General features: G+C 40.1%; 54 protein-coding genes, 1 pseudogene, 2 riboswitches and 2 other annotated features (1 of these 59 running past the window's edge). Of the genes and pseudogenes, 21 read left to right on the top strand and 34 right to left on the bottom strand.

Annotation, left to right across the window (positions count from 1 at the left end; translation table 11 throughout):
• Window positions 1-13 carry the 5' portion of a citrate synthase/methylcitrate synthase gene (locus tag JOC77_RS17570; protein ID WP_204546100.1) on the bottom strand. Its footprint begins 1,079 nt before the window's first position, so only the first 13 of its 1,092 coding nucleotides appear in the window; it begins with the start codon at window positions 11-13; its stop codon lies off the left edge, out of view.
• A 107-nt stretch (window positions 14-120) separates the two neighbouring features.
• Here JOC77_RS17570 and JOC77_RS21770 point away from each other — a divergent pair, with 107 nt between their 5' ends.
• Both JOC77_RS21770 and JOC77_RS21765 read left to right on the top strand, forming a co-directional pair.
• Window positions 121-420, top strand: coding sequence for a LysR family transcriptional regulator (locus JOC77_RS21770; RefSeq protein ID WP_338047247.1), 300 nt, complete (start codon window positions 121-123; stop codon window positions 418-420).
• 14 nt (window positions 421-434) lie between these two features.
• Window positions 435-998, top strand: a complete 564-nt coding sequence (locus JOC77_RS21765) for a substrate-binding domain-containing protein (protein ID WP_338047246.1) — start codon at window positions 435-437, stop codon at window positions 996-998.
• Between the two features lie 50 nt (window positions 999-1,048).
• Here JOC77_RS21765 and JOC77_RS17560 read toward each other — a convergent pair whose 3' ends face one another.
• The 4 genes from JOC77_RS17560 to JOC77_RS17545 all read right to left on the bottom strand — a co-directional run bounded on the left by JOC77_RS17560 (window position 1,049) and on the right by JOC77_RS17545 (window position 5,404).
• Window positions 1,049-1,921 carry a TSUP family transporter gene (locus JOC77_RS17560; RefSeq protein WP_204546098.1) on the bottom strand — a complete coding sequence of 291 codons (873 nt, stop codon included), beginning with the start codon at window positions 1,919-1,921 and terminating at the stop codon, window positions 1,049-1,051.
• A gap of 185 nt (window positions 1,922-2,106) precedes the next feature.
• On the bottom strand, window positions 2,107-3,354 hold the full coding sequence (locus JOC77_RS17555) for a cation:dicarboxylate symporter family transporter (RefSeq protein WP_204546094.1): 1,248 nt from the start codon (window positions 3,352-3,354) through the stop codon (window positions 2,107-2,109).
• A 99-nt stretch (window positions 3,355-3,453) separates the two neighbouring features.
• A riboswitch (cyclic di-AMP (ydaO/yuaA leader) is annotated at window positions 3,454-3,603 on the bottom strand.
• 137 nt (window positions 3,604-3,740) lie between these two features.
• Window positions 3,741-4,643: a YegS/Rv2252/BmrU family lipid kinase gene (locus tag JOC77_RS17550; protein ID WP_204546091.1), complete on the bottom strand. Its 903-nt coding sequence runs from the start codon at window positions 4,641-4,643 to the stop codon at window positions 3,741-3,743.
• A gap of 176 nt (window positions 4,644-4,819) precedes the next feature.
• Window positions 4,820-5,404, bottom strand: coding sequence for a GNAT family N-acetyltransferase (locus tag JOC77_RS17545; protein WP_204546080.1), 585 nt, complete (start codon window positions 5,402-5,404; stop codon window positions 4,820-4,822).
• 213 nt (window positions 5,405-5,617) lie between these two features.
• Between JOC77_RS17545 and JOC77_RS17540 the strand changes: the two genes are divergently transcribed.
• The 4 genes from JOC77_RS17540 to JOC77_RS17525 all read left to right on the top strand — a co-directional run bounded on the left by JOC77_RS17540 (window position 5,618) and on the right by JOC77_RS17525 (window position 9,316).
• Entirely contained in the window at window positions 5,618-6,343 is a 726-nt protein-coding gene (locus JOC77_RS17540) for a ZIP family metal transporter (RefSeq protein WP_204546077.1), read from the top strand.
• A 117-nt stretch (window positions 6,344-6,460) separates the two neighbouring features.
• Window positions 6,461-6,730 (top strand) — a binding site (T-box leader).
• Between the two features lie 240 nt (window positions 6,731-6,970).
• Entirely contained in the window at window positions 6,971-7,966 is a 996-nt protein-coding gene (locus JOC77_RS17535) for a tryptophan--tRNA ligase (protein ID WP_204546074.1), read from the top strand.
• A gap of 143 nt (window positions 7,967-8,109) precedes the next feature.
• Window positions 8,110-8,880, top strand: a complete 771-nt coding sequence (locus tag JOC77_RS17530) for a DeoR/GlpR family DNA-binding transcription regulator (protein WP_204546071.1) — start codon at window positions 8,110-8,112, stop codon at window positions 8,878-8,880.
• A gap of 133 nt (window positions 8,881-9,013) precedes the next feature.
• Complete coding sequence (locus tag JOC77_RS17525) at window positions 9,014-9,316, top strand: DUF3817 domain-containing protein (RefSeq protein ID WP_239558869.1); 303 nt, start codon at window positions 9,014-9,016, stop codon at window positions 9,314-9,316.
• A 562-nt stretch (window positions 9,317-9,878) separates the two neighbouring features.
• Here JOC77_RS17525 and JOC77_RS17520 read toward each other — a convergent pair.
• The 8 genes from JOC77_RS17520 to pdxR form a co-directional block, all read right to left on the bottom strand.
• The gene (locus tag JOC77_RS17520) at window positions 9,879-10,922 is read right to left on the bottom strand and encodes a ribonucleotide-diphosphate reductase subunit beta (RefSeq protein ID WP_204546068.1); all 1,044 of its coding nucleotides are present in this window, start codon (window positions 10,920-10,922) and stop codon (window positions 9,879-9,881) included.
• Between the two features lie 16 nt (window positions 10,923-10,938).
• On the bottom strand, window positions 10,939-13,158 hold the full coding sequence (locus JOC77_RS17515; RefSeq protein WP_204546065.1) for a ribonucleoside-diphosphate reductase subunit alpha: 2,220 nt from the start codon (window positions 13,156-13,158) through the stop codon (window positions 10,939-10,941).
• 197 nt (window positions 13,159-13,355) lie between these two features.
• Window positions 13,356-13,553: riboswitch (cobalamin riboswitch) on the bottom strand.
• 153 nt (window positions 13,554-13,706) lie between these two features.
• Window positions 13,707-14,987, bottom strand: a complete 1,281-nt coding sequence (locus JOC77_RS17510) for an ArsB/NhaD family transporter (RefSeq protein WP_204546062.1) — start codon at window positions 14,985-14,987, stop codon at window positions 13,707-13,709.
• Between the two features lie 143 nt (window positions 14,988-15,130).
• On the bottom strand, window positions 15,131-15,307 hold the full coding sequence (locus JOC77_RS17505) for an H-type small acid-soluble spore protein (protein WP_204546060.1): 177 nt from the start codon (window positions 15,305-15,307) through the stop codon (window positions 15,131-15,133).
• Between the two features lie 98 nt (window positions 15,308-15,405).
• Window positions 15,406-15,840 (bottom strand): DUF2243 domain-containing protein, encoded by a 435-nt coding sequence (locus JOC77_RS17500; protein WP_204546057.1) that lies wholly within the window; start codon window positions 15,838-15,840, stop codon window positions 15,406-15,408.
• Between the two features lie 129 nt (window positions 15,841-15,969).
• Window positions 15,970-16,614, bottom strand: a complete 645-nt coding sequence (locus JOC77_RS17495; RefSeq protein WP_204546054.1) for a phosphatase PAP2 family protein — start codon at window positions 16,612-16,614, stop codon at window positions 15,970-15,972.
• A 228-nt stretch (window positions 16,615-16,842) separates the two neighbouring features.
• Window positions 16,843-18,969: a penicillin-binding transpeptidase domain-containing protein gene (locus JOC77_RS17490; RefSeq protein WP_204546134.1), complete on the bottom strand. Its 2,127-nt coding sequence runs from the start codon at window positions 18,967-18,969 to the stop codon at window positions 16,843-16,845.
• 591 nt (window positions 18,970-19,560) lie between these two features.
• Window positions 19,561-20,961 (bottom strand): MocR-like pyridoxine biosynthesis transcription factor PdxR, encoded by a 1,401-nt coding sequence (gene pdxR, locus JOC77_RS17485; protein WP_204546051.1) that lies wholly within the window; start codon window positions 20,959-20,961, stop codon window positions 19,561-19,563.
• Between the two features lie 121 nt (window positions 20,962-21,082).
• Here pdxR and pdxS point away from each other — a divergent pair, with 121 nt between their 5' ends.
• The 3 genes from pdxS to JOC77_RS17470 all read left to right on the top strand — a co-directional run bounded on the left by pdxS (window position 21,083) and on the right by JOC77_RS17470 (window position 24,415).
• Window positions 21,083-21,973, top strand: a complete 891-nt coding sequence (pdxS, locus tag JOC77_RS17480; RefSeq protein WP_204546048.1) for a pyridoxal 5'-phosphate synthase lyase subunit PdxS — start codon at window positions 21,083-21,085, stop codon at window positions 21,971-21,973.
• 1,081 nt (window positions 21,974-23,054) lie between these two features.
• Entirely contained in the window at window positions 23,055-23,642 is a 588-nt protein-coding gene (pdxT, locus tag JOC77_RS17475; protein ID WP_204546046.1) for a pyridoxal 5'-phosphate synthase glutaminase subunit PdxT, read from the top strand.
• Between the two features lie 314 nt (window positions 23,643-23,956).
• On the top strand, window positions 23,957-24,415 hold the full coding sequence (locus tag JOC77_RS17470; protein ID WP_204546044.1) for a GNAT family N-acetyltransferase: 459 nt from the start codon (window positions 23,957-23,959) through the stop codon (window positions 24,413-24,415).
• Window positions 24,416-24,620: 205 nt separating this feature from the next.
• On the opposite strand, the gene JOC77_RS17465 is transcribed toward JOC77_RS17470, so the two are convergent.
• On the bottom strand, window positions 24,621-24,845 hold the full coding sequence (locus JOC77_RS17465; RefSeq protein WP_204546043.1) for an aldo/keto reductase: 225 nt from the start codon (window positions 24,843-24,845) through the stop codon (window positions 24,621-24,623).
• A 249-nt stretch (window positions 24,846-25,094) separates the two neighbouring features.
• Between JOC77_RS17465 and JOC77_RS17460 the strand changes: the two genes are divergently transcribed.
• The 4 genes from JOC77_RS17460 (at window position 25,095) to JOC77_RS17445 (ending at window position 27,811) form a co-directional block, all read left to right on the top strand.
• Window positions 25,095-25,934: a transporter substrate-binding domain-containing protein gene (locus JOC77_RS17460; protein ID WP_204546041.1), complete on the top strand. Its 840-nt coding sequence runs from the start codon at window positions 25,095-25,097 to the stop codon at window positions 25,932-25,934.
• A gap of 22 nt (window positions 25,935-25,956) precedes the next feature.
• Window positions 25,957-26,640 (top strand): amino acid ABC transporter permease, encoded by a 684-nt coding sequence (locus JOC77_RS17455; protein WP_239558865.1) that lies wholly within the window; start codon window positions 25,957-25,959, stop codon window positions 26,638-26,640.
• Window positions 26,641-26,812: 172 nt separating this feature from the next.
• The gene (locus JOC77_RS17450; protein WP_204546040.1) at window positions 26,813-27,361 is read left to right on the top strand and encodes a cupin domain-containing protein; all 549 of its coding nucleotides are present in this window, start codon (window positions 26,813-26,815) and stop codon (window positions 27,359-27,361) included.
• An 84-nt stretch (window positions 27,362-27,445) separates the two neighbouring features.
• Entirely contained in the window at window positions 27,446-27,811 is a 366-nt protein-coding gene (locus JOC77_RS17445; RefSeq protein ID WP_204546038.1) for a VOC family protein, read from the top strand.
• Window positions 27,812-27,902: 91 nt separating this feature from the next.
• On the opposite strand, the gene proS is transcribed toward JOC77_RS17445, so the two are convergent.
• Complete coding sequence (gene proS / locus JOC77_RS17440) at window positions 27,903-29,333, bottom strand: proline--tRNA ligase (protein ID WP_204546035.1); 1,431 nt, start codon at window positions 29,331-29,333, stop codon at window positions 27,903-27,905.
• A 237-nt stretch (window positions 29,334-29,570) separates the two neighbouring features.
• Window positions 29,571-29,777, bottom strand: a binding site (T-box leader).
• A gap of 153 nt (window positions 29,778-29,930) precedes the next feature.
• Here proS and JOC77_RS17435 point away from each other — a divergent pair.
• Together JOC77_RS17435 and JOC77_RS17430 are read left to right on the top strand one after the other, a co-directional pair.
• Window positions 29,931-31,886 (top strand): alkaline phosphatase family protein, encoded by a 1,956-nt coding sequence (locus tag JOC77_RS17435; RefSeq protein ID WP_204546032.1) that lies wholly within the window; start codon window positions 29,931-29,933, stop codon window positions 31,884-31,886.
• A gap of 118 nt (window positions 31,887-32,004) precedes the next feature.
• Window positions 32,005-32,961: a YsnF/AvaK domain-containing protein gene (locus tag JOC77_RS17430; RefSeq protein ID WP_204546022.1), complete on the top strand. Its 957-nt coding sequence runs from the start codon at window positions 32,005-32,007 to the stop codon at window positions 32,959-32,961.
• A gap of 267 nt (window positions 32,962-33,228) precedes the next feature.
• Here the strand turns inward: JOC77_RS17430 and fni are convergent, their stop codons facing one another.
• The 8 genes and pseudogenes from fni to JOC77_RS17390 all read right to left on the bottom strand — a co-directional run bounded on the left by fni (window position 33,229) and on the right by JOC77_RS17390 (window position 41,873).
• The gene (gene fni / locus JOC77_RS17425; protein ID WP_377336451.1) at window positions 33,229-34,299 is read right to left on the bottom strand and encodes a type 2 isopentenyl-diphosphate Delta-isomerase; all 1,071 of its coding nucleotides are present in this window, start codon (window positions 34,297-34,299) and stop codon (window positions 33,229-33,231) included.
• A 201-nt stretch (window positions 34,300-34,500) separates the two neighbouring features.
• Window positions 34,501-35,544: pseudogene (locus tag JOC77_RS17420) on the bottom strand (ATP synthase beta subunit C-terminal domain-containing protein).
• 134 nt (window positions 35,545-35,678) lie between these two features.
• Window positions 35,679-36,632: a siderophore ABC transporter substrate-binding protein gene (locus JOC77_RS17415; protein WP_204546018.1), complete on the bottom strand. Its 954-nt coding sequence runs from the start codon at window positions 36,630-36,632 to the stop codon at window positions 35,679-35,681.
• A 41-nt stretch (window positions 36,633-36,673) separates the two neighbouring features.
• Window positions 36,674-37,432: an iron ABC transporter ATP-binding protein gene (locus tag JOC77_RS17410; protein WP_204546007.1), complete on the bottom strand. Its 759-nt coding sequence runs from the start codon at window positions 37,430-37,432 to the stop codon at window positions 36,674-36,676.
• Window positions 37,429-38,373, bottom strand: coding sequence for an iron chelate uptake ABC transporter family permease subunit (locus tag JOC77_RS17405; protein WP_204546005.1), 945 nt, complete (start codon window positions 38,371-38,373; stop codon window positions 37,429-37,431). The genes JOC77_RS17410 and JOC77_RS17405 overlap by 4 nt, the downstream gene beginning before the upstream one ends.
• Window positions 38,366-39,316 (bottom strand): ABC transporter permease, encoded by a 951-nt coding sequence (locus JOC77_RS17400; RefSeq protein ID WP_204546003.1) that lies wholly within the window; start codon window positions 39,314-39,316, stop codon window positions 38,366-38,368. Before JOC77_RS17400 ends, JOC77_RS17405 begins: the two co-directional genes overlap by 8 nt.
• 255 nt (window positions 39,317-39,571) lie before the next feature.
• A complete protein-coding gene (gene dcuS, locus JOC77_RS17395) occupies window positions 39,572-41,185 on the bottom strand; it encodes a DcuS/MalK family sensor histidine kinase (protein ID WP_204546001.1) in 1,614 nt (537 codons plus the stop codon).
• Between the two features lie 13 nt (window positions 41,186-41,198).
• A complete protein-coding gene (locus tag JOC77_RS17390) occupies window positions 41,199-41,873 on the bottom strand; it encodes a response regulator (RefSeq protein WP_204545999.1) in 675 nt (224 codons plus the stop codon).
• A gap of 113 nt (window positions 41,874-41,986) precedes the next feature.
• Between JOC77_RS17390 and JOC77_RS17385 the strand changes: the two genes are divergently transcribed.
• From JOC77_RS17385 to JOC77_RS17375, 3 genes are all read left to right on the top strand, one after another.
• Window positions 41,987-43,345: a dicarboxylate/amino acid:cation symporter gene (locus JOC77_RS17385; protein ID WP_377336428.1), complete on the top strand. Its 1,359-nt coding sequence runs from the start codon at window positions 41,987-41,989 to the stop codon at window positions 43,343-43,345.
• A 140-nt stretch (window positions 43,346-43,485) separates the two neighbouring features.
• On the top strand, window positions 43,486-44,328 hold the full coding sequence (locus JOC77_RS17380) for a DUF1028 domain-containing protein (RefSeq protein ID WP_204545996.1): 843 nt from the start codon (window positions 43,486-43,488) through the stop codon (window positions 44,326-44,328).
• Between the two features lie 435 nt (window positions 44,329-44,763).
• The gene (locus tag JOC77_RS17375) at window positions 44,764-44,994 is read left to right on the top strand and encodes an alpha/beta-type small acid-soluble spore protein (RefSeq protein WP_204545993.1); all 231 of its coding nucleotides are present in this window, start codon (window positions 44,764-44,766) and stop codon (window positions 44,992-44,994) included.
• 81 nt (window positions 44,995-45,075) lie between these two features.
• Here JOC77_RS17375 and JOC77_RS17370 read toward each other — a convergent pair whose 3' ends face one another.
• From JOC77_RS17370 to JOC77_RS17355, 4 genes are all read right to left on the bottom strand, one after another.
• Window positions 45,076-45,741, bottom strand: a complete 666-nt coding sequence (locus JOC77_RS17370; protein ID WP_204545978.1) for an HAD family hydrolase — start codon at window positions 45,739-45,741, stop codon at window positions 45,076-45,078.
• A 478-nt stretch (window positions 45,742-46,219) separates the two neighbouring features.
• Complete coding sequence (locus JOC77_RS17365; RefSeq protein WP_204545975.1) at window positions 46,220-46,834, bottom strand: FMN-binding negative transcriptional regulator; 615 nt, start codon at window positions 46,832-46,834, stop codon at window positions 46,220-46,222.
• Between the two features lie 24 nt (window positions 46,835-46,858).
• Complete coding sequence (gene paiA / locus JOC77_RS17360) at window positions 46,859-47,377, bottom strand: spermidine/spermine N(1)-acetyltransferase (protein ID WP_204545973.1); 519 nt, start codon at window positions 47,375-47,377, stop codon at window positions 46,859-46,861.
• A 25-nt stretch (window positions 47,378-47,402) separates the two neighbouring features.
• Window positions 47,403-47,855, bottom strand: a complete 453-nt coding sequence (locus JOC77_RS17355) for a MarR family winged helix-turn-helix transcriptional regulator (protein WP_204545969.1) — start codon at window positions 47,853-47,855, stop codon at window positions 47,403-47,405.
• Window positions 47,856-47,993: 138 nt separating this feature from the next.
• Here JOC77_RS17355 and JOC77_RS17350 point away from each other — a divergent pair, with 138 nt between their 5' ends.
• A complete protein-coding gene (locus JOC77_RS17350; protein ID WP_204545967.1) occupies window positions 47,994-48,134 on the top strand; it encodes a hypothetical protein in 141 nt (46 codons plus the stop codon).
• Complete coding sequence (locus JOC77_RS17345; protein ID WP_204545965.1) at window positions 48,131-48,793, top strand: YczE/YyaS/YitT family protein; 663 nt, start codon at window positions 48,131-48,133, stop codon at window positions 48,791-48,793. Before JOC77_RS17350 ends, JOC77_RS17345 begins: the two co-directional genes overlap by 4 nt.
• Window positions 48,794-49,293: 500 nt before the next feature.
• Here JOC77_RS17345 and glmS read toward each other — a convergent pair whose 3' ends face one another.
• The 6 genes from glmS to sigW form a co-directional block, all read right to left on the bottom strand.
• Window positions 49,294-51,096, bottom strand: coding sequence for a glutamine--fructose-6-phosphate transaminase (isomerizing) (gene glmS, locus JOC77_RS17340; RefSeq protein WP_204545963.1), 1,803 nt, complete (start codon window positions 51,094-51,096; stop codon window positions 49,294-49,296).
• A 477-nt stretch (window positions 51,097-51,573) separates the two neighbouring features.
• The gene (gene glmM / locus JOC77_RS17335) at window positions 51,574-52,923 is read right to left on the bottom strand and encodes a phosphoglucosamine mutase (protein ID WP_204545953.1); all 1,350 of its coding nucleotides are present in this window, start codon (window positions 52,921-52,923) and stop codon (window positions 51,574-51,576) included.
• Window positions 52,924-52,968: 45 nt separating this feature from the next.
• A complete protein-coding gene (locus tag JOC77_RS17330) occupies window positions 52,969-54,264 on the bottom strand; it encodes a CdaR family protein (protein WP_204545950.1) in 1,296 nt (431 codons plus the stop codon).
• A complete protein-coding gene (gene cdaA / locus JOC77_RS17325) occupies window positions 54,257-55,081 on the bottom strand; it encodes a diadenylate cyclase CdaA (RefSeq protein WP_204545948.1) in 825 nt (274 codons plus the stop codon). The genes JOC77_RS17330 and cdaA overlap by 8 nt, the downstream gene beginning before the upstream one ends.
• Before the next feature lie 226 nt (window positions 55,082-55,307).
• Window positions 55,308-55,937, bottom strand: coding sequence for a zf-HC2 domain-containing protein (locus tag JOC77_RS17320; RefSeq protein WP_204545946.1), 630 nt, complete (start codon window positions 55,935-55,937; stop codon window positions 55,308-55,310).
• 15 nt (window positions 55,938-55,952) lie between these two features.
• The gene (sigW, locus tag JOC77_RS17315) at window positions 55,953-56,516 is read right to left on the bottom strand and encodes an RNA polymerase sigma factor SigW (protein WP_204545944.1); all 564 of its coding nucleotides are present in this window, start codon (window positions 56,514-56,516) and stop codon (window positions 55,953-55,955) included.
• Window positions 56,517-56,684: 168 nt separating this feature from the next.
• On the opposite strand from sigW, the gene JOC77_RS17310 reads away from it, so the two are divergent.
• Complete coding sequence (locus JOC77_RS17310) at window positions 56,685-56,849, top strand: aspartyl-phosphate phosphatase Spo0E family protein (protein WP_239558864.1); 165 nt, start codon at window positions 56,685-56,687, stop codon at window positions 56,847-56,849.
• A gap of 613 nt (window positions 56,850-57,462) precedes the next feature.
• Here the strand turns inward: JOC77_RS17310 and JOC77_RS17305 are convergent.
• On the bottom strand, window positions 57,463-57,671 hold a 209-nt coding region (locus tag JOC77_RS17305; RefSeq protein WP_204545942.1), incomplete at its 5' end, for a hypothetical protein.

Here is a 57,671-nt window from a genome sequence, read left to right as displayed (position 1 = left end):
CTTTTATAACCATTAACTTCCACCTCTCTTCTTATCTTCATTTTATTTGATACAATCAATAATAAATAATGAAGAATTTTCTTGTTTTTGATTAAATATTTTAATCAACGGAGGATTTTTATGGATTTAAAATGGATTCATACCTTTCTTGCTGCGGCAAGGCGCGAAAATTTCCGGCAGACAGCTGAAGAATTATTCCTTTCCCAGCCAACGATCAGTGTACATATTAAGCTTTTAGAAAAGAGCCTTGGCCTTGTGCTCTTTGAACGGTCAGGCAGACGCGTACTGCTTACAGAAGAAGGCAGAAGGTTCCTCCCTCATGCAGAGGCAATTCTAAGAGCGCATCAAAACGGGATGGATGATATCAACCGATTTAAAGAGGGAGTCGCAAGGAAACTGGTGCTCGCTATTTTCCATTAATCGCGGCTTCCATAATGCCAGCCATCCTTCATCAATATATGGCTGTACACAATGATATTGAAATTGAGGTTCAGGTTCTTGAATCCAGGGAAATCAGTGGTTCTATTCTTGCTGGAAATGCCGATCTAGGTTTATCCCGGCTGCACATACAGCATCCTGAATTGGTGATAAGACCGCTTTATCAAGATATGGTGATTATGGTTGTCCCGCATGACGGCGGAGATTCCGAAAGCAGCCCGCCGCTTGATGCAGAGGAAATTTTAGCGAATCAGATTTTAATCACCCATAACCACCCTGAATACTGGGACGACCTCCTTCGAAATTTAAGACAGTATACCAGGCTTCGCACGATGGTAGTATCAGAGGTTCATGTTACAAAGCGATTTATAGAGGAGGGTCTCGGGGTATCTTTTCTGCCGATTTCTACCGTAAGAAGGGAGCTATTAGAGGGAAGGCTTCTAGAAGTTGATTTTAGGTTATTTCCACTTCCTATTGCACGCACCTATGTCATAATGAAATATGAGCACTCCATTCAGAAGCACTTTTTAGACTTTTTGGGAAAATTCCGGCTGCCTTAGCCAGTATAAAGGAAAGACAAGAGACAGTTCATGTAACTGTCTCTTTCTTGTTAATGGCTTCTTATTTTTCGCTTTGAAAGCAAGCGGAGCCCTATTCTTATCAAAACAAGGAGAATAAATAGACTAACAACACCCAGTCCCGCTCCTTTTTGGTGAAATAACTTAAGGCTAACACTTAACATGGTAAATATATAAAGATATCCAAGCATCATTTTAATTTCATTACTTGTAAAATATCGGATTACTTTGACTCCCGCCTGGGCACCAGCCAGCCCTCCTAATAAAAGAGCCGATGCGAGTTTAACATTAAATTCAGTTGTGAAGGCATAGCCTGCAAAACCAGCCGACACAATCATAAGAACCCCCACCATGCTTGTTCCCACGGCTTTTTTTGCAGTTTCTCCAAATATAGAAATCAAAAGAGGAACGATAATAAATCCTCCGCCAACTCCGAGAGCAGAGGACACAAATCCACCCATAAATCCGATAAGTAATAAGCCCAGCAGCGGTCTGCGGGAAATGAATGATGTCTTTTTGCTAACCGGCTGCATTTTGCCCTTTTTCAATAAGGAATAGGAAAAGTAAACCAAAAGGGTTATGTAAAAAATGGGGATGATTGTGTCATCTAACCCTTTTTTCTCCATCCATAATACGAGAGGCTGTGCTGACTGGGTTGCAGCAATTCCACTGGCCCCGATGATAAGCGAGCGGCGGATAGTCGTATTTTTCATTCGAAAATGGCCAGCCATGCCGGAAACAGAAGTCCCCATTGTATAAAAAAGGCTTATCGTAATAGATTCTACCGGAGAAACTCCTGTTAACAGCAGAATGGGAGTTAGAAACATACCCCCTCCTATTCCAAACATTCCGGACATTACACCGATTATGGCTCCTAAGAGAAGATATACCAATAAATGCTCCACATTCCCTGCTCCCTAAAATCCATATTTCCACCTACTCATACTCATCCTGTTCATCCACCTTCAACCACGGGAAATAATATTTGATCCCTCTTATTATGAGGGAAAACCAGTGATTATAGACGCGGGAAATGGGGACTGTCCCCACAAGAAAAAAAGCCGTGCCGGGTGTTCCGGCACAAGCTTGGTTAGGCAGCTTTTTGGTCTGCGTTTTTATCTATTTTATAGCCTTCCCATCTTGCAATTACGATGGTTGCAAGGGAGTTTCCTACGATGTTTACGCAAGTACGTGCCATATCGAGAATACGGTCAATTCCCGCGATGAATGCGAGTCCTTCAACAGGAAGGCCGACCGTGCCTAATGTGGCGAGGAGCACTACGAATGAAACACCTGGTACTCCTGCAATTCCTTTTGATGTCACCATTAGAACCAGCAAAAGAGTAATCTGAGATGTAATGCTCATATGAATGCCATACATTTGTGCGATGAAGATCGCAGCAAGAGCCTGGTATAAGGTTGATCCATCCAGGTTAAAGGAATAACCTGTTGGAATTACAAATGAAGTAATGGATTTAGGAACTCCAAGCTTCTCCATTTTTTCCATGAGCTTTGGCAATACAGTTTCAGAGCTTGAAGTTGTATACCCAAGGATTAATTCATCTTTTAGGTATTTGATAAGCTTGAAAATACTGAAGTTACATATTTTAGCTACAATTCCAAGAACAACGATTACAAAGAAAATCATCGTACCATACACCACTAGGACCAGCTTTCCAAGCGGGATCAGGGAGCTTAATCCGAATTTAGATACCGTAATTCCAATTAATGCAAAAACCCCAAGTGGAGCAAGTTTCATAATCTGGTTAGTTACATAGAACATAGCGTCTGCGGTGCCTCTAAAGAAGTTGAGGACAGGCTTCCCTTTTTCGCCAATCGCCGCAATTCCGAGTCCAAACATAATGGAGAAGAAAATAATGGCAAGCATATCACCATTAGCCAAAGCTTGAATTGGATTAGTAGGAACAATATTCACAAAGGTGTCGGCAAATGAATGATGCGCCTGTGTTTCAGCCGTATCTACATACGAATTAATATCCGTTTTTGTGAGCGCACTTCTATCTACACCGGCTCCAGGCTGGAAAATGTTTGCTGCAAGCAGTCCAATAACAATCGCAAGCGTTGTAATAATTTCAAAGTAAAGTATCGTTTTTCCGCCAATTTTTCCAAGGGATTTCATATCGCCTACTCCGGCTACCCCCACGATAAGACTAGAAATAACAATCGGTACTACAATCATTTTAATTAAACGAAGAAATATATCCCCGATCGGTTTTAGAAACTTTTCTACCTCAGGATTTCCAAAGAATATAGCACCAATAGTAATCCCTAAAGCCAACCCGATAAAGATCTGCCAGGCTAGTCCAATTCTTTTCATGCTCATCTCCCTTTCTATGCTGTTATATTTTGCTTCGTATTGAGTTAAAAGGAAAAAAAAATACACTGAGGGCCTCTCAGTGCAGGTATTTACTGCATGATGTTCCCTTCTAGCTGCATACGAGGTTAGCTGTCGGATTCGGACATGAGAACTTGCCCTACCTTTTTTAAAAAAAGGATTCACCCCTAGTAATGTCAAGACACTACAATAATCGGTTCCCCCGCTCTTTGGACTAAGCGTATAATAACAATACTAGAAATATTATCTTAAAATACCGAAACTGTAAATGGTAATTTCATACCAAAAAATACATTAAGTTTAAATGTTAACGCTTCCAGCACCTACTTCCTTCCATGTGAAATTTTAAAACTATTTCAATAAAATGATTAAGCAGGTAAAGGAACGGAAATCACTTTGAGATGCTGCTTTAAATTCACAATTTCAGCAGGAGTTTGAAGATAAATTTCCCCATCTGAATCAGCATCCATCTGCTTTTCTGTTTCAACTGAGATCTTGCTGGCTTGTAAGTATATAAGCTCCGAATTTTCAATCTCCTTGCTCGGCCATGAGCGTGTGAGGCTTATAATTTCTCTAAATAAGGACAAACTTGAATTTTTGACTACGACTATATCAAATAAGCCATCATTGTTTTGGATATTAGGGAATGGAAGGGAATTGGTTCCGATAAAATGACCGTTGAGTATCAATATCATAACAGCGGAATCTTCAAGGTTCTTACCGTCATACGTTAATTTAAATGGAAAAGGATCTACCTCGTTAATCGTTCTTAGAGCACTTAAGAAATAACTCATCTTACCAAGCATTTTCTTTTGGCTGGGATCTATATTATTAGATGTTTCAGCAATGAGCCCGATGCCCCAGAAGTTAAGAAAATAGCTGTCGTTCACTCTGCCGGCATCCACATGAATAATGTCTCCATCCATAAGAGCCTGTGCTGCTTTTTTTATATTTTGAGGAATATTCAATGAGCGGCTGAAATCATTGCAAGTTCCATTAGGCAGAATGCCAAGCACCGGCCTTTTTTCAAGAGGGGCAATCCCATTCACCGCTTCATGAACAGTCCCGTCACCGCCAAGAACAAATACAGCATCCATTTCCTCTCCGCGCTCTTTACAGACTTCTTTAGCGTGACCTGGTTTTTGAGTGGCTATTAAAACGAGCTCCTCCACTTCAGAAGCAATCACAGGGATGCAGGCACCAAGGATTTTCTCTAAGTCGTTTTGGCCGGCTTCACCGTTGTACAATAACATCGCTTTTTTATACTTCATGTTATTTCACCTTTCTAAAAATACTTTCCCCTCCTAGACCATTCCTTTTTTCCACGCTTTTAAAACTTCTAGAAGTGTTTTTATGTTATAGCACACCTCGTCATAAAAAAAACCGGCTGACGGGAGGCCCATAAACCGGTATGAAGATAGCTATTAAGTTGTTGTATATTCTAGTCTTATACAGATTGCTCTAAAAAGGCTTCCAGCCGAAGTTTTACATCTGGCCACTCCTGTTTAAGAATGCTGAAAACGACTGAACTTCTAATATACCCGTCATACATAATACGGTCATTGCGAAGGACTCCTTCTTTTTTAGCCCCAAGTCTCGCAATAGCATTCTGTGACCTTATATTTCTTAAATCCGTCTTAAACTGTACACGGTTCATGCCCAGCTGCTCAAAAGCATGAGACAATAATAAATATTTACACTCCGTATTAATCCTAGTGCGCCACACGGAAGGATTATACCAGGTCCATCCTATTTCAAGAGTTTTATTGGGCTCGGAAATATTTAGATACCGGGTGCTTCCCACAGCCCTCCCAGTGTCTGTATCAATGACCGTAAAAGGCATCTCTGCGCCCAGCTTCTGCTGATGCAGAGCCGTTTCCACAACACTTTCCATTACATCTTTGTCTTTCATATCTACGGACATAAAGGTCCAAATTTCCGGACTCGCAGCCGCAGAAAAAAGATCATTAATATGTACTGGCTCCAATGGAATTAGTTCTGCTCTCTTTCCCTTTAATCTAATAGGCTCCATTTTGCACTACTCCTCTCGTTGTAATTCATTTATTCCATCTCGTTAGTATTTCGGCTTAACGTCTGCTTTTCCTTTTTTTATTTCTTTTAACACGGGCGAACTGCCCTGGTTAAATGTGCTGGGTCAAAAAAACAAGATTGCCTTGGCTAGAACAAGGGAATTATATAAATAATTTACTAGACTTTGACTTTGATTTGCGGGGTGAGGGTTCACATGCTAAATGCAGCTTTGTGGGGCGGGTTTGCTAGTCTGTCACTATTCTTCGGCTCGCTCATCGCTTTATATTTTAATCTGCCTAAAAGAGTGATAGGTTTCATCATGGCTTTCGGAACTGGAATATTAATTGGAACTTCATGTTTTGACCTTTTGGATGAAGCTGTAGAAAAGAGCGGAATACTAACAACCTCCCTTATTTTCCTTTTAGGATCTGCAGTGTTTATGCTGGCAGAACTTTTTATTAACAAAAAGGGGGGCAGCCATAGAAAACGTTCAACAAAAAAACCCGAAAATCATTCAGGATTAGCCATTTATCTGGGAACCGTAATGGATGCTATTCCTGAATCCATTGTAATCGGCATCAGCACCATTGCAAGTGGATCAGTTAACTTGGTCTTCATAGCGGCTATTTTTATAAGTAATTTTCCAGAATCGCTTTCTAGCAGTGCCGGACTACGTGATGATGGGTATTCGAAAGGGAAAATACTAACATTATGGGGAAGTGTTGTAATAGTATCTGCTGTTAGTTCTGTCCTTGGCTATGTGTTTTTGAAAAACAGCCCTGAAGCAGTCATTGCTTCCATTGGAGCATTTGGAGCAGGCGGCTTGGTCGCTATGGTTTGTTCCACTATGCTTCCTGAGGCTTTTGAAGAAGGCGGGCCAATCGTCGGGTTCATCGCCTCTGTAGGTTTAATAGTGTCCCTGTTCTTTACTTATCTTTAATTCACAGGAAACCCCTTTTGCTAAATCTGACGAATTTTTCTTTATATTTTCAGAGCTTTAGTCTCACCTAAGTCTTCACATTTAAGGAAATAATAAATATAATATTTTTATCTATATCAAATGGCGATGACAAAGATTAGTACATACTTCAAGCATTAAGAGGGTTAACACCATTCCTTCGGGAAGAAGGCGGTCGTTCCTTCTGTCAGAGAGCTGGTGGATGGTGGAAATCAGCATGCTATGTATGGAATGGACTTTTGAGCTTCAAACCGAACCTTTTAGAAGTAGGCTTTGACGGTGACTCCGTTACAGTTGCAAAGTGAGCCTCAGGAACGAAAAAGTTTTCTGGGCTAATTAAGGTGGTACCACGGGTTTCTCGTCCTTTTTGGATGAGAGGCCCTTTTTTTATTTTTGGCTATGTTAAAGTCCATTGTTGATTTAACACTATGTTGATCTTTGCTGCAGGCGCGAGACTCCTGCGGGAAAAGCGGGTCAAGGGAAATCCCGCAGGCGAAAACGTGAGAGGAGGCTCCCGGACCGCCCGTGGAAAGGGAGTGCCTGGAGCGGAAATCAACAGGCAGGTTTAACAGAGCTTTATTTTTTAAAAAGTACGATGGAGGAATAATCATGAAAAAACCTGTAGTGCTTACTGGGATAAAATCCACAGGCACCCCTCATTTAGGTAATTACATTGGTGCTATTAAACCTGCTCTTCAGATGGCTGATGCAGTGAATAATCAGGGAATCTATTTTATTGCTGATTATCATGCACTAAATTCTGTCCAAGATCCTTTCCGATTTCGAACATACACCTATGAAATTGCAGCTACATGGCTGGCACTGGGCTTAGATCCCGATAAAGTTATATTTTATAAACAATCGGATGTTCCAGAACTTTTGGAACTTCATTGGATCCTTTCCTGTGTCGCTCCAAAGGGGCTGATGAACAGGGCACATGCATACAAAGCTGCAGTGGAAAGAAATAAAGCAGAAGGATTGGAAAAAGACCACGGGGTCAATATGGGTCTATATAGTTACCCGATTCTAATGGCTGCCGATATTTTATTATTTCAATCAGATAAAATACCAGTTGGCAAGGATCAAATCCAGCATGTGGAATATGCGCGGGATTTAGCTGAATATTTTAATCGTACATTCGGTGAAACTTTCAAACTACCCGAGTATGTCATACAAAAAGAAACAGAATTGCTGCCCGGACTCGATGGCCGAAAAATGAGTAAAAGCTATGGTAATACGATTTCATTATTCGAGGAACCCTCTGCATTAAAAAAACTCATTAATAAAATCAAAACGGATTCTACTGCCCCTTCTGAGCCAAAGGATCCTAAAAATTCTACTTTATTTCAGCTTTATAAAGAGTTTGCCTCTATAGAGGAAGTCCATCTGCTGTGTGAAAGATACAGAAATGGGATTGGCTGGGGTGAGGTAAAGCAAGAAGTATTCGTGGTTATTGACCGTGAATTGACGGCAGCACGGCAAAAGTATAAGGAGCTTCTGGAGAACCGAGACCTCATCGATCATATTTTAGAAGACGGTGCGTTAAAGGCGCGGGCTCTGGCAAGAGTACATTTAGCAAAAATCAAAAAATCAATTGGTTTATAAACAAAGGCTGCCGCGGTAGCCTTTGTTTATTTCATGCACAAAACTGTACAAAATTTTAAAAAACAGCAACATGCATTTGACAAAACAGCAAAAACTGGAAATAATGAGAATACAGTAAAATTATCCATTCGGGAGAGGGTTTTATGTTTTCTGAGGAAAGAAAAAAACAGATTATAGAGCTATTAGCAACAAATGAACGAGTGCTTGCGAAAGAATTAGCTGACTTATTCCATGTATCTATCGATTCTATCAGACGTGATTTAACAGCTATGGAAGAAGAAGGGCTTTTAAAAAGAACACATGGCGGTGCCATTCCGATACAAAAAACTAGAATTTCGCCTTCACCTCCTGCAATCCGTTACAGTGAAGGGAGCGAATATGACCAGGCCATTGCAAAACTTGCGGCAGCCCAAATAAAGGATCAAGATACTGTGTTTATTGGGGGCGCATCTATACATTATGCCATGCTTACATTTCTTCCCCGGGATATCCATTTCACAGTTGTCACAAACTCTGTCAAAATCGCGGATTCCCTTCGTGAAGAGGAGCATATAGACCTTTACCTGATAGGCGGCAAAGTAAAAAAATCAGGCAATATTACTGATGCCTTGTCACACGAATTTATCCGGCACTTCAACCTTGATATCTGCTTTTTAACAGGAGGAGGGCTTACTGCCACAGGTTTAAGCACCGCCACTCCGGAGGTTGCACTGGGTGCCCGCCTGATTGCAGAGCACTCCAGAACAGTGATATGCCTAATGGGCCACCATAAATTCGGGTCTGCTTCATTTGCAAAAATACTTCCAATCGCTAAACTTAACCTGATCATTACAGATGAAGAAACATCAGAAGACAAAATACGAATGATAAAAGAACAAGGAACTCATATTATTGTGGCAAAAAAAGAAGCCTAGCCATTCTTCGCTATCATACAATATACAAAAAACGGCAGACTTGTACCGAATATTTTTTACTACGAAAAAAGGATTATTCACAATAGCTTTTTGATAAACTACTCTTATAGATAATGATAAGGGGGAAATCGTTTTGCCATTAATAGGTTTACTTAGGGCATTTGCTATTCTCGAAGGTGTCTCTTACCTGGTTCTGCTGCTAATTGCCATGCCGCTAAAGTATTGGGGAGGCATGCCGCTGGCTGTAACGGTGACAGGGGGCATGCACGGTATCTTATTTATTGGATTTGTTACTCTAGTGGCTGCTGTTATGATTCTTAAAAAATGGTCTTTTGCCTGGGCCATGTGGGCCACATTCTTATCTTTCATTCCGTTTGGGACTTTTTGGCTTGATAAGCAGCTTAAACAAAATAAAAATGAGGTTCCTTTTTTATAGATTCTGTAAATTTAAATAGGATGGTTTATTGGAGGATAACAGACATTGAATCATGCAGCTATAAAAGAATACATCTTTTGAAAAACCTGGACAGAAACGAAAAAAGGCAGAGCAAGAGTTCTTAACGGAATCGGTCAATAGGCAAAATAGTTTAAGTAAAGATGTATGAATACTTAGTTGTGGAATGATTGGAAAAAGGGTCTTAAAAAGGACTGCATCTGAGGCGGCAACAACCTCTGATGAGTCCTTTTTCTCCTTTATTTTAAAGATTTTTATGTAAAACTACCTCTTCAAATTTAAAAGAATGATTATATAACACCTTAGACTCACAAATTGAAGCTTATGCTTAAGTTTTTAAGTTTTACGCTTGAGTTTCTGGATTTTATGCTTAGGATTTTGAGTTTTACGCTTAAGTTAATAGCAAATATGCTTAATCTTGACCTATGCTTATCTCCAGCGATTTACGCTCAGGCACAATCGGTTATGCTTATCTCCAACGCCTTCCTCAAAACGCCACCATGTCAGATTTCAGATAGTGAGGAATTACCTCTTATTTCTGTCTTTATAATTCATCAAATCCGTTATCGCTATTTACTTTTACATACTGTCTGGACTTTTGTTCAAAGAAGTCTGATTTCCCCAGGTCTGTCTCTTCATAGGCTTTAATCCAGCGCAGCGGATTGGTCCGGTAGCCCTCGAAAGGCCTTTCGCAGCCCAGCTGATTAGCTCTGACGTTGGCATAAAATTTGATATAGTCTTCTACCTCTTTTATGGAAATACCCTCTATCCGGTTTCCAATTATATACCTGGCCCACTCTATTTCAAGATCAGCGGCTGTTTTAAAGGTTTCAAATACAAAATTTCTCAAGCTTTGGGTATCCTGATCTGGATTTTCAGTGAGTATTTCTTTAAAAATTTTCACGAATAAGTCTACATGAAGCTGCTCATCTCTGTTGATATAATTAATCATGGTGCTGGTGCCCACCATTTTCTGATTTCTGGCTAAATGATAAAAGAAAGCGAAACCTGAGTAAAAGAATAAACCTTCCAATACCACATCATACACAATAGATTTAAGCAGATTTTCAATAGAAGGTGTTTCTGCAAAGTGCTTATATCCGTTTGTCACAAAATCATTGCGTTTTATGAGAATAGGCTCAGTACGCCAAAATTCAAATACTTGATCCTGCATCCCTTTGGGAACGAGGCTTGATAATACATAAGAGTAAGAATGATTATGAATGACCTCTTGCTGAGCAAGAATAATCATTAATGCTGACAGGCTTGAGTCTGTTATATACTCTGACACCTTACCTGCATAATCTGTTTGGATGCTGTCAAGTAATGCCAGCAGCCCGATAATTTTTAAAAAAGCGTCTCTCTCTTCCTTCGAAAGCTCTGGAAATTGTTTCATATCCTGTGACATATTAATTTCAAAGGGTGTCCAAAAATTCGCTAGCATTTTTTTATATTTAGGATAAGCCCAAGGAAATCGGACATCATCCCAGTTTAATATATTCGAGCACTCGCCATTAATAATTCCTGTTGATCGATTCGGGCCCTTTTTGTTCATAATTTGCCTTTTCATGACATTGGATTGTTCCATTTCTTCCACCCCTTTTTTAACTTGAACAAGATTCACATTCTTCTATCTCAGAAGAAGTGGATCTAACATAGTAAGTCGTTTTTAAATTTCTTTTCCATGCTGTCAGATGAAGGTGCAGCAATTCTTTTGCTTTGATGGTATTTGGAATGTAAAAATTAAACGAAATTGCTTGGTCAATATGCTTCTGGCGGACTTCGTTCTGCTTAATACTCCACTCCTGGTCAAGGAAATATGCTGACTTATAATACCAGGTTGTATTTTCGTTAAGATCGGGTGCAGTTACAGGGATTCGGTAATTCTTTTTTTCTTCTGAATAAAATTTACGGAAAATAGGATCAATACTTGGAGTACTTCCGGCTATTAACGCTGTAGATGCGTTAGGTGCAATAGCCATAACATACCCATTTCTTATTCCCTTTTCTGCAACCTCTTGCATAAGGCTGCTCCATTTCTGCTTGTTTTTTGCCGCAAGATAATCGCGTTTCGCAAAATACTGGCCGCTTTCCCAATCAGATCCTCTAAACACAGGATACGCGCCTTTCTCCCCGGCAAGCTCCTTGCTTGCTTTTATAGCTTGATAGGCAATTTCCTCATACAGTTCATCTGCATATTTAATCGCCTCATCGCTTTCCCACTTTATTTTTTCTAAGGCAAGCAGATGATGCCACCCGAATGTTCCGAGACCAATGGCCCGATACTTCTTATTAGTTACTTCGCCCTGTACAACAGGGATTGTATTGATATCAATTACATTATCGAGCATTCTCACTTGAATGGATATCAGTCTTTCCAGCACACCATGAGGTATAGCTCTTGCTAGATTAATAGACGATAAATTGCAGACTACAAAATCACCGGGTATTTTCTCAATGATAATTCTTCCATCTTTAAACTGCTCTTCTGTTTGGACAGTAGCACTTTGATTCTGGGTGATTTCCGTGCATAAATTTGTACAATAGACCATTCCCGCGTGGCTGTTAGGATTCTTTCTATTAACCTCATCACGGTAAAACATGAAAGGCGTACCTGTCTCCAGCTGGCTCCTCATAATCGATTTCATAATTTCAATTGCCGGTACGGTTTCTTTTGAGAGATTTTTATTGCTCGCACATTCTTCATATTTTTCTCTGAATGAACCTTCCCCCTTTTTCTCATCAAAGAAATCCTCCAAGGAATAGCCCATCACCTTCCGCACTTCATGGGGATCGAATAAATTCCAGTCTCCTCTGGCTTCAACCTGTTCCATGAATAAGTCGGGAATGCAGATTCCTGTAAAAAGGTCATGAGTCCTGTATCGTTCATCTCCATTGTTCAGCTTCGCATCTATAAATGAAAATATATCCTTGTGCCATACATCCAGATAAACGCTGACAGCCCCCTGCCTCTGTCCCAGCTGGTCCACACTTACCGCCGTATTATTCAGCTGTTTCATCCATGGAATAACGCCTGAAGATGCCCCTTTAAATCCTTTAATGTCACTTCCTCTGCTTCTGATTTTTCCTAAATAAACTCCGATTCCCCCGCCATTTTTTGAAAGATTGGCTATATCTGTATTGCTGTTATAAATGGACTGCAGGCTGTCATCTACTGTATCAATGAAACAGCTCGATAGCTGACCCCAGTTTTTACCGGCGTTAGACAAGGTGGGAGTCGCCACTGTCATATATAAACTGCTCATTGCCCAATAGGCTTCTTTAACAAGCTCTATACGTTTGTCTTTGGTTTCCTTCTTCATTAAGGTCATAGCAATGACCATAAATCGTTCCTGAGGAAGCTCAAACAGATCTCCTGTATGGCTTCTTGCCAGATAACGGTCAGACAGCATTTTGATTCCTATGTAAGTAAACAGATCATCTCTGGCTGGTTGAATAAATGTACCAAGCACCTCAATCTCTTCCCGGGAGTACGAATGCAGAAGATCCTTATGATAAATTCCCATTGCCGTTAATCTCTCTATCAGCTCATACAGGGAACCATAGTTGTCTTCACTCTCTCTATTCCGTTTAGCCTCCCAATATAATCTCACGAGATGAATCCGTGCAGCAGCGAAGGTCCACTGAGGCTCCAGCTCCGACATACTTGCCAAGCATTCTAATACCAGTTCGTCCATAAGGGCCGGCAAAGGTTTGCTTTCAGTTACTTTGTTTAGCAGGAGATCAAAGGATAAAGATCTATACTCTCTTTGAAGCTGCTCCAGCATTGGAATGATCGTCCCATGTTCAGCTATTTTATTCATCTAAAAATCCACTCCTATCTTTTATCAGCACTTATTTAAAGCAAACAGTTCCCAAAGAAACATTTACTTTAAGTCTATTAATAAAAAAATCCGCTCAGAGTATGAGCGGATCAAACGATAGCAGAATGAACAATAGATGGTCAGAAAATAGACCAAATTATACTACCGTTTCATCTTCTCAGATCCCCGAAGAATCGAAACTATCATTCAGCCTGGCAGGTCTCCTGACTTATGCTTCTCTCTACTCTAAGACCTTCCCATACAAGAACCGTTAAGCCTCTTATACAGTGGCGCTCTTATTTCGTCCACATTTACAGTTGCGGGGACAGTTCCGGATTTTAACCAGATTCCCTATTAAGTCCTTTAAAAGGACACCAACTCTGAATATCTATATTTAGTTATAATTGTAAATAAACAGCACTATATATTGTGTTTTGATTCTACCATATAAAAATTTTCAATTCAACTGTATCATTTTGACCTCTCCTGGATGTTCAATTGACTAAGTCTATATGAAAGAAAAAACGGCTGATTTCAGCCGCACTCGGTTACAGCAAATATCTTAAGTAAATATAAACAGTCGAAATAACAATAGACACCAGCATTAGCGGAAAACCAATTAGAAGATATTTCACAAATGAAATGTTATGCCCCTTTTTAGCAGCCAGTCCCGCTACAACGAGGTTAGCGCTCGCTCCAATCAATGTTCCATTGCCCCCCAGGCAGGCACCAAGTGCAAGGCTCCACCATAGAGGCTCTAGATTGGCAATACCCATGGACCCCATATCCTTGATCAGCGGAATCATAGTCGCTACGAATGGTATGTTATCAATAAAAGCAGAGGCAATCGCGCTAACCCAGAGTATCAGCATTGAGGTTGCGGCCACGTCACCTTTGGTAATTTCAAGCGCACCTTTTGCTAGCGAATTAATGACACCTGTATCGACCAGGCCGCCGACAATTACAAATAATCCTATAAAGAAAAATAAGGTTGTCCATTCTACTCTCTCGAGTGAGCTTTCCAGATGATCTTCACCTGTCAGCAATAATAAAAGAAACGCTCCAAAAAGAGCAATTGTAGCTGTTTCTATATGGACGAATTGGTGCAGAAAAAATCCCAAAATCGTTAATCCAATGATAAATAATGATTTCTTAAGGAGCAAAATATCTTTAAGTTCGTCTTTTTCATTGCTCTTCATGAGTTCCGCTTTTAAATTCTCTGTTGTTTTTAATTTATTTCGGTACATGAAAGCAAATATAGCTACCGTCACAAACAGGATGAAAAAGCTGATAGCAGCTAAATTATTAATAAAAGCTAAAAAAGTAAGCTCCTTAACCGCACTGCCAAGCATAATATTAGGAGGATCGCCAATCATAGTGGCCGTGCCGCCAATATTAGAAGCCATAATTTGTGAAATTAAATAGGGTAAGGGATTTACCTTAAGTCTGGCAGTAATGCTTAAAGTCACGGGAACGACCAGCAAGACAGTCGTAACATTGTCTAGTAAAGCAGATGCAACGGCTGTAAGAATAGCAAGATATACAAGAATTTTTACAGGATCCGCTTTTGCAACTTTAGCTGTCTTAATGGCAAGATATTTAAATACTCCCGTTTCCGCTGTAATAGAAACAATAATCATCATGCCAATTAATAGTCCGATTGTATTAAAGTCAATGTGGTGAACTGCACTCTCCTGGTCCAAGACTCCAAACATAATCAAAAGCAGTCCTCCGATTAATGCTACAATGGTTCGGTGGATTTTTTCAGTGATAATAATTGCATATGTAATAAGAAAAATAGTAACCGCTATTAACGCCTGGTTTTCCATGCTGCTAACTCCTCCACTCTCTCTTGTCTATATTTCTATATTTTACATGGATTATTTATTTTTGCCCAAATAAACCTTGCCTTCTACATCTAATTTTTTCTCACACAAAAAGCTTCCCAGGAGCGGGAAGCTTAGGCTGCAGACTACAATTCCTTCAGTTCACGAATTTCTACGGTTGATTTTTCTTCCAGGTCCCTCGGGTGAACAGTTGCTGTTCTGCCATCTTCGTTTAGTCTATCGATCCAAACAGACACTCCGTTATATTCCACATCAATCTCTGCTGAGGATGATAAAATTTGCTTAACTCGATTTGCGTCCACTTCATTCACTCCCTAAAAGTTGTCATCTTAGTTTGTGAATGAAAGAATTTTTTATACGAAACCTGATCAAATTTTATAAAAAGCAAAAAATAAAGGGATCAGTTATTCATTTCCTTTTTTCTGCTTCGGTAAAGGTACCATCCTATTAATATCATGAGAAGCCCTGATGCATCAAATATTAAGTCATACATCAGCTGATTTTCACCGGGTCTGACATGATGAACCTGGAGAATATGATGGTCAATAATTCCTTCAAGAAAATTGAAAATACCAGCTCCAAGTAAAAAGCCTCCCCAGAATTTCCTTGTATGATGATCATTTTCTCTGGGATCACTATTCCAGAGCAGAATTCCGGAAATGAAGATGATAATGGTAACAGCCAGGTGAAAATACCCATCACTTGCAATTTGATGGTGCCTGTCTATGGGCATATACATACTGTGCCACTGCAGGATTTGGTGGAATACAATTCCGTCAAGCATCCCAATAATGCCGACCCCGAATAAAAAGGAACCCCAAAACGATTTTTTCATTGGTCTCCCCCTACTATGAATCATTACAAGCATTCTACCCTGATTGTGAACAAAAAAAACAGGTGGAGAGTATTAGAGCACCAAAAATAAAGAAAACTGCAGAAAATTTTTTTCAACAGCTTCTTATTATTACTTTTTAATTTCAACTGTTTTCGCTTTTTGCGTGATTCGAATGTTAACCAGTTCAAATATTATGCCATATATATAGCTGACCATGAACATGGAACCCACCATATCCCAGATGACGTGCTGTTTCACAAACAAAGTCGATAGAATAATTAAACTTCCCATGCCCTGAATAAGAATACTGTGAATCACATGCTTGTTTTTAATATGCAGGGATGCAAGCATGATTACATAAGTGGTCAATACATGGATGCTTGGGAAGCAGTTAAAGGGCCTGTCATTTTCATAAATAAAGTTGACTAAGTGGTAAAATGGTACATCGGAGGTAAGATCAGGCCGGTTCACTGTCGTTTGAAAAAAGAAGAAAATAATGAAGCATATACACTCACCAATGGTAATGGTGATTAACGATTTGATATAGACCTTGGTGTCCTTAAAACAAAAATAAATCAGATAGCCAAGCACATAGCCATACCAAATAATATAGGGAATGATAAAAACAGGAATAAATGGAATGTGCTGATCAAATGCAGTTGAGATGTTTGCGGCTTTCCGGGGATGTTCATTTAACACTGTATAAATAAATCCTAATGCAGGAATGATTAATAATAATAGCAGAAAAGGAATTTTCTTTTTTATCGTTTCCACCAATCTTACCCTCCTTTACATTCATTTATATTTAGATACCCTCTTTAACTTCTATCAAAATAGTAATATTTACTATTTTTCTACATTTATGTTTTTGACTTTACAGTTTCAAAGCAGCCAGGTAACCGGCCAAAGTCACAAAAAAAAGACTGATAGTTACATAGTACCAAATCAGCCTTCATTTTGTGTATATAGATGTATGAAAAAAAAATAATTTTCCAGGTATTTTCAGTCAGCTTCGCTGGCATCATTTGTTTCAGCTTGTTTGTCTTCTGTTTTTCCGCCTTCGTGTTCTTTCTTAAGATCAAAATAGGCATCCATTACTTTACTGCCGATATTCTTGTTCATCCCATTGTCATTTGACTGATAAGCCCATGGCACGACCACTGCCATAGCGATTTCTGGATTCTTATAAGGCGCATAGCCAATCAGAGTTATATTCCAGGTTGGCGGCGGCTCTTTGCCGTACTTTTTTCTGTCTGGACCATCGTAAAAGGCCTGAGCTGTTCCCGTTTTACCGGCAGGCTTATAATCCTTGCCTCCAAAGGTACTGTATCCAGTGCCCCCCTGCTCCTGCATAACCATGCGATAACCCTCCTGGATCCGTTCTACCCATTCCTGCTTCATATCGAGCCGGTTTAACACAACTGGCTCAACTTCACTCAGTACAGGACCGAGCTCGCCTTTTTTCTCGGCGGGCTGCCTGATTTGTTTAACCAGGTGAGGTTTAACCCGGTTCCCTCCGTTGCCTATCGCTGATACATACTGAACAAGCTGAAGAGGCGTGTAGGTATCATTCTGGCCTATTGCTAAATCCAGCGCAAGACCTGGAGTGGTATCAGAATTTTTCACGCCCGAGGTCTCATTAGGAAGATCAATCCCTGTTTTAACACCAAGGCCGAATTGCGCAAATGTATTTCTCATAACCGAAAAGGTTCCCGGCTTTAAATTTAAGGTTCCGTTTGGAACATAATGCGTGCCTCCAATTTTCATGGCCGTTTTAAACATGTACACATTGGAAGAGACTTTTAATGCCTCTAAATCACTTATATTCCCAAACGTCCTGTACGATTTTTTTATCGGAGTCTTTTTAAGAACGATCGGTTCATCTACTTCATAATTGCCCGGAGCTATGACTCCTGTCTGGTATCCGGTTAAAACGGTTGCTCCTTTTACAACCGATCCCATTGTGTAGGAGGTTGTAAAAGTGCCCAGGGCATCATCTTGAATTTCATAGTTTCCGGTTTTCTTATCACGAACATATCTCTTTCCTGCTATAGCCCTGATTTCTCCGCTGTACGGCTCCATTAAGACCACATAAGCACGGTCAAGGAAAGGAGTATCTCCATATGCCCTCTTTGTTTTAACCAATTCATCTGATACAATCTTCTCTACTTTCTGCTGAAGGTCCATATCAACTGTAAGCACAAGATCATTGCCTCTTTGCCCTTTAGAAACCGTATTAGACTTGATCGTTGTTCCTTTATAGGTAACATTTTGGACTCTCTCTCTTTTGCCGCTCAGTACATCTTCGTATTGCATCTCTAAATAACTTTTGCCTACACGTTCATTCCTGCCATATCCCATAGCAACAAACTTGTCTGCCTCTTCTTTCGGAAGTCCTTCTTCTGTTGATGTGACAGCGCCAAGCACAGAACTGAGCGTATTGCCAAATTTATTTTTCCTGTCCCAGTCAATAGTGGTATCCACTCCGGGGAGGTCATCTAAATTCTCACTGACTATAGCAAACTCCTTATCTGTAACATTTTTATTTTTAATAAATTGAGTGGTCAGAGCGTAGCCGCTTGTCATCTCTCTATATATGGCTAAAACTTCTAAATCTGCAGGAGTTAATTCACCCAGCTCTTCAGCTGTGATTCTGTCCAGCTGACGCTTATACAGGTCTTTGTCAGACATCTTCTTGGTTTCAACAAGCCGCTTCTCTTTTTTGCTGACCTTTTTTGCTGCCCTTTCCGGATTCTTAAGGATCCAGAAATCTCTCTTTTCCCGGTCCGTTACCTTTTTTGTATCCTTCTCAATATAGGCAGCAAGCTTTCTCGCGGTATCCAGCAGCTTTTTGGTGGAGGTATCCTGCTGTCTTGTATAAGTGATCGCTTTTTGCGGTGTATTATCAACTATTATTTTGCCATTCCGGTCCACAATTTCTCCTCTTGGCATCGGATTTTTCACAATAACATCCTCTGTTCTCTCTACTTCCCGCCTGAAGCTTTCACCATAAACGATCTGTACAAACCCCAGCCTAATAACCAGGACGGAAAATAAGATAAAGACAAAGAAGAAAAGAACATTAAAACGGATGGAAATATTATTCTTATTTTTCTTTTTAGTTTCTATTTCCACTTTGTTTCCCCCTTCCCGCTCCAATATACTAAAATTTTACCATAAAAAATTCCAGTAAAAGTAATTTAATGTATCAAATTATCGAATTAAATTCCAGATATGGGGAAAACACTTTAGTTGAGCTGTATGTGTGCTGTGTAGTGGTGTGGTGGAAAACTTGGATCATTTAATTTTATGAAAAAAGGATGCTGGTAAATTAGCATTTCTTACTTTGAAAATTAGTTTGGCATTAATATTAATCGATGAAAAAACCTGCTTCCCGTTGTACCTGAAACTTTGAAGAGGCTGGTACAAGCATAAATTTCTTTTCGTACGCATGAGGATCTAAGCCCAAGCATAAAAGCCTTGGCTTAAGCATGGAACCTTAAAACTTAAGCATAGAATTCCAATACTTAAGCATAAAACTTAAAAAAATAAGCATGAAACTCCAAAACCTAAGCAAAAACAATTTGGGAATACCCTACTGCGAGACAGAAACAACCTTTTCGTGCATCTTTCTCCAGATTTCCATTCTTTTATTTGTAAAAGCACTAAAAAGCACACAAAAAAGGATGCACTAAGCCCTGTTCAGGCTAGTGCATCCTATTATCTCATTCCCCAGCTCTCAAGCAGCAGCCCAATCCCTGTCTCCAGGTCCTCTTGGGGAATACCTGCAAATCCTAATACAATACTGGGGATTTTTTCTTCCCTTTGAAGGAGAGAGTATTTCGACAAACCATATATACGTATATTTGCTGAAGCCGCTTTATTAATGAGCTCTTCTTCTGTCAATCCATTATCCACGGTTAAAATAATATGAAGCCCGGCACTCTCTCCTATGATTCCTATCGTTTTGCTGTAAGGTCTTAATAAATCAACCAATGTTTCTAATTTTCGCCGATAAATTTTCCGCATCCGGTTTAAATGTCTTTCGAAGTCTCCTTCTTTCATAAATCGAGCCAATATATGCTGATCAAAACGAGACACACTTGAACTATAAAAGGAAAATTCCCGCTGATATTTTTCAAGCAATTGTGGAGGAAGAACCATATAGCCTATCCTGAGGGACGGCATTAAGGATTTCGAGAAGGTACTTAAATAAATCACCTTTTCTGCTTTATCCATGCTTTGCAAGGAAGGAATCGATTTTCCAGTGTAACGAAATTCGCTGTCATAATCGTCTTCAATAATATAATGAGCTTTGGAACTATGAGCCCAATTGAGAAGCTGTGTACGCCGGTTAATAGATAGAACACTTCCATAAGGAAATTGGTGGGAAGGAGTTACGTAAGCAGTATTAGCTCCTGTATTCTTCAGATCTTCGACTATAACGCCTTCCTCATCCACGAGAACTGGAATTACTTCCTTATTTCTTATACTTAAGATATGTTTTGTTAATTGATATCCTGGTTCTTCTATCGCATAGACTGATTCATCGCCTAACAAATGCACAAGCTGAGGAAGTAAATATTCTGTTCCGGAACCAATAATAATTTGCTCTGGAGAACAGACTACCCCCCTCGAATGATATAAATATGAAGCAATTTCCTGGCGCAGTTCCATTTCGCCTTTATAATCCCCTAGAGATAAGAGGTCCTTATATTCTTCGCTTATAAGATCCTTCGCGTATTTTCTCCATCTCGAAAAAGGAAAAGGCGCTGAATCAATTCGGCTGGGATGAAAATGAAAAAGTCCGTTTTCCTGTTTTCCAGCTGATACTTGTTCACGGACCGCTCTTTTATTAACGTAAGCTAAATCTTCATAGGCCATTACATAATAGCCTTTTCGGGGAAAAGCATCCAGATAACCCTCCGCTACTAACTGCTCATACGCTGTTTCGACCGTATTCTGGCTGATTTGGAGAAACTCTGAGAGCTTTCGTTTAGAAGGCATCTTTGTTTGATACACAATCCGCCCTTCAATAATTTCTTTTTTAATATATTCATATAATTGATCGTATAAAGGACTTTCATCTGCCCGATCCAGCTGTATCGATAACATATCCATTAAAATTGCCTCCTGAACATCTGACCTCATTATTTTATACAAAACTGACACTTTTAATCAAGTCACCTTCTTTTTATACTAAAAATATTAAATTTTTAAATAATTTTAGGGGGATTTATAAATGTCTCAGATCTTAACTGGAACGGACCGAGTAAAACGTGGGATGGCCCAAATGCAAAAGGGCGGAGTAATTATGGATGTAATCAATGCTGAGCAGGCAAAAATTGCTGAAGCGGCAGGAGCCGTAGCCGTAATGGCGCTTGAACGAGTCCCTTCTGATATTCGTGCAGCTGGCGGAGTAGCTAGAATGGCTGATCCCCGTATTGTGGAAGAAGTAATGAACTCAGTTACAATCCCAGTAATGGCGAAAGCACGTATCGGGCACATTGTAGAGGCCCGCGTGTTAGAAGCAATGGGTGTTGACTACTTAGATGAAAGTGAAGTTTTAACTCCAGCGGACGAGGAATTCCACCTTCAAAAAAATACATTTACAGTACCATTCGTATGCGGCTGCCGTGATCTAGGCGAAGCAGCCAGAAGAATCGGTGAAGGAGCTTCCATGCTTCGTACGAAAGGCGAACCAGGAACAGGTAACATTGTAGAGGCTGTCCGCCATATGCGTACAGTAAATGCCGGGATCCGTAAAATTATCAACATGAGCGAAGACGAAATCATGACCGAAGCAAAGAATCTAGGTGCACCATACCACGTACTGCTTGATATCAGACGTGAAGGCCGCCTTCCTGTTGTAAACTTTGCTGCCGGCGGAGTAGCAACACCTGCCGATGCAGCCCTAATGATGGAGCTTGGAGCTGACGGCGTATTTGTAGGATCTGGAATCTTCAAATCAGATAACCCAGAAAAATTCGCAAGAGCAATCGTACAGGCAACCACCCACTTCAAAGACTACAAACTAATTGCCGAACTATCTAAAGAACTTGGCACAGCCATGAAAGGAATCGAAATCTCCAAGCTGCAGCCGCAAGACCGCATGCAAGATCGAGGATGGTAAAAAGAAAAGCGAAGAACGGTGCTTTTCTAATAATCTTTTATTAAAGAACCATGATGATCCTAAAAAAGTTAAACAAAAACAGTAAATGAAAAGCAGACACCTGACAGGCATAAGACAAGCGACAGCGAAAGGCCGCTCTTGCCTTTTGATGGCGATTAGCTTATGACCGAAGGTGTCAGTTCGCAGCTAGACAACAAGAAAAGCGAAGAACGGTGCTTTTCTAATAATCTTTTATTAAAGAACCATGATGAACTTAAACTAGTTAAATACAATACCATTAGAAGAAAAGCAGACATCCGACAAGCATAAGACGAGCAGACCGTGGAAAGCGATTTTCCTTTCCATGGACTGATGGCTTATGACTCGAGGATGTCAGTTCGCAGCTAGACAACAAGAAAAGCGGAAAGCGGTGCCTTCCCTATTCATCCCCATATAGACCTCAATGATAGCCATTATACCGGTAAGTAGAAAACTTATTTGGAAGGCAGAGACCCATGCATAAGACCATGGGAAGCGGTGTTTCTTCCCATAGCTGGCCTGGCTTATGACACGAGGGTCTCAGCTTGCAGCTGGACAACACGAAAAGCGAAGAACGGTGCTTTTCTAATAATCTTTTATTAAAGAACCATGATGATCCTAAAAAAGTTAAATAAAAACAGTAAATGAAAAGCAGACACCTGATAAAGTAGACTTGCTGATTGGCGAGTGTTAGCGAAGACAGAAGCTTAGTCGCACTTATGCGTTAGCCAGGCATAAGACAGGCGACAGCGAAAGGCCGCTCTTGCCTTTTGATGGCGATTAGCTTATGACCGAAGGTGTCAGTTCGCAGCTGGACAACAAGAAAAGCGAAGAACGGTTCTTTTCAAGTACAAAATTAACTATTTGAGTTAAAAAAGGTCCTTCATACAAGTGGCGAAGGACAAAACAAACTAAGTGAGTTAGAGGTAGAGGAAAGTTCTTCGCACAGATAATGAAGGTATGTGCTTTTTATTGAATCACTTCAATAACATAAATAAAGCCAAAACGGTGCTCCCTGCAACCCAGCACCGTCTTTGCCTTATCATGAAAGGAAGTAATCACTATGGCAACAATTGGTGTCCTTGGACTACAGGGTGCTGTGGAGGAACATCTCAAGAGTATTATGCTTGCAGGCCATGAAGGAACTGTCATTAAACTGCCCCGCCAATTAGATGAGGTGGATGCTTTAATTATTCCTGGCGGCGAAAGTACGGCAATCAGAAAACTTATGGATCACTATGGATTTATTGAAAAAATCCAGGCATTTTCTGCATTAAAGAAGCCGATATTTGGAACATGTGCAGGGATGGTGCTGCTTGCTGAGCGGCTATCCGGAACGGAAGACCGCCATCTAGGTGTTATGGATATAACTGTACAAAGAAACGCGTTCGGCCGCCAGAAAGAGAGTTTTGAAGCGGAGCTTTCTATTGAGGGGCTATTAAATCCCTTTCCTGCTGTTTTTATCCGTGCCCCTTACATTGAACAAGCAGGCAGTGAAGTAGAGGTATTAGCCCGCTACGAGGATAAGATTGTTATGGCTAAGCAGGACCACCTTCTTGTCTGCTCCTTCCACCCTGAGTTAACAGAAGACCCTGGAGTGTTACTCATCTTTTTAGAAATGGTAGAGCAATCCGTAAGTGCTCCGTTTTAAGTAGGCTCTGTTAAAGCTCAATGTTGATAATGGCACTATGTTGATTGGAACGGAGGGCGCGAGACTCCTGCGGGAAAAGCGAGTCAAGGGAGACCCCACAGGCGTTTTACGCCGAGGAGGCTCCCGGACCGCCCGCGGAAAGCGAGTGCCTGCAGCGGAAATCAACAGGCATGTTTAACAGAGCTTTTAAGTAAAAAAACAGCTGTTCCTATAGCGGAAGCTGATTAAATACATAATCTACAAGACCTTTTCATCCAGAAAAACTCCACGTAATTGCCATTCTTCTAGTCTAAAAAAATGATATGAGGTGTACCATGAAAATTTATCAGGCTACTATTAATGATCTGGATGGCATTTCCGAAATCTTTAACCTGTACCGGGTATTTTACGAGCAGCCCTCTGATCTAAAAGCTGCGAGGGCATTTATAACCGAAAGGCTTATCAATCGGGACTCTATTATTTTTACAGCTGTCAAAGAAGGCAGATATGCTGGCTTCACCCAGTTATATCCTTCTTTTTCTTCCGTATCAATGAAAAGGTCACTCATCCTCAACGATCTGTACGTTCATGAAAATGCAAGAAAACTGGGTGTAGGAAAGCAATTATTGGATGCTGCTAAGGAGTATGCGATTAAGTCTGGAGCAAAAGGGCTTTCCTTGCAGACGGCGAATGAAAATACTTCGGCACAAAGCCTCTATGAAAAATACGGATATCAGCAGGAAACGGAATTTATTTCTTATAATTTGATTGTATCGAACGATCAACAAAGCTGAATGTCTAAAGAAATCACCTTCACATGAAGGTGATTTCAGAGTGTAGACAAAATCAATTTCAAACAAACTTTGTCTCGAAAAATGAGGTTTGTCAATTTATTTCTTGCATATATGGTGGCTTTTCTTAAAGTTAAGCACTATATATTGAGGGGTAAATATTAATAAAAAATAGCTGTCGACTTTGTCGACAGCCTGGAAATCACCTTCACATGAAGGTGATTTTAATGTCTAGTATACGATCTATTTTGGTCATGATTGTGTCAGGAAGTTCAAGGAAATTAGTAGTCTCCTCTTCTATTTGCTCGAGAGATGAAGCGCCTGCTAATGCATTTGATACATTTTTGTTTCCAAGCCCCCAAGATATAGCCTGCTGTGAATGAGTCGAACCTAGCTCCTTCGATACAGTTTCTAATTGAATTGCCTTTTCCAACTTTTAATAATTGATATAAATTGAATTAAAACGTTAAGTAGCTGCACAGACTTATTTCACTTACTTTTAACCCCGAATTTCCTAATCTCCTATATCTCAAAGCAAAAGACTTCCAACATTTAGACATATTTTTCCTAAACCTTATTATAATAAGGTTTGGAAGGTTTTTTCAAAATTTTTTAACATTTGCGGATTCCTGTAACACATGCTAATGTTTTGAATGAATTAACAGATTAAAGGAGGATTTACATGTTTAAGAGATTTACTGCTATCGTTCTTATACTAACCATTTCCCTTGTGATTGCAGCATGCGGAAATGGCGGAAATAAAGAAAAGAAGGAAACCACTGCCTGGGATCAAATTAAAAAAGAAGGCAAGATTGTGGTGGCAACTTCCGGTACACTATACCCTACTTCTTATCATGATGAAAAAACAAAAGAACTCACTGGCTATGAGGTAGAGCTTGTTCGTGAAGCAGCTAAAAGATTGAAGCTAAAAGTTGAGTTTTCAGAAATGGCATTTGACGGTATGTTAGCATCTGTTAACAGCGGAAAAGTTGATCTGGCAGCTAACGACATTTCGATTACGGATGACCGTAAGGAAAAATTTGATTTTACGAAACCATACAAATATTCTTATGGAACCGCAATGGTACGGAAGAGTGATTTATCCGGGATTAAAACGCTGCATGATTTAAAAGGTAAAAAAGCCGCGGGAGAGGCAACCACGGTATTTATGGAAATTGCCCGCAAGCATGGAGCAAAAGAAGTTATCTATGATAATGCTTCAAGTGATCAATATATGAAAGACCTGGCAGCTGGCCGCACTGATGTTATTTTAAACGACTACTACCTTCAAAGATTAGCAGCAGGTTTTTATAAGGAATTAGATATCACGATTCATCCGGATATCAAATATTATCCTAATAACCAGGCTATTATTTTGAAAAAAGGCAGCACTGAGCTTGCTGATAAAATGAACGAGGCACTTGATGAAATGAAGCAGGACGGAACTTTAGCTAAGTTGTCTAAGCAATACTATGAAGGCGCTGACGTATCTAAAAAACCAGATGTAGAGTTCCAGGACTAAAGGATAGTAAGGGAGAGGAATCATGGAGAATATACATTGGGAATACCTTTTTAATCCTCAGTTAGCCTTAGAATCACTCCCCTATATTCTTCAGGGAATTGGATATACCCTGCTGATTTCTTTCGTAAGCATGGCAGTTGGATTAGTAATCGGCTTTTTTTTAGCATTGGGGCGGACCTCTAAAACGCCTTTCTTGCGCTGGCCGGCAAGAGCCTACATCTCCTTCATGAGAGGGGTTCCTATTCTTGTAGTTCTCTTCCTGCTATACTTTGGATTTCCTGTGATTGGAATAGAGTTTAGTGCCGTAACCGCTGCCGTGATTGGTTTCAGCCTTAATAGCGCTGCCTATATGGCAGAAATTAACCGTTCAGCTATTACCTCCATTGATAAAGGTCAATGGGAAGCTGCGTCTTCTCTGGGATTATCTTACTGGCAGACATTAAAGGGAATCATCCTTCCTCAAGCTGTCCGAATTGCCGTCCCTCCGCTGGCCAATGTACTGCTAGATCTGATTAAAGCATCTTCGCTGGCTGCCATGATTACAGTTCCTGAACTTTTTCAAAAGGCAAAGATTGTCGGAGGCAGGGAATTCGACTACATGACTATGTACATCGTTGTAGCCCTGATTTATTGGGGAATCTGCACACTGGTATCTATATATCAGGAGTTTCTAGAACGAAAATTCAGCGTATATACTAAAACTTAATATATCTGACTAACTCTTACCCTAGTCTCTGTTCCCAAGCGGACAGGGACTTTTTTATTTTCAATATAAAAAATTTTGGTTTACCTCATAATTTAAAAAACTAATTAAACGTTTGTTTAAATTTCATTATTAAGGGGAAATTCCCTACCAAAAGATGAATTGAGGGATATGTATGGAAAAGCTTGAAGTCCAGACGTTTATGTTCGAGGAAGATGGAACGATTCCTAATAACCCCTCTTTGCCTGTGATTATTTATTCAGGGGCATTTAAAGGCAAAGAAAGTGATATAGAGAAGATTTTTAATAAAAATAATTGGCTTAACAGCTGGACAGGCGGAGTTTTTAATTATCACCATTTCCATAGTAATACTCACGAAGTCCTAGGTGTTATAAAAGGACATGCGCGTATTAAGCTTGGCGGGGAAGCTGGAAAAGAATTTGATGTCACAGAGGGTGACGTCCTCGTACTCCCAGCCGGCACGGGCCATATAAACATTTCATCAAGCCCTGATTTCGAAGTAGCGGGAGCTTATCCAGACGGCATGGAGCATAACCTTCGAACCGGAAAACAAGAAGAAAGAATAGCAGCGATAGAAGACATCAAACAGGTTCCGCTGCCAGACAAAGATCCTGTTTATGGAGTGGATGGACCGCTTTTTGAATCCTGGGTAAATAAAAGGCCCGAGCCTCCTGTAGAAGCTATAGATATAAAAATACGTTAAGACCGCTTTCTTGCATAAGTTTGTTTCCGGGAATCCTTTCATGTACGATAGAATTAGTAAAGCTTTACCGGGGAGGATATGAAAATGAAAAGTGCTAGTCCTTATATATTTATCGATAATTGCCAGCAAGTAATGAAGCATTACCAGAGCTTACTTGGCGGCGAAATTAAAAATGTCCAAAATACAGAAGAGGGCAAATGCTTGCATGCAGAGCTTCATTTAGGGGTAAGCGTGATTCACTTTTCTGATTCATTTGGCAAAGTTACTAATGGCGATCAGATCCGGATCTCTCTTGAATGTGAAACGGAAGACGAAATTCGAAAGGTATACCACTCGTTAAGTCAGGGCGGTACCGTCACAGTTGAACTTCAGGATACGTTTTGGGGCGCCATTCACGCCAACTTAATTGACCAATTTGGAATTGGCTGGCTTCTTAATTACCAGAAATAAGCTGCTCAAAGAAAAAAGCTGCCGTACCCTGTGGTATAGCAGCTTTTTTGCATATATATATTTCATTTTCCCACTGAGCGAGTCCAACGGATTAATAAGCTTTCGCCCAATATACCATCTGAAGAGCCTTCCTGCCGCAGCAGACACATTGTTCAGACACCTTCTCCTGTTCGATTGGTATGCATCTGGAGGTGGCCCCTGTCTCTTCTTTTATTTGGTCTTCGCACGCTCTATCACCGCACCACATAGCTTTAATGAACCCCGCTTTTGTTTCTACGATCTGCTTTAGTTCTTCCAAGGTGACGGCAGGTGTTGTTTTTTGTTCTCTATGCTCTATTGCTTTCCGGTATAAGTTCTGTTGAATGTCTTCAAGAAGCTCATGGACGGTGGATTCAATAGAATCAGCAGCAACAATGATCTTCTCGCCGGTATCGCGTCTGGCCAGAACCACTTGATTTTTTTCAATATCCTTTGGACCTACCTCAAGGCGCAAAGGTATTCCTTTCATTTCGTATTCATTAAATTTCCAGCCCGGTTTTTTGTCACTCGCATCTATATCTGCACGAAGGACTTTAGAAAGACTGTTCTTCAGCTGGTACGCATAGTCGAGGACACCTTCCTTATGCTGGGCGATCGGCACAATCATAAGCTGGATTGGAGCTGCATTCGGCGGAATGACTAATCCTCTGTCATCCCCATGTACCATAATCATGGCTCCGATGATGCGGGTTGTAAAGCCCCATGAAGTCTGGTGAACGTACTGAAGCTTGCCCTCTCTGTCCGTAAACTGGATACCAAATGCCTTTGCGAACCCTTGGCCTAAGTGGTGAGAAGTGCCAGACTGTAAAGCCTTTCCATCATGCATTAAGCTCTCGATGGTATAAGTCAGCTTCGCACCTGCAAATTTTTCTTTATCCGTTTTCTGCCCTTTTACAACTGGAATGGCTAATACCTTTTCACAAACCTCTGCATACACTTCAAGCATCCTTACGGTTTCTTCTAATGCTTCCTCGTCCGTTGAGTGGCAGGTATGCCCTTCCTGCCATAAAAACTCCAGTGTTCTTAAAAAGGGGCGCGTTGTTTTCTCCCAGCGGACAACATTAGACCATTGATTATAAAGCTTTGGCAAATCTCTATGGGAATGGATGATGTTTCTATAATGCTCGGCAAACAGTACCTCTGAAGTTGGGCGGACACACAGTCTCTCGGCCAGCTTTTCTTCACCCCCGTGTGTGACCCATGCCACCTCAGGCGCAAAACCTTCGATATGGTCCTTCTCCTTTTGAAGCAGGCTCTCGGGAATAAATAACGGCATATAGACATTTTCATGACCCGTTTCTTTAAAGCGAGTGTCTAGTTCCTGCTTGATATTTTCCCATAAAGCATAGCCATATGGGCGGATAATCATGGAGCCTCTTACGCTCGAGTAATCAATTAAATCGGCTTTTGTTACGACATCGGTGTACCACCTTGCAAAATCTTCATCCATCGCTGTTACATCTTTAACAAATTCTTTTGCCATTCTTTTTGCACCCCTGTTATTTTTTTATAAAAAGGCTCTGTTAAAGCTCAATGTTGATATTGGCACTTATGTTGATTGGAGCGGAAGGCGCGAGACTCCTGCGGGAAAAGCGAGTCAAGGGAGACCCCACAGGCGTTTCACGCCGAGGAGGCTCCCGACCGCCCGCGGAAAGCGAGTGCCTGCAGCGGAAACAACAGGCAAGTTTAACAGAGCTTATAAAAAAAGCCCTGCTCATAGAAGAGGGACCAAGGTCTTTGGCGGTACCACCCTCATTTAAAGCAATGCTTTACACTCTTCCCATGATAACGGATGGACCCGCTTATATCTTCACTTGATAAAGAACTCAAAGGCAGGTTCAAATGCCGGTCTATAGAAACCTCTCAGCCACTGGTTTCCTCTCTGCATAGACGTTTACAATTTACTAATCCTTATCACTGTTTCAGTTATTTCTTGAAATTATATTAATTTCCCCCATAATCTGTCAAATGAGTATTAACCTTTTTTGGAAAAAACTTTTTTATCCTATTGAAAAGAAACTGTTTCAATTTTGTAAAGGTTAGGTAAAGATAGGTACACCTAAGATTTGGAGGAACCCATATGTTTAAAAAAATAATATTAACAGCAGGTTTAATCAGTATGAGCCTGCTTTCCATAGAAGATGCAGCACAGGCTAAAACTTCTGAGAGTAAGAAAAATAAGGTAGTATTAATTTCCTTTGATGGAATGAGAAATGACTTAACTAAACAATATTTAAATGAGGGTAAATTGCCGAACATTAAACGATTAACTGAAAAAGGTGTGATGGCAGAAAAAACCTCCACGGTCACCCCTTCCCTTACCGCTCCCTCCCACGCAGCCATAGCAACAGGATCCAGGCCTGCAAAAACAGGAATAGTCAGTAACCAATGGCACGAATCCAATAAAATTCTAACCAATAAAGACGACGCCTTCCAGACAAAGCTGGCAGTGCCTCCTGTATGGGTAGAAGCTAGGAAACAGGGAAAAACCACTGCAACCATTGCTTTTCCGGGCGCTAATCCAAAGGATGGAAAACAGGGTGATTACTCTATTTTCTATGGCGAAACATGGTCCCCTGCTTCTCAGAAATCGTTAAAATTTAATCAAGCCTCTGATTGGAACAATGTACCCAAAAGTTTCAGTCCGCTTAAAGAGTCCGATCTTTCTATTAAAGTAGAAAAAGGAAAAAACCATATGATTCATATACTAGCCTTGGATTCTACCAATGATCATAAACAAAACTATGAATCTTATATTATTTCTGAGGACAAGCAGGTTGATGCAGGAGACTCTTTTACAAAAGGGAAGAAATGGGGATCCCTTGTATTAAAAGTAACAGACAGCAAAACTGCTGGCTTTTGGTTTAAAATCCGGTCTAATAACACCGATCTCACGGACAGCATCCCTATGTACCGGACCGCGGTCACTTCAGGGTTAATAGAAGGTCCAAAAGGATTTGCGCATGAGATAAAAAGCAGATTTGGCTTCTTTCCCGCCCAGGATGATAATGCCTCTCTTGAAAAAGGGTGGATTACCCGTAAGGAATATCAAGAGATCAGCAGCCGGTTTGTTATGTGGATAACCGACGTTTCTCTTTATATTAAACATAAACACAATCCTGATTTAGTCATGTTTTACGGCCCCCAAATTGACCATGAGCAGCATAAGTATCTATTAACCGACCCGCGGCAGCCAGGCTATTCAAAAGAAAAATCTAAAGCTTATTCAAAATATATAGAATGGTCCTACCGTCTGGCTGACAAGGTGGCAGGAAAAACGATGAATTCACTTAAAGAAAACGATCACCTGCTCATTGTATCTGACCATGGTATGGAGCCTGCCCATTCTACTCTAGAGCCTAATAAGCTATTAAAGGATGCAGGGCTATTAAAAGTTGATAAAAATAATCAAATCGATTACAAAAAGTCAAAAGCATATGCAGTGCCAAGCAGTTCCATCGCCCATGTGTATATTAATCTTCTATCAAGAGAAAAAGGCGGAGTGGTGAGCAAGAAGGAATATAATCAGGTGCGATCCAACGTTGTACAAGCATTTAAAGAGGCTAAGGTTAAAAGACATAAAAAAGGTGCTGTCCTTTCCTATGAACTAAAAGAATTATACTCAGGCACTCGAATAGAAGGGTTTTCTTTCAATCTGGTGAAAGAGCATTCCAAAAATATGTGGGAAAGCACCTTCGGCGGAAATGTGCATCCATATGAAAAGATCATAAAAGTAACACCTAAAAATAAAAATTTTGGCCATGCCAATTCAGGCGATGTTGTCTTAATAGGTGCTCCCGGCTATATCATGGGCAGTTCCGCGGATAAAAGTATAAAGCCAGCGATTGAATTAGGAACCCACGGCGGTGATCCATCAAGGGAAAAGCTGCGTCCTGTGTTCCTGGCAGCCGGACAGGAATTTCCTGCTCAAAAAAATATAAACTCTATGACAAATCTAAAAGTTGCCCCGACTATCTATGAATTGTTAGAGCTAAAAAAGCCTTCTTTCGTTGAAAAAAAGGGCTTGACAAATTAATAAATAAAATTTTACCAATTTTAAAATCAGTTTATCTCTTATTTAACCGGGTAAACAAAGCCTGTAGCCAAAAAAAACAAATCATCTAACTTATTTAGGTGTTAAGGAGGAAAACACAATGGTAAAACAAGTTGTTGGTGTATTCGATTCACAACAGGAAACGGTGGAAGCAATTAGAGAATTAACTTCACAAGGTTATAATACAGATCAAATTTCGGTTATCACGAATAGGAGAGATAATGAGATTCTTGAAAATCGGGCTGGAGCAACAGTAGATAATGGCGTTAACTCTACTAATTCCTATCATGAAGGAGATTCTTTTTGGGATAAAGTTAAAGACTTTTTCGCGATGGATGAAACAACCGATTCAACCAGAAACCGCCTCTCAAGCCTGAATTTATCACATACTGAAGAAACAGAATATAATTCGCACCTGGATAACGGCAAATATCTGCTGGTTGTAGAAGGAAGCGGAGATGTATCTCTTGGAACAGGAACTTACGGATCTGATACAGGCTTAAATACAAACAGCCCAGCTTATGACTCAACCCTTACCGGAACTGCTGCAGGATCCTTTACAGGAACAGCTGCAGGTACAACAGATTACGACTCAACAGTGACCGGCGGCACCTTTGGATTAAACGACCGGTTAGATGAAACAGAAGAGGAACGAACTCTAAGACTTCGCGAAGAACAACTGAATGTAAGTAAACGAGAAGTTCAAACAGGTGAAGTAGAAGTAAATAAAGAAGTATATGAAGAACGTCAAACAATGGAAGTACCAGTTAAACGTGAGGAAGTTTACGTTGAACGCCGCCCAGTACATGAAGAAGGTGCAGCTTTTGACAGCACGGTTGATGAAAATGAAACCATTAAAGTCCCTATTGTTGAGGAACAAATTGAAGTTACTAAGAAACCAGTCGTTACTGACGAAATTGTCATTGGTAAACGCACTGTAGAAGAAACAAAACAGGTTTCTGAAACGGTTAAAAAGGAAGATGCAACACTTGATACTACTGGCAGCACGAAGGTAGAGGGCGACCATACCTTTAATAAAACAGACGATAGATTCTAATTCATACAAAAAACCGCCGGACATCTGCCGGCGGTTTTTTCAAGCTATTTTTTGCACCGAATCCCAGGAAGAGTGTTTAGTGAAGCTGCACCCTTCGTTTAACAGCAGGTTTAACCACACCTATGTTGAACACAGGTGCTGATCTGTCCTGTCCGTGATTTGCTCCGTTAACAATTCTTCATTTCCTACCATAGCTTTCTACAATATTTCCCGAGAAATACAAAAAAAAGACAAATTAAAAAGCCCTATTCGACATAGAGCTTTTTCCTAAAGAGCTTTTATTAAATAAGGGGTGTTTTTAAGCTGGTTCATCGATTCAGCGCCAATTCCGAACATAACAATCTTGAATTCTAATTCTATGAGATTAAGGAGGTTGATAAGAGCATCTGAAGATTCTGCTGCCCGATGAAGGATAGAGCGTCCGAATCCTGCTAAATCTGCTCCTAAAGCAATTGCTTTAGCGGCTTCTACTCCATTGGTAATCCCTCCGCTTGCAAGAAGCATTCCTGAATATCCATGTTTTCTTGCACTTACAATGCACTCTGAAGTAGGAATTCCCCAGTCTATGAAAGCTTCTGCTGCTTTTATTTTGAGAGGGTCTGCAGAACGGAGCTTTTCTACCTGGCTCCAGGAAGTTCCTCCAGAACCTGCCGAATCTATAAATGACACTCCTAATTCCGACAATTTCTTTGCTAAAACTCCATCGATCCCCCAGCCGACTTCCTTAATCCCAACAGGGACATCCAAATGGGTACAAAGAGATTCAATTTTCGTCATTAATCCTTTAAAATTGGTATCTCCACCTGTTTGAAATACCTCTTGAAGGCTGTTTAAATGAAGAACCAGTGCGTCTGCTTCTGTTAATGCTATAATTTTTCTGCAATCATCCATGGTAAAGCCATAATTAAGCTGGACTGCTCCTAAATTTGCAAACAAAGGAATATGGGGTGCATATTTTCTTACCTGAAAGGTATAAGCCTGTTCTGGACTTTCGAGCGCAGCCCTCGTAGACCCCAAACCCATAGACCAGCCTCTAGCCTGTGCAGCTAACGCCAGGTTTTTGTTAATCTCCATTGCCTGCTGTGTACCGCCTGTCATCGAGCTTATCACAAATGGGGTTTTTACCCTTTTCCCTAAAAAGGAAGATGATAAATTAATATCTTTAAAATCCAGCTCTGGCAGGGCCTGGTGAATAAAACGGTATTTTTCAAGACCGGTTGTAATATTTTTACTGGAGACGTCTTCTTCCAGACTAATCCTTATATGTTCATTTTTTCTATCACTTATGGAATTGCTTGGTTTCACAAGAAAACAGCCCCTTTTATGTAGATATAACAGGAGTTCATCTCCACACCTTATTCTTTAGTTTCCCTATTTATATTGACTGCATACGAACATCTATGGATGCCGATTTACCGTTGCTGTCATGTTACTAAACTATACTCCATACAGCCGCTAAATTCCCAGAAACGGACGCCATTAAAAAAGCTCTTTTCGCTGTTAATGAAAAGAGCTCGCTTTTATTTCATTCCTTAAAGATTAACCCAAAGTACCAATATAGTCCAGTTCATCTACTTCTTCCGAGTCAACGGCCCCATCGAGAATTTTCCGGATGTCCTGAAGGGATTCTTGGACGCTGACTGTCACACCCGCTTTCTCAGTGAAAGGTTCTGCAACATAAAAAGACTGAGTTAAATACGCTTCAAGTCTTTCTCCCCTTTTGTAGGTTTGCATTTCAGCAGCCGGAAGTTTTTCTACGCCTCGCGCGCTTACCAGGGAACGCAGCTCGCGATATCTGCGCAGCAGCTTTTGCGCCCGCTGCTGGATGGAAAGATGATTCTGATCAAGATGGGCTCCCTCAAGTACAGACGAAGTCGAGTACAGGGGATTTACCGCCGGATACTTATGTCTCGCCGCTAAATCCGCATCAAAGTGCCATAATGTTTCCAGAGGCCCAAAAGGCAGGTCTTCATCTACTGCTTCACCTTTTAAATCCACAAGAAACGTTGTTACCCGGTCCAGCCCCTTATCCTGCAGCTGCTCATGGAGTTTAAGAATGTCTCCTGAGATTACGTGGGACCGGTCTGCAGCAAAGGCGATATCTATTCCTGAACCGAGAGCAGACATCTGGTCAAGCTTCTTTAATGGAATTCACAGCAATATCTACTTCATCCAGCAAATCATATATTTCCGGAGGGTTTCCTTCCGGCTTAAGGAGAACAATTGTGAACCCTTTTTGTTTCAGCCGGTAGAACATTTCGGCCAGAACTACTAGTTGGCCCATCCCCGGCCTTGCTATCAGACCGACCGTGCCTCCTGCTGCAAGCGGTGCAAATACATCCAGGATTTTAATACCCGTCTCAATCATATCGACTTTTTCCGCTCTAATAATTAATTCATCAAGTCTGCATTCAGCAAGGTCAGCCAATGCAACCAGTGTTCTTACTTCTGATCGCTCAACAGGAATTTTGCCAGTGCAAAGATTAGAAACCGTCGCCGGGCGCAGCCCGACTGACTTTGCAGCAGTGGTTAAATTAGGAACTCTCCGTCTAGCAGAGCTACATTCAATTTTAAGTTTTCCAAAGTTCCGCCCTCCCCGTTATTTCTTAGAGTAATTGTTTTATCAAATAAATTCAAGGTCAGCATTACTTTTAAGAGTAATATCATTTCCGTAAAGTAAAAAGCTGTCCATCAACAAGGACGGACAGCTTTTTACTTTATTCTATTCCTTTTTGAGCTTCTTTCATCATTTCTGACACGGATACCAGTCCGCCGCCTGAAAGGTACCAATATCCAGGATCAAGGTATACAATTTTATCATTTGTATAAGCTTTCGTTTTCTTAACAAGCTGGTTTTCAATAACTTTTTTTGCATTGTTGCCTTCACCAACAGCGGCATCTCTATCTATAACATATAAGATATCCGGGTTTGTTTCTGCGATAAATTCCATGGAAATGTTTTGGCCATGAGTTGGGTCAGCCTCAATCTTATCAGCTGCTGAATGGATGCCGAGCACATCATGTATCAGGCCAAAGCGGGACTCAGGACCAAAAGCAGTTACTTTACCGCCAGCTGTTAACGTGATAAGAGCCTTTGCATGATTTTCTTCAGCTTTTTTCTTAATATCAGCTACTGTACTTTCAATGGCAGCAAGTTCCTTTTCAGCCTGTTCTTCTTTACCAAAAATTTTTGCCAGTGTATGAACATTACCTTCAAACGACTTCATAAAGTTTTTATTATCGATTCCCATGAAGATGGTAGGAGCTATTTCTTCAAATTTATCATATAAATCTTGCTGTCTCCCTGAAATGATAATTAAATCCGGCTTGATTTCATTAATGGCTTCAAAGTCTGGTTCCTTTAAACTGCCGATATTTTTATATTCTTTATCCTTATATGTTTCAAGGTAAACAGGGAGGTTCTGTTGTGGCACCCCAGCAATAGAGTCTTCAAGACCAAACTTATCCAAAGTATCGAGCGTTCCTAAGTCCATAATTACCACTTTCTTAGGATTCTTCTTTACTTTTGACTCGCCTAACTGATGTTTTACCACTATATCTTCCGAATCTTTACCTTTGGCTGAGCCTGATGCTTTTTCCTGACTGCCGCACGCAGCGGTAAAAATCATGATAATAGAAAGGATCAATAATAAAGATAATCTTTGTTTCATGTGAAACACTCCTTTTTTTATAAACTATTGAACTATATTTATTAAGCGTAATACATACAAATTTTGTTGTTATTAATATCTTGTATCGTAATATCCATTTCGTAAATTCCCCGTAGAACCGCTGAGTCAATAATATGTTCAGCAGCTCCGTCTTCAACTACCCTTCCATCCTTCAGGGCAACTATGTAATCTGAATAGCACGAAGCAAAATTAATATCGTGAATAACAATGACCACTGTTTTTCCTAATTCATCGGTAAGTCTGCGCAATACCTTCATAATTTGTACAGAATGTTTCATATCAAGATTGTTAAGAGGTTCATCAAGCAGGATATATTCGGTATTCTGAGCAATGACCATTGCAATATATGCTCTCTGCTGCTGGCCGCCGCTGAGCTGGTCAAGATATTTATGCTGAATATCTGTAAGCTCCATGTAGGATATGGCTTCATCTACAAATGTCCAATCTTCCTTAGTCAGCCTTCCCTGAGAATAAGGAAACCGGCCGAATGAAACTAATTCTCTGACTGTCAGTTTAATTGCAATATGATTCGACTGTTTTAGTATAGAGATTTTCTTTGCGAGTTCACTGCTCTTACATTTAGAAAGCTTTTGGTCGTCGATGTATATGTCACCGCTGTCGACTGCCGAAAGCCTGCTCATCATGGAAAGCAGAGTACTCTTGCCCGCTCCGTTAGGTCCGATAAAAGAAGTGATCTTGCCTTTTGCTATATTCAGCGAGACGTTGTCAACTACACTTTTATTTCCGAATTGTTTCGTTACATTTTTGATCTGTATCATGCTTTGCTCTCCTTTAACAGTAAGTATATGAAGTACACTCCGCCTATAAAGTTGATAATTACGCTTAACGTTGTGGAGAAGGTGAATACTCTTTCTACAATAAGAACTCCTCCGACTAAAGCTATTATGCTTAGAAATGAAGAACCGGCAAACAAAGTAATATGTTTGTAGGTTTTGGTATACTGATAAGCCACATTTGCAACAAGCAGCCCCAGGAACGTAATCGGGCCCACCAATGCAGTAGATATAGAGATTAATACCGCGACTACTATGAGAAGCCTCTTAACTACATGATCGTAGCTGACTCCCAGGTTAATAGCCTGCTCTCTTCCAAGTGCAAGAACGTCCAAATACTTTATAAATCTAGATAAATACCAGCCCAGTAAAACGAGAAGGACTATAGAGATTGTGAGCAGATCTGTATGAATATTATTGAAGCTTGCGAACATGCGGTCCTGTATTACTAAAAACTCATTCGGATCAATAATCACCTGCATAAAGGAAGAGAAGCTTTGAAATAACGTCCCCAGAACCAGCCCAACCAGCAGGAGAAAGTAAATGTTCTGACCCTCTTTTTTAAATAAGAACTTATATAACAGACCGGCAAATAAAACCATTATCCCTACACACAGAAGAAAATTTATATTCTTATTCATTACTACTGCACTTGTTGATCCGAATGCAAAAATCAAAAAGGTTTGAATGAGCATATATAAAGAATCCAGCCCAATAATACTCGGTGTAAGGATACGGTTATTTGTAATCGTTTGAAATATGATGGTTGAAACAGCAATTGATACACCAGTTAAGATAATGGCGATTAATTTAATCGTACGCTTCGGTACAACGTACTCCCAATAGTTTCCCATATCGGTAAATAAAAAGATTAATATAAGGATTAGTGAAATAGCTGATAAAATTCCTAGTTTGACCTTATGCATAAGCCTTGCTCCTCATCAGTAAGTACAGAAAGATTCCACTGCCTATAACTCCTACAGTTAAACCGATCGGTATTTCATACGGATAAATGAGGATCCGGCCAATGATGTCGCACGCGAGCAAGAATACTGCTCCTAACAGCGCAGTGTCGAACAGGTTTTTCTTCAAATTATCGCCGTTATATAGGGAAACAATATTCGGAACAATTAAACCTAAAAATGGTATAGCACCTACCGTTAAAATAACAGATGTAGTAGATAAAGCGACGATAACCAAACCAATGTTAACAATTAATCGATAATTTAGACCTAAGTTTATCGAGAAATCCTCACCCATTCCTGCAAGAGTAAACTTATTGGCAAATAAATAGGCTATAAACACAAGCGGTACACTTATGTAAATCATTTCGTACCGTCCCGCCATTACCATGGAAAAGTCACCATGCAGCCATGCAGAAATACTCTGGATCAAGTCATATTTGTAAGCAAAAAATGTAGTCATTGAGGATATAATACTGCCTAGCATCAATCCAACAAGCGGGATAAATATGGCATCTTTGAACTTAATCCGGTCGAGAATTTTCATGAATAGAAAGGTACCCGCTAAAGCAAACAATGAGGCAATAATCATTTTCTGCATCATCGTTGCGGAAGAGAAAATAATCATGGAAACTAATATTCCTAATCGTGCTGAATCCATGGTACCGGCAGTCGTAGGAGAAACAAACTTATTCCGGCTGAGCTGCTGCATGATTAAACCGCATATGCTCATGCTGATCCCTGCCAAAAGAATAGAAACAAGCCGCGGTACCCTGCTGATCATTAAAATCTCCTGCTTTTCCCTGTTTAACTGGAAAAGATCGAGCGGGCTTACATCCTTTACTCCAATAAACAAAGAGGTAATGGAAAGTAATATTAATAATAGAAGCAATAGAATTTTTCTCATAAACCAACCTGCTTTTCATGCTAACCATGGGCCGCTATTTTATTGATCTAAGAATGATAAACATTCTCAATGAAACTAAAAAAAAAACACATATTACTTATATTACAAGGCTTAATTTTGAGATAATCGCAAATGAAATTCATTCTCATTCAAACTCAGCTTTATTATCATATAATCCGGCCTTCCTTGTCAATCATTATTCAGAATTTTATAGAATTTACTTTAATTTATTTTCAAGGAATAATAGGGCGCCTATTATTCCTTTGCATGATAAGGCAAGTCCACAATGAAAGCTGTACCTTCTCCTTCCTTCGAGAAAACCTCAGCGTTCCCATTTAGTCTCTTAAGGCTTTGGGTAAGATGAAAAAGGCCTAGCCCCCTATTAGTCCCTTTAGTTGAAAATCCCTTGGTGAATATGTGCTGCTGCATTTTTTCAGCAATTCCTCCGCCTGTATCATGAACTTCTAATGACAGATGTTGTTCGAAATAATCGAACCGAACCGTGATTCGTTTAATTTCTGAATTTCCAACGGCTTCAATGGCGTTATTTATTAAATTGCCTACGATTACGACAAGCTCATGAATCACCTCTGGATCACGGGATTCTGGTATTTCTCCGTCTCCATCCACCAGAAACTCTACTTTATTTTCCCTTGCATAACTGAGTTTTCCTAATAAAAATCCAGCCAAGACTGGGTCTTTTATACGCTGCGATATAAAGCCCGCTTCCGATTGATGATGTTCAACCATTTTGTCAATGTAACTAGAAACACTTTCGTAATTTTTCATTGCAATGAGACCGGAAATAACATGCAGCTTGTTCATAAATTCATGCGATTGAGAGCGCAATGCATCTGCGTACAGCTTCACCCCGGTCAATTGTTCTGCCAGCTCCTTTAACTCCGTTCTATCCCTGAAGGTTGCTATGGCTCCAACTACATGTTCCTTTACTAATACGGGCACCAGGTTGGTGACAATGGCTAGACCGTTGACGTTTTGTTCAAGGTCGAGTTTCGGCTCTCCTAAATTCAAGACATCGGATAGTCTTAAGCCCGGCATCAATGTATCTATCTTTTTACCAATTGGATTACCCGATATCCCAGCTGATTGCAGAAGCCTGTTCCCTTCTTTGTTAACCAGCTTAATCCTGCCTGTCGCATTCACTGCAATGATTCCCTCTTTTGCCGATTGAAGCATTGCAATACGTTCTTCAAGCAATCCAGCAATCTCTTCTGGCTCTAACCCAAATAGTATAGACTTAATTTTTCTGGCTAAAAGAACCGCTCCAATGATGCCGGCAGCTATACCGAAAATCATTCCGGCATAAATAACCTGTCTGCCTTCTGAGACCGCATGGTTTACATCATCCAGCAGAATACCGACTGCTACAGCTCCAATTTGTCTATTGTTATTATCATAGACAGGAGCAAAAGCTCTTAGTGATGTTCCCAGCGTACCTTTTGCAACAGAAATGTGTTCTTTCCCTCTTAAAACAGTCCCTTCATCTCCACCTCTGAATTTTTTTCCTATTAATTCAGAATGGGGATGAGACCTTCGAATCCCCTTCATGTCCATAACGACAATAAATTCAACTCCGGCCGCATCTTGAACATCACGGGTGTAGGCTTGGACATCCGATACACTGCTCTTTTCCGGTCTAAGTGAATGGATAACCGGGGCTGAACGAGAAACAATCCTTGCAATATCGGCAGCTTTTTCAGCTTTAAGATTTTTTGTATCCTCCGCAACTCTTTTTATTACCATGGTTTCTGTTATAATGAGGGAAACTACGACGACCGTACATACCAGCAGGGTTATGGTAGTCTGCAATGAGAGTTTAACCCGGCTGGGTCCCTTTATTTTTTTCATACAGTTCCCCGCTTTACAGACCATACCGGTTGACTGGCCGCCCTACCCCGCCGTATTGTACAGTAATGTTTACTTTTCCCTTTTTCTCAAGATAATCAAGGTACCGCCTTGCGGTAACCCGGGCAATCCCGATACTTTCAGCTACTTCTTCAGAAGAGACGGGAGACTTTTCACTTGATATATATTCAATGATTTTATTTAAGGTATGATGATGCAGCCCTTTTGGCAGTAATTCTTCATCGATGGCGTCTTCATTGAAGGTCAGAAGCTGATCCAATTCATGCTGCTGAACGTCATTTCTTTCTTCTAGTTTAAGACGGAAAGAATAATATTGTTCAAGCGCTCTTTTAATCCTCTCAAATTTAAACGGTTTCAAAATGTAATCCACTGCTCCATACTGCAGGACTTTATGAATGGTTTCTATATCGCTTGCAGCAGTAATTGCCATTACATCAACAGGCAGCCCCTCCTGCCGGAATTGCTTTATTGTTTCAAACCCATCCAGCTGCGGCATATAAATATCAATAATGACAAGCTCAGGTTTTAACTTCCTTACTAATTGCAGCCCTTCTTCCCCATTACTGGCATGCCCGACCACCAGGTAGCCCTCGACCTTTTCGATATATTGCCTGTTAATTTCCTGTACCATCGGGTCATCCTCTATTAATAATACTTTGATCGAATTCATTTTTCTTTTCACCCGCCGTTTTAAAGCTTTTTATTCTATTATGAATATCTTAATCTAGGACTACAAATACTTTGGTAGATGTTTTTAGTACCGAAAAGAACAAAAAGAACTTTATGACCAAAAACTTAAACTTCATATTCCTTTCCTATAAGATTAATGAAAGCGTTACCAAATATGGAAGAGGTGAAGGATTGTTGAAACTGAATTTTAGAAACTTAACAGTACAGGTGATTATCGGTATATTGATAGGTATTATTATTGGATTTATTTTTCCTAAGTTCGGTACCGACCTTAAAGTATTAGCTGATATTTTTATTAAGCTGATCAAGCTCGTGATCGCCCCGATTGTTTTCCTTACTATTGTTATTGGAATTGGCAATATGGGAGACCTAAAGAAAGTCGGCCGTATTGGAGGAAAAACACTCCTTTATTTTGAAATTATTTCAACACTTGCACTTGTAATAGGTCTTGTTGTAGTCAATATCCTAAAACCAGGTAGCGGTTTCAATACCGACTCCGTAAAAGGCGGAGATGTATCAGAGTTTACTGAGCAGGCAAAAGAGACAAGCCACGGTGCCATTGAGTTTATTATGGGAATTATCCCGGATAACTTCATTGGGGCAATGGCTAAAGGCGAATTACTGCCGATTCTTTTTTTCTCCGTGCTGTTTGGCATAGCTGCAGCAGGGCTGGGCCAGAAAGCAAAGCCTGTTATTTCGTTCTTTGAACAAATTGCCGAGATTTTCTTTGGCATTGTAAATATAGTCATGAAATTTTCACCAATAGCTGCCATGGGTGCGATGGCCTATACGATTGGCAATTTTGGTATAGGTTCCCTTTTCTCTTTAGGTAAATTAATGGCCAGCGTATATCTGACAATGTTTCTATTTATCGTACTCATCCTTGGATTCGTCGCAAAGTTATACGGATTTAATATCTTCAAGTTTATAACTTATATCAAGGAAGAAATTTTACTAGTCCTTGGGACATCGTCATCTGAAAGTGCTTTACCGCGAATGATGGAGAAGCTCGAAAAATACGGCTGCTCTAAATCTGTAGTTGGACTGGTCATCCCAACTGGCTACTCTTTCAATCTGGATGGTACCGCCATCTATCTATCCATGGCTTCCATCTTTATCGCCCAGGCCTTTGGTGTTGACCTGAGTATCTGGCAGGAGATCACTCTCCTTGGAATTTTAATGCTCACATCAAAAGGCGCTGCCGGTGTTACAGGTTCCGGTTTTATTACACTTGCCGCTACACTTGCTGCTTTCCCGATGATCCCTGTTGAAGGCATTGCCCTGCTTCTTGGGGTAGACCGCTTCATGTCAGAAGCACGTGCCATTACCAACCTTATTGGAAATGGTGTAGCTACAGTTGTTGTTTCTAAAATGGAAAATGAATTTCATCCCGAAGAGAGATTCGATATCCCTCCTCCTAGTCACAGCGGCAGTGACAAAGTTTCAGTATGAGACTCTGAGAGCTAAAACATCTGGTTTTAGCTCTCTTTTTTATTGGAAAGGCAGCGTAGTAAAAATACCCTGCCCGTTCTTCTTTATGCTACACTGATGCAAAAGGTATGTTACTATCTCAAAAAGGGGAGGAAATAAGCATGACTTATTCAATTGTTGGCTATGATCCAAAAGAAAAAGAGTGGGGTATTGCCGTACAATCCAAATTTTTGGGAGTCGGTGCGGTTGTTCCGTGGGCGAAAGCCGGTGCAGGTGCAGTAGCTACTCAATCATATGCAAATACAGCATATGGGCCCCAGGCTCTCGCTGCCATGGAAAACGGGAAATCCGCTGAGGAAACCTTGAATGACTTATTAAGCGTTGATCCCGACAGAGAAATGCGGCAGGTTGGGATAATCGATGCAAATGGTAATCCTGCAACATTCACAGGAAGCGAGTGTTATGACTGGGCTGGAGGAATTACAGGATCGCACTTTGCTGCGCAGGGAAATATACTCGTAGATAAAAGAACCGTACAGGCCATGGCCGACGACTTTTCAAACTCTAAGGGCCCTCTGGCAGAACGGCTGCTGCATGCACTGAATGCCGGGCAAGAGGCAGGCGGAGACAGCAGAGGCCAGCAATCAGCCGCAATTCTTGTTGTAAAAGAACAAGGCGGCTATGGAGGATTTAATGACCGCTTTGTTGATCTAAGAGTGGAGGATCATCCGGAGCCCATCACAGAACTAATTCGCATCTACAACCTCCATCAGCTTTATTTTGCCCCATCTAAGGCAGAAAATATCGTAAAAATTGAAGGAGATATCAAATCAGAACTCACACAGCAGCTTCGGCGCCTGAACTACATAAAAGAAGACACAGCGAATGACGAACAATTATACAAAGCATTAACAGCCTATCTGCATACCGAAAACTTCGAAGGCCGTGAACAGCCGGAAGGGCAACTAGACCTTGAAGTATTAGCCTTTATGAGAAAGAGCTGATGGGGACTGTCCCATTTCCCAATTTATTTCCCATGGATCTTATTACCCTTTACAGTTTCTTTGTGGAGGGTTTTTTATGTTAAAATCCTTTTTACTCTACCCCCAGATTAGGAGTATGACCTCTTAGTCTGCAAATAGCGACATAAAACTTGGTTTTAGTCACATAAGTTCCCCCTCCACCACATAAATCGGTTTGTTTGCGGCATATGACTCTTTCGAGACCCAAAGGCAGACACTTTAATCGCCAAAAAATCCTTAATTTTAGAAGCCTCCCATCTTCATGTCATTCAATTCTAGTGCAGCATCTAAGATGACTAACTGCTGGGCCTTTTTAAAGGAAAGCACCTTAAAATAAAATGACAAAAAATTCCTAAAAAATGAAATGCATGTTCTTCCGAAATAGAGGCAGATTATCTATTAAGGAGGTGAAAACACATGGCAAATCGCAGTGGTTCAAACCGTCAAAAGTTAGTTCCAGGTGCTCAACAAGCAATCGACCAAATGAAATTTGAGATCGCTCAAGAATTTGGCGTACAGCTTGGAGCAGAAACAGTATCTCGTGCAAACGGATCTGTTGGTGGAGAAATTACAAAACGTCTTGTTGCTACAGCTCAATCTCAATTAGCAGGTCAAGCTGGTCAATTCGGCGGAAACACTTTAGTTTAATAATTAAATAATTTGGATTTAGGCTGCCTGTTTCGCAGGCAGCCTTCTTTAGGTAATAAGCTATGGAAGGATTCCATAAATTTATCCTTGTATCGATAGATTAACCTCTTCTAATAAGGCTATAAATTCTCTTTCTGACATAGCATTTAATCTCATATCAAAAGCGTCAAAAGCCATGTTTCTGGTTATATCATTGGGTACGATTACACATAGAAGGCCCGCAGCTTTTGCCGCCCTCGTGCCATTTGGAGAATCTTCAAAAGCAATGGCTTCCTGAGGCGCTACACCCAGGCATTTACAGGCTTCCAGGTAAAGCTCAGGATCCGGTTTTATATTCTTCACGTCATCGGCCGTCCGTATACAATCAAAAAACTCATACAAATTAAACTTATTCAAAAAGCCCGTTACCCATTCCCGTGTTGAGCTGGACGCTAGGCCAATCCTGAGACCCTTTTTCCTTGCAACCTCTAGATAAGCAGTCACACCTGGACGTATCGTCCTGCCTTTCATAAGCAGTGCATGCTTTTCTTTCCCCTGTATCTGCAGTGCTGCACGGTCAATTGGTCTCTTAAGACAGACCTCTAAATAATCATACAGCTCATCATCACCAGTTCCCACACACTTTTCCCACATGCCGAAAGGAAGTTCGTGGCCATGCTCTTTGAATAGATCTGACATTACTTCAAACCATACGGATTCTGTATCAATAATTAAACCATCAAAGTCAAAAACAACTGCTTTTATCATATTTCTCCTCCATAACCTCATTCTTCTTTCGAACTAATAATATGTAATAAAAAGCAGAAAGATAAGCAGGTTCTCCTGTTTCTCTTTCGATCTTCGATGTATATTGTAGAGTGACAATTAAGTCGGGAACTTTCGAAGCCCGCTAACTCGCATTCTACGTTTGTTAAATTCACACTTTTTATATATAGTCGGGAACCGGCTGTTTTTTTATACCTGACATTAAAGTCGAGAACTTTTTAGAAGGGTAAAAAGGAATAGACTGCATTTTTCTGCAGTCTTTGTATTATAAAAGATAAAAAAAACCCGCCAGGCTATGCCCGCACTTTTTATTAATAAAATAATTAATAATAAAAATCAAGTGCTTATCAAAATTGGGATTCATACATATTTAGTTTCTACCGTGACAAATAGGACCATCTCGTGCATTCCACTAAATGGTCCTTTAAAATTGTTTAGGAATAAAAGGGATATAAAGATATCACTTCATTCTCTTTTCCATCAATTCTGCCATTTGTTTCGAATTCGGACTTCTTTCGTATTTCAATTTATCAATAATATTATCATAATCAGCTTCATTACGGTTCTGACTCAATTTATAGGCAGCCTGGATTTCTCCCACCTTAATTTTAAAACCAACAATACCTTTCAGCTGGTTTTCCAAGAGACTTGGAGAAAGGGTGTCCCAAAAAACCGGGTTTTTACGATGTTTTTCGTACTTTTCAAGCATTTTGATTAGTTCCTGTTTTACTTCTTCACTATCTAGAATAGCTGCTTTACCATACATATGGACTGCCTGGTAATTCCACGTAGGAACATTCTCATGTCCGTACCAGGAGGAAGAAATATAAGAATGGGGTCCCTGGTAGATGACAAGCACTTTTTCGCACGTTTCAAGTGTTCTCCATTGAGGATTTCCATAAGCCATATGTCCTGTGATATAGTAGTCGTCGTCTTCTTTAATTAATTCCAAAGGCAAATGTGTGGCTATTGGTTTCCCTTGATCTGTAGTAACAATCGTACCAAAAGAATTCGTTTGAACGAACTCCCAGATTTCATCAACATTTGTGACCTTAAAGTATTTTGGAATATACATAACACCGCTCCTCGCATAAAAAGTTTATAAAATTGCTTTGGTCAATATAAAGTCCGTTTGTTTCTCATCTCCCATATAAAAGGAGTGGGCTCCAGTTTGAACAAACCCTAATCTTTTATAGGCAGCGATTGCATTCTCATTCATTTCCCAAACACCGAGCCAAATGTTCTTTTTTTTCTGTTCTATTGCTATTTCCACCGCTTTGTTTATCAGGTATCTTCCAAGTCCCTGTCTTTGAAATTTTTGTTTTATATAAATCCTCTCAATTTCCAGTGAATCACCACCCATTTCTTCAGTTTGGGCTTCATCAACATTCACCTTGAGATATCCAGCGAGTTCATCATTTAAATAAGCAAAATAAAAAGCAGAAGAACGTTCAGACAGCTCCTTCTCTATCTGTTTTAGATTGAAAGCCTTCTCTAAATAGGCATTCATGTTTTCAGGTGAATTCTGATGCTTAAATGTATCATTAAATGTTTCATAACTAATTTCTTGAAGTGTGTGTAAGTCCTCAAGGGTACACTTTTTTACATTTATAGTCATTTAAATATGTCGCTCCTTTGTATGATCAATAATTCCGCTTGTTCCCTTTTTTCACAAATTCCCAGTCCTTTTCAATATTTTTTCTTACTTTTTTAAGAGAATTGAACAGGATCTCCACTTCTTTATCTGTGAATCCATCTAATGCGACCATATTGGAATAATCATTTTCTCTTCTTATAAACGGATAAACATTATTTCCTTTCTCTGTTGGAAAAAGTTTTCTAATTTTTTGATTTTGTTCATCATCTTTCTTTTCTATAAATCCATTCATTTCAAGTTTTTTTATAGCTCGAGATGCCGTTGTTCGGTCTACTTTAATCAGTTCAGCTAATTTTTCTTGAATAATTCCGGGGTTTTCACATATACGCACAAGGTACAAATACTGCCCTTTTGTAAGGTCATATTCTTTAAATTCTATATTGCTTATTGAATCTAATGCCCTAGCGATCATTCCAATTTCGCGTAAGATTTCTTCCATACATTCACTCCTTATTACACATTTATTGTTGCATTTGCAATAAATCTGGTATACATTAAATGTAAATCATTTTTATTGCATTTGCAACTATTTATCAGGATATATTAATGGATAAATTAATCTAAAGGACTGAAAAAAATGAATATGAAAAGAATAACCATTGATGAAGAAGACTTAAAGGCAGCATTCCGTATTATAAGGAACGAAGTATATTTGGATGAACGAGGCGTACCACTAGCTGATGGATTTGGCAGACTGAATGGACAATGTGAAAGATGAAGAAGCAGGCTAAGGCAAAATATGCAGTTTATGTAGTGGGAATTTTAATATTAACCCTGGGCATTTCTTTCTCTATACAATCTGACTTTGGAACATCACCTTTTGATGCACTTTTGGTCGGACTATCCATAAACGTAGGACTTACTGTGGGAAGTTGGGAAATTATAATAGCTTTGATACTGATATGTTGTAATTCGTTTTTAAAAAGACAAGAACCCGAATTTTTAGGATTGTTAACAGCATTTTTAACGGGCATTGGCATTGATACGTGGCTTTTTTTGTTACACAATTTGATAACACCTCAACTATGGTTCGTTAAACTTGTTTGTTTTAGTTTCGGCTTAATTGTCATAGGATTAGGAACTGCAATCTATTTACATGCGAATTTTGCTCCAATTCCCATTGATCGTTTAACAATAATCATAAAAGAATTAACGAGAACCAATATACTATTTTCAAGAACATTCATTTACCTCCTATTCTTGATTATGGCAATCATATTCCATGGACCAATTGGTATTGGAACGTTGTTAACCGTCTGTTTAGGGGGACTAATACTTAATTACTTTATGCCATTTACAGAAAAGGTATTAGACTGCATACTAACAAACTCTTGTACATCACCTAATTATGATACCGATAAAAACCATTCAATATGATTTTGCCACTCAGTTGGCAGAATAAAATCGGTAACTAAAAGAACATCTCGTGTACGTGCACGAGATGTTCTTTTATGTAACTGCTAATCGTTAAAGCTACAATTCGTATTCAGTAACTTTCAATGAAATATATCTTTATACTTCCTTTGACACAGTAGCACGAAGTCCAGCCCGCTTATAGATTTACCATTCGTGAACGGCTTCATTTTCCGCCTTTAACAATTCCAGAATATGTTTTACACGCCTTGTTTGATAAGCTCTTGGTTTTCTTCGGCCTGATGAATGTACTTCATTGTTTTAGGCAGCATGTCTGCTCTTTTCACTATTAATGAATGTATCCTTAGCCCGATTTTATTTTCAAGAGCATATTACGACACATAAATAAAAAATGAGCGCAGCCATCTGGGGCTACGCTCATTTTCATTTGATTGGAGTAAATCCATTTTCAGTTCCCGACTCTTTTGTACACTTACATTATTCTAATTCAGTAAATTCTTCTCTTATTCCACAGTAACCGATTTTGCAAGGTTTCTTGGCTTATCTACATCACAGTCACGATGAAGGGCCGCATAATAGGCAATAAGCTGCATAGGCACTACAGAGACAAGAGGAGTCAATAATTCATGAACAGCTGGAATGACGAAACGATCTTCCTCCATATCCAGTCCTTTCATGGAAATAATGCAAGGGTTGGCACCGCGTGCCGCTACTTCTTTTACGTTTCCGCGAATGCTCAAATTCACATTCTCCTGAGTAGCAAGTGCTATTACAGGAGTTCCTTCTTCGATTAAAGCGATTGTACCATGCTTTAACTCTCCGCCTGCAAAGCCTTCAGCCTGAATATAGGAAATCTCTTTAAGTTTAAGAGCACCCTCAAGCCCTACATAGAAATCCATACCGCGTCCAATAAAGAAGCAGTTGCGTGTGAATGATAGATATTCGCGCGCTATATAATCCATTTCTTCTTTCGAATCACAAAGCACTTCCATTGCATTTGCTACGATTCCAAGCTCTTTTACAAGATTAAGGTTATCTGCTCTGCCGCGTGTTTTTGCAACAACATCTGCAAGAATAGACAAGACCGCAATTTGAGCTGTATAAGCTTTGGTAGAAGCAACCGCAATTTCTGGTCCTGCATGAAGTAGAAGCGTATAATCCGCTTCACGGGACAGGGTAGAACCAGGTACGTTTGTGATCGTAAGCGCCTTATGGCCAAGCTCTTTGACTGCCACAAGAACAGCCCGGCTGTCTGCTGTTTCTCCACTTTGAGAGATAAAGATGAACAGCGGTTTTTCCGGAAGAAGAGGAAGGTTATAGCCAAATTCAGAAGCCACATGAACCTCTACAGGGATTCCTGCCATTTTTTCGATAAGCTGTTTCCCTACAAGCCCTGCATGATAGCTTGTTCCGCATGCCACAATATAGATACGGTCAGAACCATTTACAGCATCGACGATCTCTTGATCAATGGCAAGATTGCCTTGCTCATCCTGGTACTTCTGAATAATTTTTCTAATCACTAAAGGCTGCTCATCTGTTTCTTTTAGCATGTAGTGAGGATATGTGCCTTTTTCAATATCACTGGCATCCAGTTCAGCTGTGTAAGGCTTGCGTTCTACTACCGTACCTTCAAGAGTTTTGATGGTTACCTGCTCTTTAGTAACAAAAACCATTTCTTTATCCATAAGCTCAACATATTGATTGGTAACCTGAAGCATCGCCATCGCATCACTTGCCACAACATTAAAGTCTGCTCCTACACCTACCAACAGAGGACTTTTGTTTTTAGCTACAAAAATCATATCTGCCGCCTGCTCATCCAAAAGGGCAAGAGCGTAGGAACCTTTTAATAGAGTAAGAGTCTGGCGGAAAGCCTCTTCCGTTTCCATTCCCTCATTGGCAAACTTCTCAATCATTTGAACAATAACTTCTGTATCCGTTTCACTGATAAACTCTGTGCCTTGAAGATATTCCCGTTTTAAAATGGAATAGTTTTCAATAACACCGTTATGAACCAGTGTAAAACGACCAGAAGCACTTTGATGTGGATGCGCATTCGTCTGGCTTGGAACTCCGTGAGTTGCCCATCTGGTATGGCCAATGCCTGTGTTAGCTGAGACGGATTCATCAACAATCGCACGCAGGTCTGCAATACGCCCTTTTTCTTTAAAAACGCGGATTTGTTCATTCCCTCTTACAGCAATACCTGCAGAGTCATAGCCTCTATATTCAAGCTTTTCTAAACCTTTTAAAAGAATTTCTTTTGAATCTTGATTTCCAATATACCCAACTATTCCGCACATTATAAATTTCCTCCTTGGAGTAAGGAGGCAAGATGACCGGGGGCCTGTCTTGCCCCCTTATCTCTGAATCATATATTTTTAGCTGTACAGCTCTTTCCCCTTTGTTCAAAAAGTTACCCCTTTGTTTTGAGAGAAAAATTGCGGTTGTGTACAGGCAACCGGGAGGTACCCGCCGAATAATCGATAATCCTCCACCTCGTCAACTAAGCTTGTCGTCCCGCTTAGTCCTGGCGCTTTTAGATAATTATATACACGATCCACCTTTCTAGCCTAATTCTGTTCTTCACATATACAAGCGAAAAACATGTTAATCATATACTAACTTTTCATTCCCGTCAATCATTTATTGCTTCTCAGCTAGATGACACTCATGTTCTTTACCCCTGCTAACAGCTTTAAAACCTTTGTTCCACTATATAAAAATATGCATAAGAGAAAAAGAGCGTTCCTCTTATGCATATAGTTGCAGCCTTATTTTTACTCTTGAAGCCCCATTTCTGCTTTAACTACCTCCGCAATTCTTTGAACATAATCGTTGCACTGCTCTTCTGTAGGGGCTTCTGCCATAACCCTGACTAAAGGCTCTGTACCTGAAGGGCGCACCAGAATACGTCCATCACCATTCATTTCTGTTTCGACTTCCTGGATGATGTCGTGAACCTTTGGATTAGCTGTTACTCCGTGTTTATCCGTTACTCTAATATTAACAAGCTTTTGCGGGAACTTGACCATTTCCCCGGCTAACTCAGAAAGTGGTTTCTTCGTAGCCTTCATAATATTCACAAGCTGCACACCAGAAAGAAGTCCGTCACCAGTAGCATTGTAGTCAAGGAATATAATATGGCCAGACTGCTCGCCGCCGAGATTATATCCGCCTTTTTTCATTTCCTCTACAACATAACGGTCGCCTACTGCTGTTTGTGCACTATGGATTCCATTCTCTTGCAGGCCTTTGTAAAATCCAAGATTGCTCATAACCGTAGATACTACGGTTGAATGTTTTAGACGTCCCTGCTCGTTTAGATACTTTGCACAAATATACATGATTTGATCGCCGTCTACAATATTCCCATTTTCATCAATAGCTATTAAACGGTCTCCATCTCCATCAAATGCAAGCCCCACATCTGCACCTTTTTCTTTTAAGTATGCTGATAAGGCTTCAGGGTGCGTAGAACCAACACCCTCGTTAATATTTAAACCATCAGGTGAAGCCCCCATTGTCGAGATATCAGCTTCCAGATCAGCAAATAAATGTGCAGCCAGTGAAGATGTAGCACCATGAGCACAATCTAGGGCAACATGAATATTTGAGAAATCTTCATCAACTGTCTGCTTTAAGTATTGAATATATTTTTGGCAGCCTTCAAAATAATCATTAACTGTTCCCAGGTCTGCTCCGACCGGGCGTGGCAGATGATCTGTTTCCATATCCATCAAGCCTTCAATTTCATTCTCCTGCTCATCTGAAAGCTTAAAACCATCCGGTCCAAAAAACTTGATCCCATTATCCGCTACAGGGTTATGTGAAGCAGAAATCATTACCCCTGCCTGGGCTCCCTGTGCTTTTGTTAAATAAGATACCCCCGGAGTAGAGATGACACCCAATCTCATAACCTCGGCCCCTATTGAAAGCAAACCAGCTATCAGAGCACTTTCAAGCATTTCACCGGAAATACGCGTATCGCGGCCAATTAATACCTTTGGACGAGTTGTGTCCTTTGTCAGAACATACCCTCCGAATCGGCCAAGCTTAAACGCTAGTTCTGGAGTCAGTTCTGTATTTGCTACCCCGCGGACTCCGTCTGTGCCAAAATATTTACCCATTGCATATCGCTCCCTTTTAATATGTTTCAATCGATTTATTTACTCTCAATTTGCTTCCTTTTTAGCTACATCAACTGCCGCTTTTTCAAATGGAATTTTCCAAGATAGATCATCAGGCAGGTTGGAAAATACCGCCGTTTCGCTGCGGCCTTCTGGAAGCTTGCTTGCGTCTATGGATAGCTGGATATCCGATTCTTTAAGTGCCTTTATCCTTTCAGGCGGGCCGGTTACCGTAATGCTTAATGACCCACTAGAAGGATTTACAAAGGTTAAGGCATAATCATCCGGAAGGCCGGCAGGATTTATTTTAATGCTGCTGAATGTTTGCGAGATTTGCTCGGCCGCCGCTTCTTCCTCTTTGTTATCATCTGGATTCAATTCTTCCTTTTGTTTTCCAGTCTTTACAGAGACGCTCACTTTTGGTTCAGAAGCCCGGTAAATACCTTCTGGCAGCAGAATGTTCTGTTCGAATGTAGTGGAGCTGTCTATATCACTAACATTGACGGGCACTCTTATATTTTGTATTTTTCTTAATTCAGACTGCTTACCATAAAGAATGATTTCGTGCGGATTAATGTTAATCGATTTGATTTCCAGCCCATCCTGAAGTGTGCCTGTCTGGTAAGGAATGACAGAAACCTTCTTAGATGGAATTTGTATAGGAATCCTCACGTCAACAGACGAAGGTTCAATAGATACATCAAGATTATTCAAATGTTTATCGAGAGCCCTTACCCTGGCTCTTTTCTCCACTGTCTCGTTAATCCCTTGCTCCAATTCTATGGAAGCTCTGACTATAGAAATCTGGTCCATAATGTCCTTGGCTCCAGTGATCCTGACTCGTTCTGGATCAGCAGTCGGTACTCCTGCTATATACCCCGCCTCTAAAAGGCCTTCATTAAATTGAGGCGAAACTGAATATTCCTTCGTAATTTTTTCCTGGACCGTTACAGTAGCCTGATTAGGCTTTACTACTGCAGTGATCTTATCAGATAAATTCTCAACCCGGATCGGTACTTTTTGCTCGCCGATTACAGCATCGGCCAGATCAACGCTGACTTTGAAATCTCTCTGATTTTTAGCCGAAAGAACAATGCTTTTTGGTCCCTTTAAGGTTACATCTACCTTACCAGGCACACCCTTCACTACTAAATTTTCACTGTCGTAATATACATCCACTTCAACATTTTCTACCGTTTCTGTAGACGTTTTTGAAGTTGGAGAAAATCCTGCTGATCCTTTTTTGGCATCGGGTTGAAAATTAATGGATACAAACAAAAGAGCAGCCAGAGAAAATGCAATAATTTTTATAAACCAGGGTGTCTTCATTAACCTATCCATTTTTCTTTGCCCTCCAATTCCAAAGGGTTGGAGATACAGCCCTGTTTTTATCAATTAATTCAACATTTAGCATATCTTTAAGTGAATCTTGATTTAAATTTCGGTACAGCTCTCCATTTTTAGTTAAAGAGATACTTCCTGTTTCCTCCGAAACAATGATCGTTATGCTGTCCGTAACCTCTGAAACTCCTAATGCAGCCCTATGCCTTGTGCCAAGCTCTTTTGAAATAAAAGGACTCTCAGAAAGGGGAAGGTAGCAGGCAGCAGCAGCAACCTGATTTCCCTGGATAATAACCGCTCCATCATGCAAAGGAGTATTCGGAATAAAGATATTGATCAGAAGCTCAGAGGAAATGGCTGAGTGTAAAGGAATCCCTGTTTCAATATAGTCGCTCAACCCTGTTTCTCTTTCTACAGAAATAAGAGCGCCAATGCGCCGCTTCGCCATATAATTAGCTGCCTTTATGATAGATTCGACAAGGCGTTCTTGTCCCTCTTCTTCTATTTGGCCGCTGGCTCTTGAAAAGATCTTTCCTCTCCCAAGCTGTTCAAGCGCTCTTCGAAGCTCAGGCTGAAAAATGATAATGATCGCAAGGAAACCCCATGTCATAGCCTGTTCCATTAGCCAGCCTAATGTATTCAAGCCTAAAAAATTACTTAAGCTTTGAACAATCACTATCACAAAAATCCCTTTTAAAAGCTGTACAGCTTTCGTTCCTCTAATCACCATCAAAAGTTTGTAGATTACAAACCATACCAGCAAAATATCAATGAAATTTATAAAATAATCATAGAAGGTAAAGTGGGATAAAGACATGTTACTTTCCTCCAGTCATGTAGTTCGACAAGGACTCCCTCTCTCTTATCGAACATGTATCTAACTGTATGTAATCAAAAGCCTGCACTATATGGCCAACCTGAGATTTAACACAATACATAAAATTATATCATGAAAATAAATGTTTTTCTCTATTTAACCCCCTGTTTCTATATCTCCACACTAGAAAATTATGTAAGAAAGGCCATCCCGTTTAGGATGGCCCTTATTGAAAGCTATTAGTAGTAATGTAACTGGAAACTTCCTTGGCACTTGTTTTAATCTTGTACCACAGCCATTCAAAAGCCTGGTCAATTTCTTTGATATCTCCAGTGACGCTTCCTGCAGAAGCTAGGTATCTGTCTCCGTTAATCACAGTTACATCTCCCTGTACCCTGCCCTCAATCTTAATATCTCCATTCCGGACCAGAATATCGCCTTTTACTGTCTTCCCCTCAGGAACTATAACCGTATGGTTTTCCACGATAAGATTAGACTGCCTGGTTACAGAAAAGTCCTCCCCTTGGTTCCATGATGTTAACATGGCTCCTGATATTAATACAAGGAAGAGCGCTGCCGCAGACACAACGGGATGTCCCATCATCCATCCCTTAAGCTTCCCTTTTTTCTTTGCTTCTTGTGGAAGGCTGGCCATCACCCTCTCTGTAAAGTCAGAAGACACAGTGATGCTTGCTGGTACTTTCACATATGAAACAGCTTTCTTTAGTTCATATAAGTAATTGCGGCAATCCTCACAGGACTGAAGATGCCCCTTTAATATCCGTTCACTGTCGGAGCTGATTTCTTCATCTAGATAATCATGCATATATTCTACTATTTCTTCCGGACATGTCATGGAACTCACCTTCCCTTATAAATGACGAAGCTGAAGCCTTAAAGCTTCTCGTCCTCTATGAATTCTTGTTTTTACTGTACCCACTGGAAGATCCAGTGGGTCGCTGATCTCTTTTAAAGATAAATCCTCAATATATTTTAAAATGATAACAGAGCGGTATTTTTCTGGAAGCTTCAAAATTTCGTTCTGTATGGTCTCCTGCATTTCCATACTTTCCACTTCATTTTCCGGACTTTCTGTATCTGAAGCAAGTTGAGAATACATATTTAATCCATCAGTTCCTGCAATTTCAGCATCCAGGTAATAATCAGGCTTCTTTTTTCTAATACGATCTATGCATAAATTTGTTGCAATTCTGTAAATCCATGTGGAGAACTTCATATTTAAATTGAAGCTTTTAATGTTTACATAAGCCTTTAGAAAAGCCTCTTGAGCTAAGTCTTCTGCTTCATGTCTATTGCCAATCATTCGGTAGCATAAATAAAAGACTTTATCTTTGTACTCCTCCACTATATAGCTGTAAGCATTTTGATTGCCTTTTAATACCTGCTTAATTTTATCTTTAATAAGCACTTCCATTGTTTATATTACCCCCGCTATGCGGCTATACGATTTCTACGAATCGCAAGCTAAAAGGTTTCAAAAATTTATATATTTATTTTAACAAAGATTTACAATATATGGTTTATAATATTGAAAAACCGGGAAAATAGTAGAAGATGCTAAAGGGGAAGGTTGGTTAATACGATGACGATTGAATTGAAAGAGCTGCTCAATGATATTGAAAAATGCCGTGCGAGAATGGTAAATTTAGCTTCCCGCACTTCTATGATAGATCATAACGTAGTTGAAGCAAGTACACAATTGGATACTCTTATACATAAATATATAATGATGACAAGAAAACAGTAACCCCGTGGTTACTGTTTTCTTTGAAATTATAGAGCACCGTTCTCCGCTTATCTATATACAAATTGTCTACAATGAATTATTTCATCATTGTGATTTAAAGGAATCTTATATAAAAAGCACCGTTTTCCCTTTTCTTGTTGTCCAGCTTCGAACTGACATCCTTGGTCATAAGCCAATCGCCATCAAAAGGCAAGAGCGGCCTTTCGCTGCCGCTTTTCTTATGCCTGTCAGGTGTCTGCTTTTCTATATACAATTTGTGTACAATAAGTTATTTCATCATTGTGATTTAAAGGAATCTTATATAAAAAGCACCGTTCTCCGCTTTTCTTGTTGTCCAGCTGCGAACTGACATCCTTGGTCATAAGCCAATCGCCATCAAAAGGCAAGAGCGGCCTTTCGCTGCCGCTTTTCTTATGCCTTTCGGATGTCTGCTTTTCATCTAATGTTATTGCATTTATCTAGTTAAGTTCATCATGGTTCTTTAATAAAAGATATTAGAAAAGCACCGTTCTCCGCTTTTCTTGTATCCAGCTGCGAACTGACACCTTCGGTCATAAGCTAATCGCCTTCAAAAGGCAAAAACGGCCTTTCGCTGGCGCTTTTCTTATGCCTGTCAGGTGTCTGCTTTTCTATATACAATTTGTGTACAATAAGTTATTTCATCATTGTGATTTAAAGGAATCTTATATAAAAAGCACCGTTCTCCGCTTTTCTTGTTGTCCAGCTTCGAACTGACATCCTTGGTCATAAGCCAATCGCCATCAAAAGGCAAGAGCGGCCTTTCGCTGCCGCTTTTCTTATGCCTTTCGGATGTCTGCTTTT

Source organism: Peribacillus deserti (assembly GCF_016909175.1).
GTDB lineage: Bacteria > Bacillota > Bacilli > Bacillales > DSM-1321 > Paraperibacillus > Paraperibacillus deserti.
The sequence above is the reverse complement of the archived record's forward strand: the minus strand, read 5'-3'. Positions and strand labels throughout refer to the sequence as shown.

Coding starts and splice junctions, on each gene's coding strand:
- JOC77_RS21770 (WP_338047247.1), top strand. CDS start 121: ATGGATTTAAAATGGATTCATACCTTTCTTGCTGCGGCAAGGCGCGAA.
- JOC77_RS21765 (WP_338047246.1), top strand. CDS start 435: ATGCCAGCCATCCTTCATCAATATATGGCTGTACACAATGATATTGAA.
- JOC77_RS17555 (WP_204546094.1), bottom strand. CDS start 3,354: ATGAAAAGAATTGGACTAGCCTGGCAGATCTTTATCGGGTTGGCTTTA.
- JOC77_RS17550 (WP_204546091.1), bottom strand. CDS start 4,643: ATGAAGTATAAAAAAGCGATGTTATTGTACAACGGTGAAGCCGGCCAA.
- JOC77_RS17545 (WP_204546080.1), bottom strand. CDS start 5,404: ATGGAGCCTATTAGATTAAAGGGAAAGAGAGCAGAACTAATTCCATTG.
- JOC77_RS17540 (WP_204546077.1), top strand. CDS start 5,618: ATGCTAAATGCAGCTTTGTGGGGCGGGTTTGCTAGTCTGTCACTATTC.
- JOC77_RS17535 (WP_204546074.1), top strand. CDS start 6,971: ATGAAAAAACCTGTAGTGCTTACTGGGATAAAATCCACAGGCACCCCT.
- JOC77_RS17530 (WP_204546071.1), top strand. CDS start 8,110: ATGTTTTCTGAGGAAAGAAAAAAACAGATTATAGAGCTATTAGCAACA.
- JOC77_RS17520 (WP_204546068.1), bottom strand. CDS start 10,922: ATGGAACAATCCAATGTCATGAAAAGGCAAATTATGAACAAAAAGGGC.
- JOC77_RS17515 (WP_204546065.1), bottom strand. CDS start 13,158: ATGAATAAAATAGCTGAACATGGGACGATCATTCCAATGCTGGAGCAG.
- JOC77_RS17510 (WP_204546062.1), bottom strand. CDS start 14,987: ATGGAAAACCAGGCGTTAATAGCGGTTACTATTTTTCTTATTACATAT.
- JOC77_RS17500 (WP_204546057.1), bottom strand. CDS start 15,840: ATGAAAAAATCGTTTTGGGGTTCCTTTTTATTCGGGGTCGGCATTATT.
- pdxR (WP_204546051.1), bottom strand. CDS start 20,961: ATGGATATGTTATCGATACAGCTGGATCGGGCAGATGAAAGTCCTTTA.
- pdxS (WP_204546048.1), top strand. CDS start 21,083: ATGTCTCAGATCTTAACTGGAACGGACCGAGTAAAACGTGGGATGGCC.
- pdxT (WP_204546046.1), top strand. CDS start 23,055: ATGGCAACAATTGGTGTCCTTGGACTACAGGGTGCTGTGGAGGAACAT.
- JOC77_RS17470 (WP_204546044.1), top strand. CDS start 23,957: ATGAAAATTTATCAGGCTACTATTAATGATCTGGATGGCATTTCCGAA.
- JOC77_RS17460 (WP_204546041.1), top strand. CDS start 25,095: ATGTTTAAGAGATTTACTGCTATCGTTCTTATACTAACCATTTCCCTT.
- JOC77_RS17455 (WP_239558865.1), top strand. CDS start 25,957: ATGGAGAATATACATTGGGAATACCTTTTTAATCCTCAGTTAGCCTTA.
- JOC77_RS17450 (WP_204546040.1), top strand. CDS start 26,813: ATGGAAAAGCTTGAAGTCCAGACGTTTATGTTCGAGGAAGATGGAACG.
- JOC77_RS17445 (WP_204546038.1), top strand. CDS start 27,446: ATGAAAAGTGCTAGTCCTTATATATTTATCGATAATTGCCAGCAAGTA.
- proS (WP_204546035.1), bottom strand. CDS start 29,333: ATGGCAAAAGAATTTGTTAAAGATGTAACAGCGATGGATGAAGATTTT.
- JOC77_RS17435 (WP_204546032.1), top strand. CDS start 29,931: ATGTTTAAAAAAATAATATTAACAGCAGGTTTAATCAGTATGAGCCTG.
- JOC77_RS17430 (WP_204546022.1), top strand. CDS start 32,005: ATGGTAAAACAAGTTGTTGGTGTATTCGATTCACAACAGGAAACGGTG.
- JOC77_RS17415 (WP_204546018.1), bottom strand. CDS start 36,632: ATGAAACAAAGATTATCTTTATTATTGATCCTTTCTATTATCATGATT.
- JOC77_RS17410 (WP_204546007.1), bottom strand. CDS start 37,432: ATGATACAGATCAAAAATGTAACGAAACAATTCGGAAATAAAAGTGTA.
- JOC77_RS17405 (WP_204546005.1), bottom strand. CDS start 38,373: ATGCATAAGGTCAAACTAGGAATTTTATCAGCTATTTCACTAATCCTT.
- JOC77_RS17400 (WP_204546003.1), bottom strand. CDS start 39,316: ATGAGAAAAATTCTATTGCTTCTATTATTAATATTACTTTCCATTACC.
- dcuS (WP_204546001.1), bottom strand. CDS start 41,185: ATGAAAAAAATAAAGGGACCCAGCCGGGTTAAACTCTCATTGCAGACT.
- JOC77_RS17390 (WP_204545999.1), bottom strand. CDS start 41,873: ATGAATTCGATCAAAGTATTATTAATAGAGGATGACCCGATGGTACAG.
- JOC77_RS17385 (WP_377336428.1), top strand. CDS start 41,987: ATGACCAAAAACTTAAACTTCATATTCCTTTCCTATAAGATTAATGAA.
- JOC77_RS17380 (WP_204545996.1), top strand. CDS start 43,486: ATGACTTATTCAATTGTTGGCTATGATCCAAAAGAAAAAGAGTGGGGT.
- JOC77_RS17375 (WP_204545993.1), top strand. CDS start 44,764: ATGGCAAATCGCAGTGGTTCAAACCGTCAAAAGTTAGTTCCAGGTGCT.
- JOC77_RS17370 (WP_204545978.1), bottom strand. CDS start 45,741: ATGATAAAAGCAGTTGTTTTTGACTTTGATGGTTTAATTATTGATACA.
- JOC77_RS17365 (WP_204545975.1), bottom strand. CDS start 46,834: ATGTATATTCCAAAATACTTTAAGGTCACAAATGTTGATGAAATCTGG.
- paiA (WP_204545973.1), bottom strand. CDS start 47,377: ATGACTATAAATGTAAAAAAGTGTACCCTTGAGGACTTACACACACTT.
- JOC77_RS17355 (WP_204545969.1), bottom strand. CDS start 47,855: ATGGAAGAAATCTTACGCGAAATTGGAATGATCGCTAGGGCATTAGAT.
- JOC77_RS17350 (WP_204545967.1), top strand. CDS start 47,994: ATGAATATGAAAAGAATAACCATTGATGAAGAAGACTTAAAGGCAGCA.
- JOC77_RS17345 (WP_204545965.1), top strand. CDS start 48,131: ATGAAGAAGCAGGCTAAGGCAAAATATGCAGTTTATGTAGTGGGAATT.
- glmS (WP_204545963.1), bottom strand. CDS start 51,096: ATGTGCGGAATAGTTGGGTATATTGGAAATCAAGATTCAAAAGAAATT.
- glmM (WP_204545953.1), bottom strand. CDS start 52,923: ATGGGTAAATATTTTGGCACAGACGGAGTCCGCGGGGTAGCAAATACA.
- JOC77_RS17330 (WP_204545950.1), bottom strand. CDS start 54,264: ATGGATAGGTTAATGAAGACACCCTGGTTTATAAAAATTATTGCATTT.
- cdaA (WP_204545948.1), bottom strand. CDS start 55,081: ATGTCTTTATCCCACTTTACCTTCTATGATTATTTTATAAATTTCATT.
- JOC77_RS17320 (WP_204545946.1), bottom strand. CDS start 55,937: ATGACATGTCCGGAAGAAATAGTAGAATATATGCATGATTATCTAGAT.
- sigW (WP_204545944.1), bottom strand. CDS start 56,516: ATGGAAGTGCTTATTAAAGATAAAATTAAGCAGGTATTAAAAGGCAAT.
- JOC77_RS17310 (WP_239558864.1), top strand. CDS start 56,685: ATGACGATTGAATTGAAAGAGCTGCTCAATGATATTGAAAAATGCCGT.